This is a genomic window from Streptomyces sp. NPDC016562, assembly GCF_043076955.1.
Lineage (GTDB): Bacteria > Actinomycetota > Actinomycetes > Streptomycetales > Streptomycetaceae > Streptomyces.
On the sequence record NZ_JBIBRZ010000004.1, the window covers coordinates 226,675 to 282,192 of the forward strand.

55 protein-coding genes, 1 tRNA gene and 2 pseudogenes (2 of these 58 cut by a window edge) are annotated in these 55,518 nt (G+C 70.8%); 18 read left to right on the top strand and 40 right to left on the bottom strand.

Annotated features, from left to right (window positions below):
- Positions 1-251, bottom strand: the 5' portion of a protein-coding gene (locus ACF059_RS19490) for a (2Fe-2S)-binding protein (protein WP_051734285.1). The gene continues 31 nt to the left of window position 1, outside the view; the window shows 251 of its 282 coding nt (coding positions 1-251); its start codon is at positions 249-251; its stop codon lies beyond the left edge, outside the window.
- Positions 252-637: 386 nt separating this feature from the next.
- Here ACF059_RS19490 and ACF059_RS19495 point away from each other — a divergent pair, with 386 nt between their 5' ends.
- Complete coding sequence (locus ACF059_RS19495; protein WP_360902515.1) at positions 638-1,696, top strand: helix-turn-helix transcriptional regulator; 1,059 nt, start codon at positions 638-640, stop codon at positions 1,694-1,696.
- Between the two features lie 71 nt (positions 1,697-1,767).
- On the opposite strand, the gene ACF059_RS19500 is transcribed toward ACF059_RS19495, so the two are convergent.
- The 4 genes from ACF059_RS19500 to dnaK are packed head-to-tail and all read right to left on the bottom strand — an operon-like array spanning position 1,768 to position 5,980.
- Positions 1,768-2,235, bottom strand: coding sequence for a heat shock protein transcriptional repressor HspR (locus ACF059_RS19500; RefSeq protein WP_360902532.1), 468 nt, complete (start codon positions 2,233-2,235; stop codon positions 1,768-1,770).
- Positions 2,236-2,237: 2 nt separating this feature from the next.
- A complete protein-coding gene (gene dnaJ / locus ACF059_RS19505) occupies positions 2,238-3,416 on the bottom strand; it encodes a molecular chaperone DnaJ (RefSeq protein ID WP_366866221.1) in 1,179 nt (392 codons plus the stop codon).
- 39 nt (positions 3,417-3,455) lie between these two features.
- Entirely contained in the window at positions 3,456-4,133 is a 678-nt protein-coding gene (gene grpE, locus ACF059_RS19510) for a nucleotide exchange factor GrpE (protein ID WP_360902521.1), read from the bottom strand.
- Entirely contained in the window at positions 4,133-5,980 is a 1,848-nt protein-coding gene (dnaK, locus tag ACF059_RS19515) for a molecular chaperone DnaK (protein ID WP_361949712.1), read from the bottom strand. Before dnaK ends, grpE begins: the two co-directional genes overlap by 1 nt.
- 251 nt (positions 5,981-6,231) lie before the next feature.
- On the opposite strand from dnaK, the gene ACF059_RS19520 reads away from it, so the two are divergent.
- From ACF059_RS19520 to ACF059_RS19530, 3 genes are all read left to right on the top strand, one after another.
- Positions 6,232-6,771 (top strand): sugar transferase, encoded by a 540-nt coding sequence (locus tag ACF059_RS19520; protein WP_392058633.1) that lies wholly within the window; start codon positions 6,232-6,234, stop codon positions 6,769-6,771.
- A gap of 109 nt (positions 6,772-6,880) precedes the next feature.
- Entirely contained in the window at positions 6,881-9,397 is a 2,517-nt protein-coding gene (locus tag ACF059_RS19525) for a heterodisulfide reductase-related iron-sulfur binding cluster (protein WP_392058636.1), read from the top strand.
- A gap of 198 nt (positions 9,398-9,595) precedes the next feature.
- Positions 9,596-10,507: a Yip1 family protein gene (locus ACF059_RS19530; RefSeq protein WP_392058639.1), complete on the top strand. Its 912-nt coding sequence runs from the start codon at positions 9,596-9,598 to the stop codon at positions 10,505-10,507.
- Positions 10,508-10,567: 60 nt separating this feature from the next.
- Here the strand turns inward: ACF059_RS19530 and ACF059_RS19535 are convergent, their stop codons facing one another.
- Both ACF059_RS19535 and dcd read right to left on the bottom strand, forming a co-directional pair.
- Positions 10,568-11,065, bottom strand: coding sequence for a phosphoribosyltransferase (locus ACF059_RS19535; RefSeq protein ID WP_366867533.1), 498 nt, complete (start codon positions 11,063-11,065; stop codon positions 10,568-10,570).
- A complete protein-coding gene (gene dcd, locus ACF059_RS19540) occupies positions 11,062-11,649 on the bottom strand; it encodes a dCTP deaminase (RefSeq protein ID WP_030152916.1) in 588 nt (195 codons plus the stop codon). Before dcd ends, ACF059_RS19535 begins: the two co-directional genes overlap by 4 nt.
- Positions 11,650-12,108: 459 nt before the next feature.
- On the opposite strand from dcd, the gene ACF059_RS19545 reads away from it, so the two are divergent.
- Positions 12,109-12,182 (top strand) — tRNA-Gly (locus ACF059_RS19545).
- 325 nt (positions 12,183-12,507) lie between these two features.
- Here ACF059_RS19545 and ACF059_RS19550 read toward each other — a convergent pair.
- Together ACF059_RS19550 and ACF059_RS19555 are read right to left on the bottom strand one after the other, a co-directional pair.
- Positions 12,508-12,942 carry an NUDIX domain-containing protein gene (locus ACF059_RS19550; protein ID WP_392058642.1) on the bottom strand — a complete coding sequence of 145 codons (435 nt, stop codon included), beginning with the start codon at positions 12,940-12,942 and terminating at the stop codon, positions 12,508-12,510.
- A 166-nt stretch (positions 12,943-13,108) separates the two neighbouring features.
- Positions 13,109-13,303, bottom strand: a pseudogene (locus ACF059_RS19555) (SDR family NAD(P)-dependent oxidoreductase); the annotation flags it as partial.
- Between the two features lie 173 nt (positions 13,304-13,476).
- Between ACF059_RS19555 and ACF059_RS19560 the strand changes: the two are divergent.
- Positions 13,477-13,677 carry a hypothetical protein gene (locus ACF059_RS19560; RefSeq protein ID WP_392058645.1) on the top strand — a complete coding sequence of 67 codons (201 nt, stop codon included), beginning with the start codon at positions 13,477-13,479 and terminating at the stop codon, positions 13,675-13,677.
- Positions 13,678-13,825: 148 nt separating this feature from the next.
- On the opposite strand, the gene ACF059_RS19565 is transcribed toward ACF059_RS19560, so the two are convergent.
- Positions 13,826-14,323 (bottom strand): DUF5994 family protein, encoded by a 498-nt coding sequence (locus tag ACF059_RS19565; protein ID WP_392058647.1) that lies wholly within the window; start codon positions 14,321-14,323, stop codon positions 13,826-13,828.
- 242 nt (positions 14,324-14,565) lie between these two features.
- On the opposite strand from ACF059_RS19565, the gene ACF059_RS19570 reads away from it, so the two are divergent.
- From ACF059_RS19570 to ACF059_RS19590, 5 genes and pseudogenes are all read left to right on the top strand, one after another.
- Positions 14,566-15,141 (top strand): DUF5994 family protein, encoded by a 576-nt coding sequence (locus ACF059_RS19570; protein WP_392058650.1) that lies wholly within the window; start codon positions 14,566-14,568, stop codon positions 15,139-15,141.
- Between the two features lie 5 nt (positions 15,142-15,146).
- Positions 15,147-15,335, top strand: a complete 189-nt coding sequence (locus ACF059_RS19575) for a hypothetical protein (protein WP_392058653.1) — start codon at positions 15,147-15,149, stop codon at positions 15,333-15,335.
- 94 nt (positions 15,336-15,429) lie between these two features.
- On the top strand, positions 15,430-15,696 hold the full coding sequence (locus ACF059_RS19580; RefSeq protein WP_392058656.1) for a hypothetical protein: 267 nt from the start codon (positions 15,430-15,432) through the stop codon (positions 15,694-15,696).
- 50 nt (positions 15,697-15,746) lie between these two features.
- Positions 15,747-16,031, top strand: a complete 285-nt coding sequence (locus ACF059_RS19585) for a hypothetical protein (RefSeq protein WP_392058658.1) — start codon at positions 15,747-15,749, stop codon at positions 16,029-16,031.
- A gap of 262 nt (positions 16,032-16,293) precedes the next feature.
- Positions 16,294-16,542, top strand: a pseudogene (locus ACF059_RS19590) (STAS domain-containing protein); the annotation flags it as partial.
- Positions 16,543-16,636: 94 nt separating this feature from the next.
- Here the strand turns inward: ACF059_RS19590 and ACF059_RS19595 are convergent.
- The 4 genes from ACF059_RS19595 to ACF059_RS19610 form a co-directional block, all read right to left on the bottom strand.
- Entirely contained in the window at positions 16,637-17,551 is a 915-nt protein-coding gene (locus ACF059_RS19595) for a DUF1206 domain-containing protein (protein WP_392058661.1), read from the bottom strand.
- Positions 17,552-17,602: 51 nt separating this feature from the next.
- Complete coding sequence (locus tag ACF059_RS19600; RefSeq protein WP_392058663.1) at positions 17,603-17,776, bottom strand: CsbD family protein; 174 nt, start codon at positions 17,774-17,776, stop codon at positions 17,603-17,605.
- A gap of 85 nt (positions 17,777-17,861) precedes the next feature.
- On the bottom strand, positions 17,862-18,278 hold the full coding sequence (locus tag ACF059_RS19605; protein WP_392058666.1) for a hypothetical protein: 417 nt from the start codon (positions 18,276-18,278) through the stop codon (positions 17,862-17,864).
- A gap of 134 nt (positions 18,279-18,412) precedes the next feature.
- On the bottom strand, positions 18,413-19,048 hold the full coding sequence (locus tag ACF059_RS19610) for a TetR/AcrR family transcriptional regulator (protein ID WP_392058669.1): 636 nt from the start codon (positions 19,046-19,048) through the stop codon (positions 18,413-18,415).
- A 79-nt stretch (positions 19,049-19,127) separates the two neighbouring features.
- Here ACF059_RS19610 and ACF059_RS19615 point away from each other — a divergent pair, with 79 nt between their 5' ends.
- Positions 19,128-20,099, top strand: coding sequence for an alpha/beta fold hydrolase (locus tag ACF059_RS19615; protein ID WP_392058672.1), 972 nt, complete (start codon positions 19,128-19,130; stop codon positions 20,097-20,099).
- On the opposite strand, the gene ACF059_RS19620 is transcribed toward ACF059_RS19615, so the two are convergent.
- Together ACF059_RS19620 and ACF059_RS19625 are read right to left on the bottom strand one after the other, a co-directional pair.
- Positions 20,083-20,643: a hypothetical protein gene (locus ACF059_RS19620; RefSeq protein WP_392058675.1), complete on the bottom strand. Its 561-nt coding sequence runs from the start codon at positions 20,641-20,643 to the stop codon at positions 20,083-20,085. The genes ACF059_RS19615 and ACF059_RS19620 overlap by 17 nt on opposite strands.
- A gap of 202 nt (positions 20,644-20,845) precedes the next feature.
- Positions 20,846-21,565, bottom strand: a complete 720-nt coding sequence (locus ACF059_RS19625; RefSeq protein ID WP_392058678.1) for a DUF4232 domain-containing protein — start codon at positions 21,563-21,565, stop codon at positions 20,846-20,848.
- A 344-nt stretch (positions 21,566-21,909) separates the two neighbouring features.
- On the opposite strand from ACF059_RS19625, the gene ACF059_RS19630 reads away from it, so the two are divergent.
- On the top strand, positions 21,910-23,325 hold the full coding sequence (locus ACF059_RS19630) for a helix-turn-helix domain-containing protein (RefSeq protein WP_392058681.1): 1,416 nt from the start codon (positions 21,910-21,912) through the stop codon (positions 23,323-23,325).
- A 2-nt stretch (positions 23,326-23,327) separates the two neighbouring features.
- Here the strand turns inward: ACF059_RS19630 and ACF059_RS19635 are convergent, their stop codons facing one another.
- Genes ACF059_RS19635 through ACF059_RS19645 form a run of 3 tightly spaced genes read right to left on the bottom strand, consistent with a single transcriptional unit; the run spans position 23,328 to position 24,431 of the window.
- The gene (locus ACF059_RS19635) at positions 23,328-23,672 is read right to left on the bottom strand and encodes a hypothetical protein (protein WP_392058684.1); all 345 of its coding nucleotides are present in this window, start codon (positions 23,670-23,672) and stop codon (positions 23,328-23,330) included.
- The gene (locus ACF059_RS19640; RefSeq protein ID WP_392058687.1) at positions 23,653-24,087 is read right to left on the bottom strand and encodes a MerR family transcriptional regulator; all 435 of its coding nucleotides are present in this window, start codon (positions 24,085-24,087) and stop codon (positions 23,653-23,655) included. The genes ACF059_RS19635 and ACF059_RS19640 overlap by 20 nt, the downstream gene beginning before the upstream one ends.
- A gap of 8 nt (positions 24,088-24,095) precedes the next feature.
- Complete coding sequence (locus tag ACF059_RS19645; RefSeq protein ID WP_392058690.1) at positions 24,096-24,431, bottom strand: hypothetical protein; 336 nt, start codon at positions 24,429-24,431, stop codon at positions 24,096-24,098.
- A gap of 140 nt (positions 24,432-24,571) precedes the next feature.
- Here ACF059_RS19645 and ACF059_RS19650 point away from each other — a divergent pair, with 140 nt between their 5' ends.
- Entirely contained in the window at positions 24,572-25,231 is a 660-nt protein-coding gene (locus ACF059_RS19650) for a class I SAM-dependent methyltransferase (RefSeq protein ID WP_392058693.1), read from the top strand.
- Between the two features lie 145 nt (positions 25,232-25,376).
- Here the strand turns inward: ACF059_RS19650 and ACF059_RS19655 are convergent, their stop codons facing one another.
- The 6 genes from ACF059_RS19655 to ACF059_RS19680 form a co-directional block, all read right to left on the bottom strand.
- Complete coding sequence (locus tag ACF059_RS19655) at positions 25,377-27,986, bottom strand: ABC transporter permease (RefSeq protein ID WP_392058696.1); 2,610 nt, start codon at positions 27,984-27,986, stop codon at positions 25,377-25,379.
- 87 nt (positions 27,987-28,073) lie between these two features.
- Positions 28,074-28,880, bottom strand: coding sequence for an ABC transporter ATP-binding protein (locus ACF059_RS19660; RefSeq protein ID WP_392058699.1), 807 nt, complete (start codon positions 28,878-28,880; stop codon positions 28,074-28,076).
- A gap of 610 nt (positions 28,881-29,490) precedes the next feature.
- Positions 29,491-30,750 carry an ATP-binding protein gene (locus tag ACF059_RS19665; protein WP_392058702.1) on the bottom strand — a complete coding sequence of 420 codons (1,260 nt, stop codon included), beginning with the start codon at positions 30,748-30,750 and terminating at the stop codon, positions 29,491-29,493.
- A gap of 5 nt (positions 30,751-30,755) precedes the next feature.
- Positions 30,756-31,493 (bottom strand): two-component system response regulator CseB, encoded by a 738-nt coding sequence (gene cseB, locus ACF059_RS19670; protein WP_392058705.1) that lies wholly within the window; start codon positions 31,491-31,493, stop codon positions 30,756-30,758.
- A gap of 214 nt (positions 31,494-31,707) precedes the next feature.
- Entirely contained in the window at positions 31,708-32,601 is an 894-nt protein-coding gene (locus ACF059_RS19675; protein WP_392058709.1) for a methyltransferase domain-containing protein, read from the bottom strand.
- A gap of 70 nt (positions 32,602-32,671) precedes the next feature.
- Complete coding sequence (locus ACF059_RS19680; protein ID WP_392058712.1) at positions 32,672-33,910, bottom strand: tetratricopeptide repeat protein; 1,239 nt, start codon at positions 33,908-33,910, stop codon at positions 32,672-32,674.
- A 341-nt stretch (positions 33,911-34,251) separates the two neighbouring features.
- Between ACF059_RS19680 and ACF059_RS19685 the strand changes: the two genes are divergently transcribed.
- Complete coding sequence (locus tag ACF059_RS19685) at positions 34,252-35,250, top strand: LuxR C-terminal-related transcriptional regulator (protein ID WP_392058714.1); 999 nt, start codon at positions 34,252-34,254, stop codon at positions 35,248-35,250.
- Here ACF059_RS19685 and asnB read toward each other — a convergent pair.
- The 12 genes from asnB to ACF059_RS19745 all read right to left on the bottom strand — a co-directional run bounded on the left by asnB (position 35,234) and on the right by ACF059_RS19745 (position 46,081).
- A complete protein-coding gene (asnB, locus tag ACF059_RS19690) occupies positions 35,234-37,075 on the bottom strand; it encodes an asparagine synthase (glutamine-hydrolyzing) (protein WP_392058717.1) in 1,842 nt (613 codons plus the stop codon). The genes ACF059_RS19685 and asnB overlap by 17 nt on opposite strands.
- 22 nt (positions 37,076-37,097) lie before the next feature.
- A complete protein-coding gene (locus ACF059_RS19695) occupies positions 37,098-37,361 on the bottom strand; it encodes an acyl carrier protein (protein WP_392058720.1) in 264 nt (87 codons plus the stop codon).
- Positions 37,339-38,655 (bottom strand): MFS transporter, encoded by a 1,317-nt coding sequence (locus tag ACF059_RS19700; RefSeq protein ID WP_392058723.1) that lies wholly within the window; start codon positions 38,653-38,655, stop codon positions 37,339-37,341. The genes ACF059_RS19695 and ACF059_RS19700 overlap by 23 nt, the downstream gene beginning before the upstream one ends.
- Positions 38,656-38,657: 2 nt before the next feature.
- Positions 38,658-39,659 (bottom strand): Gfo/Idh/MocA family protein, encoded by a 1,002-nt coding sequence (locus ACF059_RS19705; RefSeq protein ID WP_392058727.1) that lies wholly within the window; start codon positions 39,657-39,659, stop codon positions 38,658-38,660.
- Positions 39,653-40,336 (bottom strand): NADPH-dependent F420 reductase, encoded by a 684-nt coding sequence (locus ACF059_RS19710; protein WP_392058730.1) that lies wholly within the window; start codon positions 40,334-40,336, stop codon positions 39,653-39,655. The genes ACF059_RS19705 and ACF059_RS19710 overlap by 7 nt, the downstream gene beginning before the upstream one ends.
- Entirely contained in the window at positions 40,329-40,784 is a 456-nt protein-coding gene (locus ACF059_RS19715) for a hypothetical protein (RefSeq protein WP_366867559.1), read from the bottom strand. Before ACF059_RS19715 ends, ACF059_RS19710 begins: the two co-directional genes overlap by 8 nt.
- Entirely contained in the window at positions 40,784-41,671 is an 888-nt protein-coding gene (locus ACF059_RS19720) for an aldo/keto reductase (RefSeq protein WP_392058733.1), read from the bottom strand. Before ACF059_RS19720 ends, ACF059_RS19715 begins: the two co-directional genes overlap by 1 nt.
- Complete coding sequence (locus ACF059_RS19725; protein WP_392058736.1) at positions 41,668-42,831, bottom strand: cytochrome P450; 1,164 nt, start codon at positions 42,829-42,831, stop codon at positions 41,668-41,670. Before ACF059_RS19725 ends, ACF059_RS19720 begins: the two co-directional genes overlap by 4 nt.
- Complete coding sequence (locus ACF059_RS19730) at positions 42,825-43,763, bottom strand: hypothetical protein (RefSeq protein WP_392058739.1); 939 nt, start codon at positions 43,761-43,763, stop codon at positions 42,825-42,827. Before ACF059_RS19730 ends, ACF059_RS19725 begins: the two co-directional genes overlap by 7 nt.
- Before the next feature lie 9 nt (positions 43,764-43,772).
- Complete coding sequence (locus ACF059_RS19735; RefSeq protein WP_392058742.1) at positions 43,773-45,062, bottom strand: serine hydrolase domain-containing protein; 1,290 nt, start codon at positions 45,060-45,062, stop codon at positions 43,773-43,775.
- Between the two features lie 63 nt (positions 45,063-45,125).
- Positions 45,126-45,848 carry a hypothetical protein gene (locus ACF059_RS19740; RefSeq protein WP_392058745.1) on the bottom strand — a complete coding sequence of 241 codons (723 nt, stop codon included), beginning with the start codon at positions 45,846-45,848 and terminating at the stop codon, positions 45,126-45,128.
- Positions 45,849-45,955: 107 nt separating this feature from the next.
- Entirely contained in the window at positions 45,956-46,081 is a 126-nt protein-coding gene (locus ACF059_RS19745; RefSeq protein WP_360896597.1) for a hypothetical protein, read from the bottom strand.
- 333 nt (positions 46,082-46,414) lie between these two features.
- Here ACF059_RS19745 and ACF059_RS19750 point away from each other — a divergent pair, with 333 nt between their 5' ends.
- Positions 46,415-47,359, top strand: coding sequence for a cupin domain-containing protein (locus tag ACF059_RS19750; RefSeq protein WP_392058748.1), 945 nt, complete (start codon positions 46,415-46,417; stop codon positions 47,357-47,359).
- 78 nt (positions 47,360-47,437) lie between these two features.
- Here the strand turns inward: ACF059_RS19750 and ACF059_RS19755 are convergent, their stop codons facing one another.
- A complete protein-coding gene (locus ACF059_RS19755; RefSeq protein ID WP_392058751.1) occupies positions 47,438-49,813 on the bottom strand; it encodes a non-reducing end alpha-L-arabinofuranosidase family hydrolase in 2,376 nt (791 codons plus the stop codon).
- A gap of 284 nt (positions 49,814-50,097) precedes the next feature.
- The gene (locus ACF059_RS19760) at positions 50,098-51,714 is read right to left on the bottom strand and encodes a sigma-70 family RNA polymerase sigma factor (protein ID WP_392058754.1); all 1,617 of its coding nucleotides are present in this window, start codon (positions 51,712-51,714) and stop codon (positions 50,098-50,100) included.
- Between the two features lie 221 nt (positions 51,715-51,935).
- On the opposite strand from ACF059_RS19760, the gene ACF059_RS19765 reads away from it, so the two are divergent.
- Positions 51,936-54,581, top strand: coding sequence for an RICIN domain-containing protein (locus ACF059_RS19765; protein WP_392058757.1), 2,646 nt, complete (start codon positions 51,936-51,938; stop codon positions 54,579-54,581).
- 87 nt (positions 54,582-54,668) lie between these two features.
- Here ACF059_RS19765 and ACF059_RS19770 read toward each other — a convergent pair whose 3' ends face one another.
- Entirely contained in the window at positions 54,669-54,866 is a 198-nt protein-coding gene (locus tag ACF059_RS19770; protein ID WP_392058760.1) for an antitoxin, read from the bottom strand.
- A gap of 178 nt (positions 54,867-55,044) precedes the next feature.
- Here ACF059_RS19770 and ACF059_RS19775 point away from each other — a divergent pair, with 178 nt between their 5' ends.
- A protein-coding gene (locus tag ACF059_RS19775) for a DUF4246 domain-containing protein (RefSeq protein WP_392058763.1) crosses the window boundary here: on the top strand, positions 55,045-55,518 show its 5' portion. It continues 1,035 nt past the right edge of the window; the window shows 474 of its 1,509 coding nt (coding positions 1-474); it begins with the start codon at positions 55,045-55,047; the stop codon falls past the right edge of the window.

A 55,518-nucleotide genomic window follows, 5' to 3' on the forward strand; every position in this document is an offset into this window, starting at 1 on the left:
TCGGGTTCGAACAGCTGGTGGTCCCGCTGATCGAGATTGACGAAGACCATTCCGTAGCGCACCTCGCAGCGGACGGGCTGCGGCGCGCCCCGCGGGCGGCGCAGGCACCGGTAGGCACGTACGTCCTCGTCCTCCTCGCGCACGATGACGATCGGTTGGCCGAACAGGGTGACCATCAACGAATCGCCAGGGTGGGGGATGGCCGTGGCGAGATCGATGAACTGCCACCCCGAGCGGTAGGCGGAGGCCATCTCGCGGCGGAAGCCGCGGTCGTCGGGGGTCACGCGGACACCGTCACAGGTGCGTCGGTCCACCCTGTATCGGCACCGCCCAGCTGGCCGCTGGTCCAGCCGGTGTCCGCGTACTTGCCCGCGGGCGCCGTGGTCCAGCCGGTGTCGAACTCGGTGCTCGTCAGGGTCGTGCCCTGACCGCCCCTAGCGCTCCCCGCGTCACTTTCGACGGCGCTGACTGCCCCAAAAACCGCAACGGCGGAGAAACCTATGGCAAGCACCGAGCGAAGCATTCTCTTGAACATGGTCGGCTTCGTCCTCACTTGATGGAATCCTCTCCCCCGCGTGTCAGACGATGGCTCATTCAGGCACGTCAATGCCACAGGGACGATGCATCATGTTCTTGCATGTTCAGGACCCTGGGGGGTGGAGATTTGACGCGAAACGGGACGAAGCCGACACATCCTCACCCCGTCACGTCCATGTGCGGTGAGGGAACACGGCTGTACGCCACTGCGCTGAGCACCGGCCGGATCGCCCGGAGCGAGATCCAGAACGCCCCCTGCCTGCTTGAATTCGCCCTTCTGCAGCCCGACCCGGATGACGCGAACCAGCTCCGCCCGGTTCCCCCGTCCGTCGCTCTGGCTCAACGGCTCCATCCGATTGAACGTGAGATCCAGGACCGCCGACGCAGCGCTGTAGATCTCACCGACACTTTCGAGCCTTTCCTGGCCATCAGCGCACAGAGCCCGGCCAACACCCACGCCATCACGGTGCTGGAGGGCTTCGAGCGGATCAACGCCGCGCTGAACCTCGCGACGGCCGAATGCCACACCGAGGTGCTCACCGTCCAGCCGGGCGGCGCACGGCCCTCCGAGGCCCTCACGCAGGCCCTGGAGCGCGACCAGCCGCTGATCGACCGCGGGGTCAGCATACGGACCCTCTACCAGCACACCGCGCGGCACAGCCAGGGCACGCTCGCCTACGTGGACCGGATCTCCACGGGCAAGGTGGAGATCCGCACGCTCGAAGAACTGATAGAGCGCCTGATCATCTTCGACCGCACGGTGGCCTTCATCCCGGTGAGCGACGACCGGCGGGTCGCCCTGGAACTGCGCCACCCCGGCCTGGTCGACTACCTCATCAAGGTGTTCGAGCAGCTGTGGCACCGCGCCGTGCCCCTCCAGCAGGAAGTCACCTACCGGCGCACCCCCGGCGGGATCTCCGGCGTGCAGCGCAGCATCGCCCAGCTGCTCATCGAGGGCCACGTCGACGAGGCCATCGCCCGCCGCCTCGGCATGAACGTGCGCACCTGCCGCGCCCACATCGCCAAACTGGCCACCACCCTCGGCAGCGGCAGCCGCGCCCAGCTCGGCTACCTCATCGCCCAGTCGGGCATCCTCACCCGGCCCTGCGACCCGGGGCAGCCCTGCGACCCCGAGGACCTGGACCCGGAAGGCCTCTAGAAACGCCTCAGGCCCCGCCCTGGGAGGGGCGGAGCCTGAGGGTGGACACGAACACCGGCGCGCGTCCTGCGTCAGTCCATCGGCCGCTTGGGGCTCGGCCGCCACACGACGAGGGCACTGCCCGGCTGCGGAGGCTGGTACGGGACCAGGTCGCGCCGGTACGAGGCGTGCACCTGGGCCTCGCGGGCCCGCAGCGTGGCCGCCGCACCGTCCACCGCGGCGGAGAGCTCGGCCACGCGCTGCTGGAGCGCGGCGACCTGGTTCTCCAGCTCGATGATCCGCTTGATGCCCGCCAGGTTGATCCCCTCGTCCTGGGACAGCGCCTGCACCGTACGGAGCAGCTCGATGTCACGGGCCGAATAGCGCCGGCCGCGCCCGGCCGTACGGTCCGGGGAGACCAGGCCGAGACGGTCGTACTGGCGGAGGGTCTGCGGGTGCAGGCCCGAGAGCTGGGCGGCCACCGAGATCACGTAGACCGGGGTCTCGTCGGTGAGCTGGTACCCATTCCCCAAGCGGGAGGTTCGTCGGCGGCCGTCCATGCTCATGCTCCCTTCGCGGACTCGAACAGGGCGGAGCGCGGGTCGTGCGACTCCGTCGCCTCTCGGTACATCTCCAGCGCGTCGCGGGCCTTGTCCGACAGCTCGGTCGGGACCTCGACCTCCACCGTGACCAGCAGGTCGCCGCGGGTGCCGTCCTTGCGGACCGCGCCCTTGCCGCGGGCCCGCATGGTGCGGCCGTTGGGCGTGCCCGGGGGCAGCTTCAGCGTCACCGAGGGGCCGTTGAGGGTCGGGACCTTGATGTCGGCGCCCAGCGCCGCCTCCGTGAACGTCACCGGCACGGTCACCGTCAGGTTGTCGTCCTTGCGGCCGAACACCGGGTGGGTGCCGACGTGCACGACGACGTAGAGGTCACCGGCGTGACCGCCGCGCTCGCCCGGCGCGCCCTTGCCGCGCAGCCGGATCCGCTGGCCGTCGGAGACGCCCGCCGGGATCCGGACCTGCATGGTGCGCGAGCTGCGGGCGCGCCCGCTGCCCTTGCAGACCTCGCACGGGTTCTCCGCGATCAGGCCGCGGCCCTTGCAGTCCGCGCACGGGTCGGTCAGCGAGAAGCCGCCGCCGCTGCCCCGCGAGACCTGGCCGGTGCCGACGCAGGTCGGGCACACCCGGGGGGTGCCGTTCTTGTCGCCGGTGCCCGAACAGGCCTTGCAGGGCGCCTGGGAGGACATCCGCAGCGGGACCGTGGCCCCGTCCACCGCCTCCGTGAAGGAGAGGGTGACCTCGGACTCGATGTCCTGCCCGCGGCGCGGCTGGGTGCGGGTGCCCGCACCGGGGCCGGCGCCGCGGTTGAAGAGGCCGCCGAAGACGTCGCCCAGACCGCCGCCGAAACCGCCGGCCTGGCCGCCCGGCTGGCCCCCGAAGAGGTCACCCAGGTCGAAGTTGAACGAGCCGCCGCCCCCGCCCGGCCCCGGGCGGAAGCCGCCGTTGCCGAACAGGGCGCGCGCCTCGTCGTACTCCTTGCGCTTCTTCGCGTCGCCGAGGATGTCGTTCGCCTCGGAGATCTCCTTGAAGCGCTCCTCGGCCGAGGCGTCGCCCTTGTTGGCGTCCGGGTGGAACTCGCGTGCGAGCTTCCGGTACGCCTTCTTGATCTCGGCCTCGGTGGCGTCCTTCGGGACACCGAGGACCTTGTAGTAGTCCTTCTCGACGAAGTCCTTCGTGCTCATCCCCGGTGTCCCTCCTCTCGTGCCTCTACGTGTGGTGCGTCAGCCCTTGTCGGGGGCATCCGCGTCCTCCGACGACGACGGCGCTTCGCCTTCCGCGGCCGCCGGGTCGGAGCCTGCGGACTTGGGGGCCGCGCCCGGCTGGGGCTCGGCCACCGCGACCCGTGCGGGACGGATCGTACGCTCGCCGATTCGGTACCCCGGCTGCAGGATCGCCACGCAGGTCGTCTCGGTGACGTCCGGCGCGTACGAGTGCATCAGCGCCTCGTGGATCGTCGGGTCGAAGGGCTCGCCCTCCTTGCCGAACTGCTGCAGGCCCATCTTGGCGGCGACCGTCTCCAGCGATTCGGCCACCGACTTGAAGCCGCCGACCAGCTCGCCGTGATCCCGCGCCCGGCCGATGTCGTCCAGGGTCGGGAGCAGCTCCGTCAGGAGGGACGCGACCGCGATCTCCTTGACGGTGATCCGGTCCCGCTCCACCCGGCGGCGGTAGTTCTGGTACTCCGCCTGGAGCCGCTGGAGGTCCGCGGTGCGCTCCGAGAGCGCCGTACGGGCCTGGTCCAGCTGCGCCAGCAGGGCCGTGTCCTGTGCGGTGTCCCCGGCCGGGGCCGCCCCCTCCGCCGTGTCGGCGGAGTCGGCGGCCTTCGGCTCGGCGTCGTCCTGAGCGGCGTCGGCGGGGACGTCGGGCTTCTCCTCGAAGCCCGGGGTCTCCTCCGACATCAGGCAGCGCCACCCTTCGGCTTCTCGTCGTCGACGATCTCGGCGTCGACGACGTCGTCGTCGGCCTTGGCCTGGCCCGCGTCACCGGCGCCGCCGGCGGCGCCCTGAGCGGCCTGGGCGTCGGCGTAGATGGCCTGGCCGAGCTTCTGGCTGACCGCGGCGAGCTTCTCGGTCGCGGTGCGGATCTCGGCCGTGTCCTCGCCCTTGAGCGTCTCCTTCAGCTCGGAGACGGCCGCCTCGACCTCGGTCTTGACGTCGGCCGGGACCTTGTCCTCGTTGTCCTTGACGAACTTCTCCGTCTGGTAGACGAGCTGCTCGCCCTGGTTGCGGGACTCGGCGGCCTCCTTGCGGCGCAGGTCCTCCTCCGCGTACTGCTCCGCCTCCTGGCGCATGCGGTCGACCTCGTCCTTGCCGAGCGAGGAGCCGCCGGTGACGGTCATCTTCTGCTCCTTGCCCGTGCCGAGGTCCTTGGCCGTGACGTGCATGATGCCGTTGGCGTCGATGTCGAAGGAGACCTCGATCTGCGGGACGCCCCGCGGGGCCGGCGGCAGGCCCGTCAGCTCGAACATGCCGAGCTTCTTGTTGTACGCCGCGATCTCGCGCTCGCCCTGGTAGACCTGGATCTGCACGGACGGCTGGTTGTCCTCGGCCGTCGTGAAGATCTCCGAGCGCTTGGTCGGGATCGTGGTGTTGCGCTCGATGAGCTTGGTCATGATGCCGCCCTTGGTCTCGATGCCCAGGGACAGCGGGGTCACGTCGAGGAGCAGGACGTCCTTGACCTCACCCTTGAGCACACCGGCCTGGAGGGTGGCGCCGATGGCGACGACCTCGTCCGGGTTGACGCCCTTGTTGGCGTCCTGACCGCCGGTGAGCTCCTTGACGAGCTCGGCGACGGCCGGCATGCGGGTGGAGCCGCCGACCAGGACCACGTGGTCGATCTCGGACAGCTGGATGCCGGCGTCCTTGATGACGTTGTGGAACGGGGTCTTGCAGCGGTCCAGGAGGTCCGCGGTGAGCTGCTGGAACTGCGAGCGCGTGAGCTTCTCGTCCAGGTGCAGCGGGCCCTCGGCGGAAGCCGTGATGTAGGGCAGGTTGATCGAGGTCTCCGTGGAGGAGGACAGCTCGATCTTCGCCTTCTCGGCGGCCTCGCGCAGACGCTGGAGCGCCATCTTGTCCTTGGACAGGTCGACGCCGTGGCCGTTCTGGAACTGCTTCACGAGGTAGTCGACGACGCGCTGGTCCCAGTCGTCGCCACCGAGGTGGTTGTCACCGTTGGTGGCCTTGACCTCGACGACACCGTCGCCGATCTCCAGGAGCGACACGTCGAAGGTGCCGCCACCGAGGTCGAAGACGAGAATGGTCTGGTCGTCCTTGTCGAGACCGTAGGCCAGGGCGGCGGCCGTCGGCTCGTTGACGATGCGCAGGACGTTGAGGCCCGCGATCTCGCCGGCCTCCTTCGTCGCCTGACGCTCGGAGTCGTTGAAGTAGGCCGGGACGGTGATGACCGCGTCCGTGACCTTCTCACCCAGGTAGGCCTCGGCGTCGCGCTTCAGCTTCTGCAGGATGAAGGCGCTCATCTGCTGCGGGTTGAAGTCCTTGCCATCCAGGTTGATCTTCCAGTCAGTGCCCATGTGGCGCTTGACGGAGCGGATGGTCCGGTCCACGTTCGTGACCGCCTGGCGCTTGGCCACCTCGCCGACGAGGACCTCGCCGTTCTTGGCGAAGGCGACGACGGACGGCGTGGTCCTGGCGCCCTCGGCGTTGGTGATGACGGTGGGCTCGCCGCCTTCCAGAACGCTGACGACGGAGTTAGTGGTGCCCAGGTCGATGCCGACCGCACGTGCCATTTCGATTCCTCCAGCTGACTTGAGTGGAACAGACTCAACCATGCCGCATCGCCGCGCCGTCGTCAACAGAGCTGAGTCGAGGGGGCTCAACCTTTAGGCCCCGCTTACGCGCAAGCCAGGGACTCCGCGGGGGCGGGGCGGGCGTTCCGTGCGGCCGCGGGGCACTGCTCCAGAAGCGGCGGGGCGGCCGAACGGGTCACCCCGCCGCGCGGCGCCCCGCCGCCGCCACGCGCATGCGGCAGCGTGCTGGCATGCCCCTCACACTGACCGCCCCGCGGGTCCGGGTCCGGGTCCCCGCCGCCCCGCCGGCGAAGCGGGTGCTCGACGTGCTCGGGGCGGTGATCCTGCTGGTCCTGTGCGCGGCGCCGCTCGCGCTGGCCGCCGGGCTCCTCTACGCGACGCAGCGCGCGCGGCCCCCCGTCGTGAAGGAGCCCGCCGCCGGCCTGGGCGGGCGGCCGTTCCACACCTGGCGGCTGCGCACCGACGGCACGGGCCGGGTCGGGGAGGCGCTGGACCGGTGCGCGCTCGACGCGCTCCCGCAGCTGTTCAACGTGCTCCGCGGGGAGATGTCCCTGGTGGGGCCGCGCCCGGAGCCCCGTACCGACCGCCCCGACCGGCTCCTCGTACGGCCCGGAATGACCGGATTGTGGCAGGTGAGCGCACGTTCGGATCTTCCGTGGGAGGAGATGGCCCTGCTCGACCGTCATTATGTGGAGAACCACTGGCTGGGGATGGACCTGGCGATCCTGGCGCAGACCCCGCGGGCGGCCTACCGTCATAGGCAAGCCTGAGCGACACAGATCACCGCACGCTCGGCTACATTGCGGCGTCGGGAATGGGTAACCTCAGGCCTTGACTATATAAGTTACCGCTTAGTAATGCCGCTCGAGGAGCCCTCCCATGCAACTCGCCGCGATCATCGTGTCGCTGGTCCTGACCGTGGTCGGCGTCGCGCTGCTCGCCCGAGCCGTGGCGCAGATCTACCGCTTCGTGAAGCTCGGCCAGCCCGTGCCGGCCGGCAGCCGCACGGACGACCCGAAGGCCCGAACCCTCACCCTCGTCCGCGAGTTCCTCGGCCACAGCCGCATGAACCGCTGGGGCATCGTCGGCTTCGCGCACTGGTTCGTCGCGATCGGCTTCCTGACCCTGCCGCCGACGCTGGCGCAGGCCTACGGACAGCTCTTCGAGGCCGACTGGGTGCTGCCGGTCGTCGGCGGCTTCCTGCCGTTCGAGCTGTACATCGAGTTCATCGGCCTGATGACGGTCGTCGGCATCGTCGTGCTGATGGTGATCCGCCTGCTCAGCCTGCCCTCGCGGGCCGGCCGCAAGTCGCGCTTCACCGGCTCGAAGGCCTGGCAGGCGTACTTCGTCGAGTACATCATCCTCACCATCGGCCTCGCGATCCTGTGCCTGCGCGGGCTCGAAGGCGCGATCCACCACGTGGACTCGTACGAGCCGGCGTACTTCGTCTCGTACCCGCTGGTCCTGGCCTTCAAGGGGCTCTCGGCGAGCGCGCTGCAGAACGCCATCTACTTCACCGCGATGATCAAGATCGGCACCTCGCTGATCTGGATGATCGTGGTCTCGCTCAACACCAACATGGGTGTGGCCTGGCACCGCTTCCTGGGCTTCCCGAACATCTGGTTCAAGCGCAACGCGGACGGCGCGGTCGCCCTCGGTGCGCTGCAGCCGATGACGAGTGGTGGCAAGGAGATCGACTTCGAGGAGCCGGGTGAGGACGACGTCTTCGGTGTCTCGCAGGTCGAGCAGTTCTCCTGGAAGGGCATCCTGGACTTCTCCACGTGTACGGAGTGCGGTCGCTGCCAGTCGCAGTGCCCGGCCTGGAACACGGGCAAGCCGCTGTCCCCGAAGCTGCTGATCATGTCGCTGCGCGACCACGCGCACGCCAAGGCCCCCTACCTCCTGGCCGGCGGCGGCAAGGACATGGAGGGCAACGAGAAGGCGACGGCCGAGCAGCTCAAGGACGTCCCGGCCTCTGCTCTGGCGGAGGCCGAGCGCCCGCTGATCGGCACCGTCGAGGAGAACGGTGTCATCGACCCGGACGTGCTGTGGTCCTGCACGACCTGCGGTGCGTGCGTGGAGCAGTGCCCGGTCGACATCGAGCACATCGACCACATCGTCGACATGCGCCGCTACCAGGTGATGATCGAGTCCGCGTTTCCCTCCGAGGCGGGCACGATGCTCAAGAACCTGGAGAAGAAGGGCAACCCCTGGGGCCTGGCGAAGAAGCAGCGCGTGGAGTGGACCAAGGAGGTCGACTTCGAGGTCCCGATCATCGGGAAGGACGCGGAGGACCTCTCCGAGTTCGACTACCTGTACTGGGTCGGCTGCGCCGGCGCGCTGGAGGACCGGGCCAAGAAGACCACCAAGGCCTTCGCGGAGCTGCTGAACATCGCGGGCGTCAAGTTCGCGATCATGGGCGGGGACGAGAAGTGCACCGGTGACTCGCCGCGCCGCCTGGGCAACGAGCCGCTGTTCCAGCAGCTGGGCCAGGAGAACGTGGCCATGCTGAACATGGCCTTCGGCGAGGACGACGAGGACCCGGCGACGAGGAAGCCGAAGTCGGCCAAGCGGATCGTCTCGACCTGCCCGCACTGCTTCAACACCATCGCCAACGAGTACCCGCAGCTGGGCGGCGAGTACGAGGTCATCCACCACACCCAGCTGCTCCAGCACCTCATCGACGAGGGCCGCCTGACCCCGGTCACCCCCGTCGACGGCCTGATCACCTACCACGACCCCTGCTACCTGGGCCGGCACAACAAGGTCTACACGCCGCCGCGCGAGATCATGTCGGCCGTGCCGGGGCTGCGCCAGCAGGAGATGCACCGCCACAAGGAACGCGGCTTCTGCTGCGGCGCCGGCGGCGCGCGGATGTGGATGGAGGAGCGGATCGGCAAGCGCATCAACAACGAGCGCGTCGACGAGGCCCTCTCCCTCAACCCCGACATCGTCTCCACCGCCTGCCCGTTCTGCCTCGTCATGCTGACCGACTCGGTCAACGGCAAGAAGAACGAAGGCCAGGCGAAGGAATCCGTGCAGGTCGTGGACGTCGCCCAGCTGCTGCTGGAGTCGGTGAAGGCCCCGGAGCCGACGGAGGCCGAACTGGCGGCCTTGGAGGCGGAGGCGGAGGCCGCTGCGGCGGCTGCTGCGGAGGCTGAGGCGGCTGAGCAGGCTGCGGCGAAGGCGAAGGCCGAGGCGGACGCCAAGGCCAAGGCTGAGGCCGAGGCGAAGGCGAAGGCTGACGCGGACGCCAAGGCTGAGGCGGAGGCAGCCGAGGCGACCGAGGCCGAGGCGGAGGCTGAGCCGGTGGCCGAGGCGCCGGCCGAGCCGGAGGCCGAACCCGCCGCCGAGCGGGCCGCGGAGCCCAAGGCCGAGGACGCCAAGGAGGCGTAACCGCGCCGGAGGCACCCCACACCACAGCGACGGCCGGCCCCCTCACGGGGACCGGCCGTCGCGCTGTGCCGGACGGCCCGACCACCCGCCGTGGCGTCGACACCGCATCCCCTAGGGGATGTCACAGGTCAGCCGCAAAGGCCGCGGGTTCCGGCCGCCCGTCCACAAGGACCCGCCGGACCAGGTACGTTCGATCACGTGGCTGGATTCAGGATCGGACGCGGCCGGGACAACAACCGCCCTCCGCAACAACCCCCGCAGCAGCAGTCGTACGGCCAGCAGCAACCGCCGCCGTACGGCCAGCAGCCCTACCCGCCCGCCGGCGGCCCGCCCCCGCAGCAGCAGTGGCCGCAGCCGGGCGCCGGGGGCCACGGCGAGCCCGAGTACTTCGACCCGTACGGGCACGGACACGCGCAGCAGCCCCCGTACGCCCATGGCGGCGGTGGCACCGGCGCCGGTGGGTACACGAACGACAACCCGGGGCACACGCAGATGTTCGCCGTCGGCGAGGACCCGTACAGCCAGGGCGCGACCTACCAGGCGGGCGCGGCCGCTGCCGCCCCTGCCGGGCCGCGACTGGCGTGGAAGGAGTTGCTCCGCGGCATCGTGATGCGGCCGGGGCAGACATTCCTCCAGATGCGCGACTACGCCGTCTGGGGTCCGGCGCTGATCGTGACCTTCCTCTACGGGCTCCTCGCGGTCTTCGGCCTCGACGACGCCCGCAAGGACGTCATCAACGCGACCCTCGCGAAGGCCGTCCCGATCGTCCTCTCCGCGGGCGTGGCCTTCGTCATCTGCGGCCTGATCCTGGGCGCGGTCACCCACACCCTGGCCCGCCAGCTGGGCGGCGACGGCTCCTGGCAGCCGACGGTCGGCCTGTCGATGCTGATCATGTCGCTCACGGACGCTCCGCGCCTGCTCTTCGCCGTGTTCCTGGGCGGCGACAACGGCGTGGTCCAGGTCCTGGGCTGGGCGACCTGGCTGGCGGCCGGAGCGCTCTTCACGTCGCTGATCAGCCGGTCCCACGACCTGCCGTGGCCGAAGGCCCTGGGCGCGTCGGCGATCCAGCTGATCGCGCTGCTCTCGATCATCAAGCTGGGCACCATCTAGCCCGCACGATCAAAAAGGGCCCGCCGCGCACATGCGCGGCGGGCCCTTTTTCTTCACCCTTTAGGCGTCGAGGACCTGGCCCTCACGCTTCACGACGGGCGGCTGCACCGACCAGGGGAACTCGATCCAGTCGTCCGTGCGCTTCCACACGTACTCGCACTGCACGAGCGAGTGCGACTTCTCGTAGATGACGGCGGAGCGCACCTCGGCGACGTGACCGAGGCAGAAGTCGTGCACCAGCTTGAGCGTCTTGCCGGTGTCGGCGACGTCGTCGGCGATCAGCACCTTTTTGTTGGTGAAGTCGATCGCTTCCGGAACAGGGGCCAACATGACGGGCATCTCGAGAGTGGTGCCGACTCCTGTATAAAATTCAACATTCACGAGGTGAATGTTTTTGCAGTCGAGCGCGTACGCCAGACCGCCCGCGACGAACACACCCCCGCGGGCGATGCTCAGGATGATGTCGGGCTCGTAGCCGTCGTCGGCGATCGTCTGCGCAAGCTCGCGGACGGCGCGCCCGAAGCCCTCGTAGTTCAGGTTCTCGCGTACGTCACTCATGCCTCGTGCCTCACCTGCGTGCGGTGGAAGTTCTGGAAGGAGCGCGAGGCGGTCGGGCCGCGCTGCCCCTGGTACCTGGACCCGTAGCGCTCGCTGCCGTACGGGAACTCGGCGGGCGAGCTGAGGCGGAACATGCACAGCTGCCCGATCTTCATGCCCGGCCAGAGCTTGATCGGCAGCGTGGCGAGGTTCGACAGCTCCAGGGTCACGTGGCCCGAGAATCCGGGGTCGATGAAGCCGGCAGTGGAGTGCGTCACCAGGCCGAGGCGGCCCAGGCTGGACTTCCCCTCCAGTCTGGAGGCGATGTCGTCGGGCAGCGAGACGACCTCGTACGTGGAGGCGAGCACGAACTCACCCGGGTGCAGGATGAAGGCCTCATCCCCCTCCGGCTCGACCATGCGGGTCAGGTCGGGCTGCTCGACCGCGGGGTCGATGTGCGCGTACCGGTGGTTCTCGAAGACCCGGAAGAACCGGTCGAGACGTACATCGATGCTGGAGGGCTGCACCATCGATTCCTCGAACGGGTCGATGCGAACCCGTCCGCTGTCGATCTCGGCCCGGATGTCTTTGTCAGAGAGAAGCACGTCCCGAGGATACGCAGGCGCGCGGGCCACCCCCAATCGAGAGCCACGCCCGCGCGCCCCGCCCTGCCCGCTATCGCTTCACGCCACCCACGGGCACGGCCTGCCGCAACCGCGCACAGCGCGGACACCGCAGCAGCCGCCCGGGCCCGATCCGGCCGGCACCGAGGTGCTGCAGCGGGAAGGAGGCGGTACTGAAAACGTGCCCTTCGGCACAACGGACGACGGTGTGCTCCATCGAGTCCCTTTCCCCAACGAGCCGTACTGCGACGAATCGCCACATTAGGGGATGATCCCCACTCGCTCCAGCCGCCGCTCCGCACCCCCACGGTACGCCCCAACTCCCGCACCCACACGTCCCGGTGTAGGCCACACACGACAACGACCCCGCGGCAGATTCACCGGGGGTCGATCATGAGGTAGAGTGAGCAACGATACGGATCCAGCACATATGGTCCGTGTGCGGATGTAGTTTAATGGTAGAACATGAGCTTCCCAAGCTTATAGCGCGGGTTCGATTCCCGTCATCCGCTCCACGACAAAGCCCCAGGTCAGCGACCTGGGGCTTGTTTGTTGTTTAGACCTATTCGGGCCCGCGTGCCATTTGCATGCCATAACTTCCCTAACAGGGCGTCAGGTTGCTGTCGCGCCCCTTGTGAGGATCACCTCGCCCGAGCAGTCCGCCCGGATGCCGACGGCGCGGGCACGAACATGCACCCGGTCCCCGCCGGGCTGGACCGCCCCGCGCCCCGACGCAGGCGCTCGCCGAACCGACGGCAGCTCGATGGCCGCCGTCATCAGAACGGCGGCCATCTCCCTCCCGGAGCGAGCAGGTGTGCCCCCGGAGCAGGCCCGGCTCGTTCAGTGACTGAGCAGGGCGAGAGTCCCAGCGTTGATGGCGCCCCGCAGGACGTGGGCGATCTCTTCGGGCTTGAGGTCGATGGCGTCGAGCCCTTCCACAGTCAGCGGGATCTCCTCCAGCGCGTACTCGCCTCGGCCCACGGCGCTGAACTCGGGACCGGTCCGGTCCTCGAAGGACCAGGTCGCGATGCGGGCGAGGTAGAAGAGCTGGCGCTGGTCGTCGGACTCCATGGTGTGGAGGAGGCGCACGATGTCGGCCTTCCCTGCGATCTCCTCGTGGATCTCCCGGTGGAGGGCGGCCTCCCGGGACTCGTCGCCGGGCTCGACGCCGCCGCCGGGGAGGACCCAGTACTCGGGGACGTCGGGCTTGGTGCGGCGGATGACCAGCATCGTGTCGTCGGCGGTGACGAGGACGGCGCGGACTCGTTCCTTCATTTCGGTCTGTCTCCTTGCTTGTTGGCATCTCAGTGCAGCAGCCAGCCGCCGTCGACGTGGACGGATTGCCCAGTGATGAACGAGGCGCAGGGGCCCACGAGGAACGCCACATCCCGTGGGGGCCCAGTTCGCGGGCGAGGGAGCGGGTCAGGCCCAGCAGCCCGGCCTTCGCAGTGCTGTACGCGACGAGGTTCGTGCGGCCGGCGCGGGCGTTGACGCTGCCGATGTTCACGATGCGGCCCCAGCGGCGTTCGATCATGCCGGGGGTGACCGCGTGGCAGGTGCGGTAGTGGGCGGTGAGGTTGACGTCTCGGGAGTAGTTCCAGGCGGCCTCGTCGGTGTCCTGCCAGGGGCCTTTCATGCTGAGGCCGACGGGCGGGGTGCAGATCGCGTCTCGCCTTTCGACGCCGGCCGCCGGGGAGGGGCCTCATCCGTGTGCCTCGCTTCGCAGTCGACATGATGCGGGCCGTCGCTATGCGTGTCAGCGTGATCCGAGAGGAATCCGTACCCCCGTCATCAAGAGGAGTCGCCGTCATGGACGGTAGGCAGGACAGGCGTCAGGAGCCGAGCAAGGGCCGCGAGGCGCAGGAGCACCATCGTCCCGGAGACCCTGCGCAGCCCCAGCCGGGCAAGTCGTTCCGTGAGAAGGGACAGAAGCCCGGCCCGAAGGAGACCTCACGCCGCCGTGAGGACGACCTGCTGCGCGAAGAGGACCTGCACGACGAGGGGCTCTGACCGGCGCGCGACTCGCCCACACGCCCAGAGCCCGGCCGGTCCACAGTCACTCCGGCCGGGCTCTGTGGCATCCCGACCGACGCCGGAGGGACCGGGTCGCCCGCCACGGTGGCGCCGCGGTCTCGGCTCGGCCGCTGAGGATTCGCGGTCAGCCTGCCGCGTCGGCGCTGTCCTCAGGTTCCGGTGTGGTGGCGATGAGGATCTGAGCTGCCTGGGTGATGTCGTCGGCGCGGACGGCCCGGGCCATCGCGTCGCGGGCGTCGTCGGCGGTGGTGTCCGGGGGAACCACCAGCAGGGCGAAGTGGTCGTTGTGGCCGCGGGTGACGAGTACGGTGTCGTCGCCGACCGGGTCGGAGTCGAGGTGCACGATCTGGCCGTCGATGACCAGGCGGGTGGGGAGGCCGTTCCAGGCGGACGCGTCCACGCCGACCCGGGTGATGGGCCCGAGGTGCTCGGTCAACGCGCTGATCAGCACGGGCAGCTCGGTCTCGATGTCACGGGTGCGCGGCCACCACGCGCCGTCCAGGCGCCCCTGCCGGGAGCTCGTGGTCTCCAGCCGCAGCAGCGCCGTACCGGGCTTGATCGCCTGGTGGATGGCGTCCGGCAGGAGCATTGGGGGCGTGCGGGGGGTGTCGGAGTCAGCCATGTGGATCCGCCCGTCTACGGGGTACGGCCGCACTGCGTCGGCCTGCCGTTCTTTCACGGTACTCCCGCCACCCGCTCCGCGGCCCACCGGAAAATGCCTGCTCAGGCGGGTCACAGTCCATCGAACAGGCGTACAGTGGAAACACCGGGAGCACTTCGCACACCGGCTTCACGCGGGTGTCGTTTCCGGCGATCGCCTCGATACCGGGCTGCCGACGGGCAGTCCGGGGGCAGGTCCACATCATGACCACGACCCTCGAACGGACCGCGCCCCGCGACCTCGCCGCAGAGCTTCCGGCTCGCTTGTCCCTCACCCCCAAGAGCACGCTCGCCGGCCAGCTGGACGGCGCCTGGTGGCCCTGCTCCCGAGATCTCGAAGCCGAGCTCCCGGTGTTGCTGGCTGCCCTGGACGAGCCCTGGGGCCGCATCACCCGCGTCACCGTGAACCCCACCCGCTGGCCCGTCGTACCGCGCACCGTGCCCATGGACGGGCGCACGCTGCACGTGGGCCGGTTCACCGAACAGGACCCCGACAAGCTGATCCTGCTCTCCTACACCGTCGGCCGCTGGGACCTCCTCGTGATCCCGCCCGAGACCGCACCCGCAGCCGCGGCCCGCCTGATGGCCGCCGCGACGGTACCGGGCAGCGTCCTCACCTCGGGCGCGCTGATGACCAACGAAACTGCCATCGGGCGCGACCTCCGCGACACCCGTCGCCGGCAGGACACCTGGGAGGGCGAAGGCGGGGCGTGCACGTCCGCCTCCGGGGACCTGCCGGACCGAAGCACCCTCCCGCCGCCCGGAAACGGCTGGAGGTGAGCTTCATGGAGACCGTCGTCCTCATCGCGGTGATCACCCTCGCGATCGCCATCGGAATGCGCTGGATCCACCTGCTGAACGCCCAGCACCACGCGCGGATCGAGGCCTACCACTTCAGCGACCCCCTGCCGAGGCCTCCCGGCCTACCGGACGACACCGGTCGTCGAGCCCTCCACGCGGATGCCGACCGGTGAGGAACAGACCTTCCTCCGACCGGGGGCAGCGGTCGGGGCGCCACGGCGCCCCGACCCGCCGGCCTCCCCCCTCCCTGAAAGGGAACACGCCCACGTGAAGTACATCGAGACCCAGACCCTGCCGTCGCTCGGGCACGCCGAGGTACGGATCATCGCGCACACGCCCGAAGCCGCCCGCCTGGTCGCGGAAGCCCTTCGCGGCTGCTTCGCCGGAGCGGAACAGCGCAGCTACCCCGGCCTCGACGGCGACACCCGCCTCCACCTCACCGTGGACACGGCAACACCCGCCGGCCCCACCCGCGCGCGGCCGGCCGCCGGCCTGTCCCCCGTCGGCGCCGGCGCCCACTCCGACGAGATCTGAGAAGACCCGGCGGGCCCCGGAGCGCACCCCTCACACGGAAGGACGCGGCCATGGCCACACTGCACGAACGCAAGACCTACCGCGATCAGGTGCTCCGGGCCCTGTACGAAGCCGTCGAAGGCAACCGGCTCCTCGGCATCACCGGAGCACGGCTGCGGCGCGACCTGCACGTGCCGGAACAGGACCTGGCCGCCGCCTGCACTTACCTGGCCGGCGAAGGACTGATCACCGTCGACTGGGAACCCGGCAACACCCCCGCGATGGTCACCCTCACCCATGAGGGAATCCGGCGCATGGAGGCCGAGGAGGAAGGCACGGCCCCGGGCCCGGCCTGACCGAAAGGCACGTACGGGCGTCGTCTGGACTGCGGCCATGGCGTCTGGGACTGTGAGGGGACAACCAGCCTGGTCTGGTGGGAGATCCCGCGCCGCCCCTACGGCCATACCAGTGGCCAAGGCCTGGTACGGGTGGTCTCGCTCGGCTGCGCGCGGCCCTACGCCACGCGCTCAGCGGCCCTTTCTCCCGCATCGGCGGGCGACCGTGAAGGGCTCGACCCCTGAACGGGGACGAACCATGAACGACGGCATCCGCGTCACCATGAGCCACGACCCAGAAGTCACGGTCATCACGGTGGCCGGTGAACTGGACATGGACACCTGCCCGACCCTCCGCCAGGCCACCGCCGCCGCGGCTGCCCATGGCGCGCCTTTGCACCTGGACCTCGTCGGTGTGCCCTTCATGGACGTCTTCGCACTGCACCTGCTGCTCGACCTCCGGCACGACTTCCAGCAGCGTCAGGCACCGTTGACCATCAGCGGATTCCAGCGGCAGCCGACACGGCTCCTCACCCTCACCTCCAGCGAGCACCTGCAGCTTCGCTATACCCGCCGCGCGCTCGAACGGAGACAAGCGGCCCACGGCATCGGACGCGATGCCCTCGCTAGGGCGCACTTGGACGCGTCTGCGAGCCCGGGGCCTCGTTCGGCTGCTCTGCCGAGGTGCCGTGTTCAGGGGCTTTACGCCAGCGGACTTCGCAGAACGAGTAGAGGCCGAACAGCAGGAGGCCCACCGCCGCCGCGATCAGCAGCACAGGCCCGGCGGGCGTGGCGGCGAACGAACGCAGCGTCTCGTCCATGCCCTTGGCTTCCCCGGGATCGAACCGCACCGCGGCCAGCACGACGAACAGCCCGGACACCGCCGCGACCACGCCGGTCGCCACACCGCCGACGATGCCCAGCCCCGCGACGACCCGCCGCGTCACCAGGCTCATCTTGCCCGTCCGCAAATTCTGCTCGAATTTCCGCATCAGGCTCCGGACCACGATCACCACGCCGACGATGACCAGGACGGCTCCCACCACACCGACGAGCACCCGTCCGAAAGGCCAGGTCAGCACCCTCGCGGTGTAGTCCTTCGACGCCTCATCGCCGGGACGGCCCCCGGCGGACCCACCGACCAGCGCGGTCTGCACCACCCCGATACAGATCACGGCGTAGAAGACCGCCAGCCCCAAAGAGCCCAGGCGCCGGGTCCACTTGTCACCGCCCGTCACCGCCTGTCCGAACGCGGCCTCGGACAGGCGCCACAGCGCCATGGCCGCCAGTCCCACGACCAGCGCCCACAGCAGCACCCGCCCGAACGGCTGCTCGCCGATGGTCCGCACCGCACCCGACCGGTCAGCCTCCTTGCCGCTGTCGCCGCCGAACCCCATCTGCACGGCCAGCAGCCCCACCAGTACGTAGATCACACCGCGCGCGGAGAGTCCGACCCTGGACAGGACCTCCATGGCACGGCTGTTGGAAACACGCCGCCCCGGGGATCCGGCCTGGGCGGCACTGCCGTTCCGTATGGCCATACCCGGCACCTCCGGAGCCCTTCCGTGGGGCGGGCAGGGCGGGCGCAGTGGTCAGTGCTTGAAAACGTCCTTGATCCTCGCCCCAGCCTGCTTGACGTTGCCCTTGACCTGGTCACCACGACCTTCGGCCCGAAGGTGCCAGTTGCCGGTGACACGGCCGGCGGTCTTCTTGGCGCCGCCCTTGACCGCCTCGGCCTTGTGCGCGATCTTCTTGCCGATACTCACCGGTCGTCACCCTTCGTCGTGTTCTGCCGGCGACGCCCCGTCCGGGGGTGCCCGGCGGTTGGTTGGCAGCGCGCGGCCTGCCGGCCTACCGGGGCTCGGATCGACGCTTGAAGGGGTTGAGCCCCCTGCGGCGCTCGCCTTCGGGGGTGGGCTCTCGCGCGCTCGTCCTCTGCGGGCGGGAGATACCGCGCTCGTCTTCGACGTCTTCGCGGTCGTTGCCGACAGTGGCCGTCTCGCGGCGCGCCGTGCGTTTGGGGTATGCGTCGTGGCCGCGGCGAGAGGTGCGGCGGGCAGCAGCCAGGAGAAGGCTCAGCCCGAGCATGGCCACGGCCCCGACGACGATGCCGTAGAGGAAGAGTGAGCCGGTGGAGCCGGTGACGTGGTAGTCGAATACGGAGAATTCACCGGTCAGCGCGTGGGCGCTGCCGTCGTTGGCGACGACGCCGGTCACGCCGACGACCAGCGCGGCGATCAAGAGGATGAGTCCGAGGATGACGAGCATGGCGCCCTCCGTAGGGACACTCGCTGTCTCTCCACCGTAGGACTGCGCTGTCCGGGAAGCCACCGCCGGGGGGCGGACCTAGTCTGGATGATCGATACCGAACCGGGCGCCGCGCGTGAGCGCTTCTTGACACGTCAGGTTGATCCCGCGCCCATCCCGGAGGTCTCGGCAGTCACGAAGATCCGGTCCAGGTGGTGACGGAGCACCGCGATCGTGGACTCCGGACTCCGCTGGCCCACGAGGATGCTCGTACCCATGGTCGCCGCCATCGCGAGCAGGCTGATGGCCTCCGTGCGGGCGTCGGCGTCCGGGTCGGCCAGGCCGGCTTGCTGAGCCTGCTCAAGGAGTCCGGTCAGGGCGTTCTCCGCGGCGTCCGGGTTGTCGATGAAGGGCTGAGCGGCCAGCGCCCCGTCGGTCACGGACAGGATCGCGTAGGAGCTGTACAGCAGGTGGAACGTGCGGCTCTCCTCGTCCGTCGGGAGCGAGGCCAGCAGCAGCGCCTCCACCGTGGCCCGGGGGCCCGGGTCCGGGCCGGCGGCGGCCAGGCGGGCGGAGACCCTGGCGGTGAAGCGGTCGGTCAGGTGCTGCAGGCCGTAGAAGAGCAGCTTCTCCTTGGTCTCGAAGTAGTACTGCACGAGCCGGAGCGACACCCCGGCCTCTGCGGCCACGTCGCGCATGCCGACCGCGTGCAGCCCCCGCCGTCCCGCGACCCGGATGAGCGCCTCGGCGATCTGGGCGCGGCGCTCCTCGTGATCCACGCGCTTGGGCATGTTCCCGTATCTCCGGCCGTCGATGGGGGTTCGCGCTCGGCTCACCCGGACCTTTACATGATACCGATGTACCACATTGATGATACGGTCGTACCACGAAGAACGGATTCTCACAGGAGGTGCCGCCGTGCCCGTGAACCCCAATGTCGGCCGTTACGTCAACGACACCCTGCGCGACCGCTACTTCGCGGCCGAGGACGTACTCCACGCGATGGGGGCGCCCATCCGCTCCGAGACGGACGTCGAGACGAGTTTCGGCACCACCCACGTCTACCGGTACGGGCCCACGGACCCGGCCGCCGCATCGCGGACCCCGATCGTCCTGATCCACGGCGCGGGCTACAGCTCGGCGATGTGGTACCCCAACACCCCCGGGCTCAGCCTCGACCGCCCCGTCTACGCCCTCGACACCCCGGGCGACGCGAACCGCAGCGTCCACCGCGAGCCGATGTGGCAGCCCGAGCGCGCCGCCCAGTGGATGGACGAGGCCCTCGACGCGCTGGGCCTCGACCGGGTCCACCTCGTCGGCTCCTCCTACGGCGGCTGGCTCGTGCTCAACCAGGCCCACCGGCGGCCCGGACGGCTCGCCTCGGTCACCGCCCTCGACCCCGGCGGCCTGGAGAAGGTCGGCCTGCGCTTCTTCGTCTGGATCTTCGTGAGCCTGTTCGCCACCCTCGCCCCGAAGGCCCTGCGCCCCCGGCTCGCCAAGTGGCTGGACCAGCCGGTCATCGCCGTCCCCGAGATGCGCAAGTGGATCCAGCTCGGCGCCCGCGCGTACCGGATCCGCCGCCCCGCGCCCCTGCCGCTGGCCGAGGACGCGCTGCGGTCCATCCGGACCCCGCTCTACGTCATCATGGGCAAGCACAGCCTGCTCGTACACCCCAAGCGGCAGCTGGAACGCGTACCGCGCCTCGTCCTCGGAGCCCGCGCCGAGATCATCACCGCGACCGGGCACGGCCCGCAGATCGACCACCCCGACGTGGTCAACGCCCGGATGCTGTCCTTCATGGAGGACGTCGACTCCCTCGACCCTGCTACGGCCGACGCATAGGGCCACCGCGGCAGCGAGCAGCAGCCGAGCAAGCGTCGGGAGCGTGCTCGAAGAGAAGTCTCAGGGGCGGCCGCGGCGGTGGCCACGGGGCAGGGCACCGTCGGCAGTTCGTGGTACCTCCATAGGCCGAAGTTCCTGGATCGTCGATGTCCACTGTGATTTCCACGCCAGAGGTTGAGCCGAAGGTGGCCGTGTTTCCGGACAGCTGGATCCGATCAAACGGATTGGATTCCGTGAAGAGGATCGCCCAGGTGAGCGCACGGTCGACAGTCAACCGCGCAATGAAACCCTCCGACCCGTACGAACCTTCGCCGCCCCACAGCAGCCCTTTACTTCCCAGGTCTGCTGCGACCAGCCCGTCAACCGAAGTGGCCCAAGAGGGATCGCGGTCCAGCATTTCATCGAGATCGAACGGGGCGAGCACCCTGAAACCGCTCGGGGCGTCGGAGTCGAGGTTGATGTCGTAGGACCGCCCATCTGCACGATGCAGGGCGTCTCTGATGGGAAGCTGAAAATCTTCCCAGAGGCGTTCGATCGCGGTCATGTGACTCGCACTTCCCGTTGCGCGCGGTGCGGCCTCTTCTGGTCCCGTTGGAGGGACCGGCTCGCCTGGTTCGTTTCCATTCTCGGGCTGGCTTGAGTTCGGCGAGGCCGTCGTCCAGCGGTTTCTTGCCCAGGGCAGGTGAGCCTGCCCGGTGACACGCCCCGAGGGACGGCCGGGGGCGCTGCGGCCCCCGGAACTCCGTTCAGAAGGCGTTCAGTGCGTCGTGGGGGGTGGTGCGGTACAGGCCGACCTTCGGGTTGGCGACGCTGCCCGGCTTGGCCAGCGGGAGGCTGACGCCGTCCGCGTTCGGCATGTGCTCCTTGTCGGCCAGGACGTTGACCTCGTCGGCCACGGGGCCGGCGCCGCCCGACGGGTTGAGGTTCACGGCCGCGTACGCGGTGGCGCCGGGGTGTACCGGGTACGCCGGGGCGCCGCCCAGTCCACCGGGGGCCGTGGCCTGGAGACCGAGGGCGCCGCCCTTGGCGCTGAAGCCGACGGTGGGGAAGTAGTCCAGGCCGCAGGAGGTGGAACCGTTGTTGGTCACGGTGATGACGCGGACGGTGGCCGGAGCGCCCGTCGGGGAGGTGACGTTGACGGTCAGGTCGCGCGCCTTGCAGGGGTGGGTGTAGGCGTAGGAGTCACCGGTGTTCCCCGTGTCCTTGCCGCCCGAACCACTCTTCGCCGGGGTGGTGGTGACCGTGCCGGTTCCGGTTCCGGTGCCCTTGCCGGCGGACGGGGCTGCGGATCCCTCCCCGGACGGTGTCACGGTCCCGGTCGAGACCGGCTTGTCCGCGGCCTTGGTCGCGGCGGGGTCGGCGGCCGCTCCGCCGGCGCTGTCCGAGCCGCCGCAGGCGGTGAGGGCCAGGGCGAGGGCGGCGGTGGCGGTGGCCAGGGCGGTGGTGCGGAGTCGGTAGGTGCGCATGGGGAACTCTCCGTGTCGTCGGTTCGGTGCGGTCGTCAGGCGGAGGCTTTCGCTTCCTTTTCTCTGACGAGACGTGGGGTGGGGATGGTGATTCGGCCAGTGGTGGCGTAGGTGGCCGATGGCGGTTGGTGGGGGCTCCTCGTTGGGGCCCTCCCGTTGCGACCGCCGCATCCGTCCGCCGATCCGATCGGCGGACCGGCGGGCTGATGACCCAACTGTGCGGCGGGTTTTGTCCCAGTGGCGTCCGCACCGGGATAGTAGGAACCCTGGAACGCTCCCGACCCTTCTCACCTGGGCGATCGGGCGAGCCTGGAACGTGCTTCCGGGATGAGGGGGAGGGTGGAATGGCCACGGAGACGGAGCGGTTCGCGGAGTTGATGCGCGGATTCAAGGAGCGCTCGGGCCGCAGCTACGGCACGCTCGCGAAGCGTCTGCACTCCAGCAACTCGACGCTGCACCGGTATTGCAGCGGCGCGGCAGTGCCTACGGATTACGCCCCGGTGGAGCGGTTCGCACGAGTCTGCGGTGCCTCGGCCGACGAACTGGTCGCGCTGCATCAGCAGTGGTTGCTGGCGCTGGTGGAGCGGCGGCGGGGGGCGACGGAGGGGCAGGCCCCGGCGGGCGGGGCCGGTGAGGCTTCGGAGGTCCGGCCGCAGGCGGAGAGCGGCCCCACACCGGCCCCGGCGCCCGCGGTGGAGTCCGCCCCCGCGCCCGCGGTGGGGTCCGTTCCGGCGCCCGGACCTGCCGCTGCCGAGGCAGCGGCGCCGGTGCCTACGCCCGCCCCCGCCCCGGCAGCGGAGGCAGCCGCCGACGCCCCCGCCGCGGTCCTCCAGCCGGGCTCCGCCCGGGGCCCCGTACCCAGGGGCCGGCGTCCTCGGCTGCTGCTCGCCGTTGCGGCCGCCGTGGCCACCGCCGCGGTGGCGGGGACCGCCGCAGCCATCTCCGCCATGGGCGATACGGGTCACGGGAACCCGCGCCACGGCGCCGTCCAGCCGTCCTCGCGCGAGCGGGCGGCGGCGGGTCCGGCCGTGCCGTCCGGCGGGCCGTCGTCACCCACGCCCAGCGCCGATTCCGCGTCCCCGTCCGGCACCGGACCGTCGTCCCCCTCGGCAGCCGCGCCCAAGGAGGGGGCCTCCCCCACGGCCCCGTTCACGGTCAACGTCCTGCCCGACAACTGGGACAGCCCCTGCGACCAGTGGTTCGCCCTGGACAAGGCGCCTGGCACGGTCCCCCCGCCCCCGGCCGGGCAGGCGACCGAAGGGTGGGCCCGGGCCCTGGGCGCCGTCCCGGCGGGGCACCTGCGCATGCAGCTGACCGTCCAGGGCACCGAGAACAAGCCCGCGGTCCTGCACGCGCTGTACGTCCATGTCGTGAGCGGCCGCAAGGCTCCCGGCTGGAACGCGTACACCATGGGCTCCGGCTGCGGCGGCGCGCTGGTGCCGGCGTCCTTCGCCGTGGACCTGGACGACGCCTCCCCGAGGGCCAGGCCCGTACCCGGCAAGGAGGGCGAGCGGCCGACGGCGTCGACCGACTTCCCGTACAAGGTCTCCGCCACCGACCCGCAGGTGCTGAACGTCGACGCCGCCACGCTCGGTCAGGACGTCAGCTGGTACCTGGAGCTGGCCTGGAGCAGCGGCGACCGCCAGGGCACCACCCGCATCGACGACCACGGCCGCCCGTTCCGCACGGTCGCCCTGAACGCCGGCCACAGCTACTGGTACAACGAGGGCAAGAACGCCTGGCTGCCGGACACGCAGTGAACCTACGCACTTGACCCGCGCCGGGCGGAGGACGACCGGCAGCCGCATCCGTCCCCTTTCCCTGTGGTGTTCGCTGCGCAGGAGCAGATGCGGCTGCCACTGCGGCGCCGCTGTCCGAGCCACCAGGTTCCCCCGGCCAGCACGGCCAAGACGGCAGCGAGGGCGGGCAGCCGGCCGACGACGGCCCCTGCTCCGGCGCCCAGGACCCCCGCGGTGACCAGGACGGGCAGGGCGCAGCAGGCCACGCAGGCCAGGGCCGCCAGGCCGGCGAGTGCCGTGGGGGCCTTGCGGGCGGTGGGGGCCTTGCGAGCCTTGGGGGGAAGCGGGTCAGCAGCAGGGGCCGCCATGGCGGTTCTCCTCGGCGAGGTCGGTGAAGGGGATCGGGCAGCACGGGCTCTGGGCGCAGACGGTCAGGTCGTCGCAGCCCGCCTCGACGGCGGTGGCCAGGGCGGTGCGGAGGGTGGTGAGGTCGGCGATCTTCGCGTCGACCTCGGCGAGCTTCGCGGCGGCCCGCTCCTGCAGGCCCGGGACCGGACGGCCGTGGCGGTGGCGGCCGGCCTCCAGCAGCTCGGCGACCTCGTCCAGGGTGAAGCCGAGGCGCTGGGCGGCCTTGATGACCCGCAGTACGGTCACCGCTTCCTCGTCGTACAGGCGGTGCCCGCCGTTGCTGCGCTCGGGCACGGCCAGCAGGCCGCGCCGCTCGTAGTAGCGCAGCGTCTGGATGTTCACCCCGGCCGCGTCGGCGACCTGCCCACTGCGCATGCGCCCGCTCACAGGGTCGCCCCTGCGGCACCGGCCCGTACGGCGAGGGCCTCCAGAACCACCTGGTGATCGCCCTCGACCCGAACGTCCAGCACGTTCGCGGCCTCGCCGGGACTGATCGTGAAGGTGAAGAACGAGCAGCAGGCGCTCTCACGTCCCACCAGATCACGCACCTGCTCCTCGACCGCCGGCCCGCCGGCCAAGACGAGGCGCAAGGCCTGCGGCCCGGTCCAGGACACCGAGGTCAGCTGCTCGGCCAGCAACGCGTCCCACTCCGCGACCCGCAGGGGCTGAGCCTCTGTGGGCAGGGTGCAGGACTGCGGCACCCACGCCAGACCGCTCATCGCGCTCTCCCGTCGTCACGCCCCCACAGGCGGGGACACTTCCGACGGTAAACCTGTACCTGGGTACCGGTTGCAAGCCGCTCCCACGTGCCCGGCGGGTTCTACGCTGGCCGATACCCACGAGCAGGAGGCGGACCATCGTGACGGACGACGAGCTGGCGGACGTGCAGCAGGCGCACTGGCAGGCCACGTACGCCGCGCATCCCGGCATGTACGGGGAGCAGCCCTCGGCAGCGGCCGTGTACGCCGCCGCCGAGTTCCGGGCCGCCGACGCGACCGAGGTGCTGGAGCTCGGCGCGGGTCACGGCCGCGACGCCCTGTACTTCGCGCGCGAGGGCTTCACCGTCCACGCCACCGACTTCAGCCCCACCGGTCTGGAGCAGCTCCGGGAAGCCGCTCGCGCCGAGGGGATCGGCGGGCGGGTCACCGCCTCGGTGCACGACGTACGCGAACCGCTGCCGCTGCCCGACGCCTGCGTCGACGGCGTGTTCGCCCACATGCTGCTGTGCATGGCCCTGTCCACGAAGGAGATCCACGACCTCGTGGACGAGGTCCGCCGGGTCCTGCGGCCGGGCGGCACCTTCGTCTACACGGTCCGCCACACCGGTGACGCCCACTACGGCGCCGGCACGGCCCACGGTGACGACATCTACGAACACGGCGGCTTCGCCGTCCACTTCTTCCCGCGCACCCTGGTCGCCGCCCTCGCCCAGGGCTGGAACCTCACCGAGGTGCACGCCTTCGAGGAGGGCGACCTGCCCCGGCGCCTGTGGCGCGTCACCCAGACCGTGGAGCGCTGACCGCGGCCCCTACCGGACGGGGCGGCAGGACGAACGAGAATCTGCCGCGCCGTCGGCGAGTTGGCGCGGCAGATCTGCGAAGGCATCCTTCGTTGATCCGTACCGCCGGACCGTGAGGCCCTGGAGGCTGGGCGGTGGGTGGGGGTTAGGTCTGGGCTACCGCCTTCAGGGGGCTCAGGGTGGCGGCTCGGTGGGCTGGGAGGGTGGCGGCCAGGGCTGCGGTCGTGGGGGGCAGGAGGCAGGTGAGGAAGAGGGTGCTCCAGGGGAGGGTCAGGGAGTACTGGTCGATCGCGCCGTTGGCGAGTGAGCCGACCGCCCAGGCGGCGAACAGGCCGCCCGCCAGGCCGAGGAGGGTGCCGAAGGTGGCGACCGTCACCGCCTCCAGGCGGATCATCCGGCGGATGCCCGCGCGGTCCATGCCGAGGGCGCGCAGGGCGCCGATCTCGCGGGTGCGTTCCGCGACCGACATGGCCAGGGTGTTCACGATGCCGAGCGCGCCGGTCACGACGCCGATGGCGAGCAGCCCGTACATCACGTTCAGCAGGTCGCTCATGGTGCCGGCGGCCTCGCGGACGAGTTGGGCCCGGTCCTGCACCTTCAGCAGCGGGCTGTTGCCCACGGCGGTGCGCAACCGGCGCTCGGTGGTCTTCGAGACCGCGTCGCCGCTCGTGCGGACGAGGATGCGCTGGACGGAGTCGGGCAGGAAGCTGTGCTTCGCCACGTCGGTACGGGCCCCCAGGACGTCCCGGGCGACCGGGTTGTCCTTGTAGACGCCCACGACGGTGTACTGCTCCGGTTCGTGGCCGCGCCCGATGCGGGCGTTCAGGCGGCTGCCGGTGGTCAGGCCGTGTTCGCGGGCCAGGGTGCGGGAGAGGGCGATGCGGCCCGGGCCGAGGTTTTCGGCGGAGCCGCTGACGAAGTCGAGCTTCATGACGGCGTTCACGGTGTCGGGGTCGACGCCGGAGATCTGACGGACACCGCCGGCGGTGAACAGCGTGGAGTCCGCGACGGCGCTCGCGGTGGCCACGGCGGCGGTGTCGGCCACCCGTCGTACGGCGGCGGGGTCGATGCCGGTCATGGTGCTGCGCGTACTGATCACGTAGTCGGCGCCGAGACCGGCCGCGGCCTGGTGGTCCAGGGCCCGCGCCGTGGAGTGTCCGATGACGGCGAGGCCGGCGACCAGCGCGGTGCTGATCATCAGGGTCGCGGCGGTGGCCGCGGTGCGGCGCGGGTCGCGCAGGGCGTTCTCCCGTGCGAGGTGGCCGGTGATGCCGAGGCGGCCGGTCAGTCGGCCGGTCAGCCGGACCACCGGGACGGCGAGCAGCGGGGCCAGCAGGATCAAGGCCGTGATGAGGAGGGCGCAGCCGAGCATCGCCTTCTGGAGGTTTTCCTCCGAGGCGTCCTTCGCCCCCGTGAGCGACACCAGCCAGCCGACGCCGAGGAGGAGCAGGGCCAGGCCCGCGGCGCCGCGGATGCGGAGTTGGGAGAGCCGGGAGGAGTCGGAGGTGGCGGGGGCTTGTTCGGCTGTGCGCATCGCCTCGACGGGTGCGACCTTCGCCGCCCTGCGCGACGGGAGCCACGCGGCGAGGACGGTGACGCCCACGCCCACGCCGAGCGCCGCCGCGACGGAGCGCGGGCCGATCACCAGGGGGCCTCGGGGCAGCGTGCTGCCGTCGGCGCCGAGGAGGTCGGGCAGGACGGCGGCGATGCCGAGGCCGAGGAGGAACCCGGCCGCCGATGCGACGAGGCCGGTCAGGAGCGCTTCGAGGAGGACGGAGCGGGACACCTGGCGGCGCGAGGCGCCGATCGCGCGCAGCAGGGCGATCTCGCGGGTGCGGCGCGTCACGAGCATGGTGAAGGTGTTGACGATGAGGAAGGAGCCGATGAAGAGCGAGACCCCGGCGAAGAGCAGCGGCAGCTTCTCGTAGCCCCGGGTCAGGGTGTCGACGAGTACGGCCTGCTGGGCGGCCCGTGCGGCGCCGGTCGTGGCCTCGGCGCGGTCGGCCGGGAGGACGTCGGTGACGCGGGCGGCGAGTTCGGACGGGGTGGTGCCGGGCGCGGCGGCCAGGTCTACGCCGGTGTACGTGCCCGGGGACGCGAACAGTTCCTGGGCGGTCGCCTTGTCGAAGAGGGTGAGGGTGCCGCCGGCTGTCACCCGGGTCTCCGTGGTGGTGACGATGCCGACGAGCCGCTTGGTCATGACCGGGCCGTCGGTGGCCAGCGTGATCGTGTCGCCGAGGCGGAAGTGGCCGGCGGCGGCGGTGCCGGTGTCGACGGCGAGTTCGCCGCTGTTCGTGGGGGCGCGGCCGTCGGTCAGGGGATAGCGGCTGTCCTTGCCGTTTTTCCCGTCCTTGCCGTCCTTGCCGACCGTGTTGGGTACGTACGCGGCGGCCAGGTTCGCCCCTGGCTTGCCGGCGCGCAGGGGGGTGCCGTCCGCCGCGTTCAGGGTGGCCGAGCCGTCGACCGACGGGCGTACGGCGGCGACACCGGGGACCTCGGCGAGCTTCCGCGCGAGCGTGTCGTCGAGTACGCCGGCCGGCTGGTCGGCGGGGGCCCCGGGCGGGGGCTCCTTCGCGGTGACGGTGACCGCGATGCCGGTGAAGTTCTTCGACACGGCGGCGCGGTGGGCGGCGGCGGTGGAGTCGGCGAAGACGAGGGTGCCGCAGACGAACGCGACGCCGAGGCAGACCGCGAGGACGGTCATGAGCTGACGGGCCTTGTGCGCGAGGAGGTTGCGCAGGGCTGTTCTGAGCATGGGGAGAGGGGCTTCCGGGACGCGGCTCGACGGAGGCGAGCGGAGGGCGGGGGGCGTGGGCGGGGGGGCGGGGGCGGGGGGCGGTTCCTACGCCTTCGGGGCCCCGGCCGTGTCAGCTCCCCGGGAGAGACGCAGCATCAGGTCCAGGACCCGGTCCGGCGTGGGGTGTGCCATCTCGTCGACGAGGCGGCCGTCGGAGAGGAAGACGACGCGGTCCGCGTAGCCGGCGGCGACGGGGTCGTGGGTGACCATGACCACGGTCTGGCCCAGCTCGCGCACCGAGTCGCGCAGGAAGCCGAGGACCGCGGCTGACGCGTGGGAGTCGAGGTTGCCGGTGGGCTCGTCGCCGAAGACGATCGCAGGGCGGGAGACCAGGGCGCGCGCCACCGCGACGCGCTGCTGCTGGCCGCCCGACAGCTGTGCCGGCCGGTGGTCGAGGCGCTGCGAGAGGCCGACCATGGAGACCACGCGGTCCAGCCACTGCCGGTCGGGGCGGCGCCCGGCGATGCTCAGGGGCAGCGTGATGTTCTCCAGCGCGGTCAGCGTCGGCAGCAGGTTGAACGCCTGGAAGACGAACCCGATCCGGTCGCGGCGCAGTTGTGTGAGCTGCCGGTCGTCGAGCGTGCTCAGTTCGGTGGTGCCGACGCGTACGGAACCGGACGTGGGCGAGTCGAGCCCGGCGGCGCAGTGCATCAGGGTGGACTTGCCGCAGCCGGAGGGGCCCATGATCGCGGTGAACTCGCCCTCCCGGAAGCCGAGGGTGACCCGGTCCAGGGCCACGACCCGGTTGTCACCACTGCCGTAGACCTTCGTCAGGTCGGTGGTGGAGGCCGCGACGCCGGGCGTGGTGTGCGGGGCGTACGGGTCGTACGAGGCGGGGGGACGGGTCGTCACGGGGGACTCCTCTTCGGGTGCGGGAAGGCGCACTTCGAAGGGTGTCGGGGGAATGTATCGGGCCCGGAGCGGGCACGTATCGGAGCCCGCGCCGCTTGGTAGCGGTTGTGTACGGGGCGCCTCCCGGCGGGTACGGGGTGGCCAGGGCGCCGCCGGCTGGGGCGTTGCCAGGCGTAGGTCGGCGCCGAGGAGCTGGTCCTGGCCCAGGGGATGATGGCCGCCCGAGCCGCGCTCCGGCCCGCGCCCGAGTGGAAACGGCGCGGACTGTGGAGTAGCAGGTCGTGCGGGAAGCCGGGGCTGTGGTCGCGTACGACGAACGTACGGCCCTCGACCGTGACCTGCACCGGGGTGCCGCCCCCGTGCCGGTAGGCCGGGAAGGCGGACGCGCCGCTGGCTGCGGGGCCGTCAGGCGGTCACGCCAAAGATGGTCACGCCAAAGGTGGTCACGCCATCAGGCGGACACCCCGCAGGCCGTCGCACCGGGACCCCGTCACGCCGAAGGCCGGAAGGCCGGGGCGGACGGCCACGCCGCAGCCCGGGAGGCCGTCACGCGGTCACGCCAGGCAGGCCGTCAGGCGGTCCCGCTGTAGGCCGAGACGCCGACGGGGGGTCACGCCGGCAAGTGCAGGGTCGCCAGGGCGCCGCCCGTTGGGGCGTTGGTCAGGTGGAGGTCGGCGCCTAGGAGGTGGGCTTGGCCTTGGGCGATGGTCAGGCCCAGGCCGTGGCCTGGGGCGCGTTGGGGGGTGGCCCTGTGGAAGCGGCGGGGGCCGTGGAGCAGGAGGTCGGGTGGGAAGCCGGGGCCGTGGTCGCGTACGGCGACCGTACGGCCCTCGACGGTGACCTCCACCGGGGTGCCGGCCCCGTGGCGGTGGGCGTTGACGACCAGGTTGCTGATGATCCGCTCCAGGCGGCGCGGGTCGGTCTCCACCGTCGGGGTCTTGGTCTCGTTGACCGTGACCGCCGTGTCGAGGCCCGTGCGGGCCACGGCTTCGCGGACCACGGCGTCGAGCGGCACGCGGGCGCGGACGGGCTGCTCGGCGCCCGCGTCGAGGCGGGAGATCTCCAGGAGGTCCTCGACCAGGCCGCGCAGGTCCCGCACCCGGGCGCGGATCAGATCCTCCGTGTCACCCGGCGGCAGCAGGTCGGCCGCCGCCAGCAGGCCGCCGACGGGGGTGCGCAGCTCGTGGGCCACGTCCGCGGTGAACTGGCGCTCGGTGCGCAGCCGTCGGCCGAGGCTGTCGGCCATGAGGTCGACGGTGGCGGCAATGTCGGCCACCTCGTCGTGGCCCTTCGTGGGCCCGGTCCGGGCGTCGAGGTCCCCGGCCGAGATCCGGCCGGCGGTCTGCGAGACCCGCCGCAGCCTGCGGGCGAGCAGCCCGGCTCCGTAGATCGTCAGGGGCGTGGCCGCCGCGAGCGCGAGCAGCGAGGCGAGCGTCATTGCCGCGTCGAGCCGGCGCAGGGTGTGGAGCTCCGAGCTCATGTTGATCTGGACGGCGAGGACCGGGCTCTGGGGGCCGCCCGTGCGCTGGGCGGCCCAGAAGCTCGGGCCCACGTTTCCCTCGACGCGCCCGTCGTAGGCCGTGTGCCGCTTGTCGTCGGCCGGGTCGCGCAGTACGGCGGGCAGTTCGGCCGGGTCCAGGACGGCGCCGTCCGCGAGCGTGCCCGTACGCCGGTGGACGTCCATGGCCGAGTAGAGCGTGTTGACGGCCCGCGCTTCGCCCCGGTCGCGGATGTCGTCCGCGGTCCACAGGTGCACCGAGACGCCCACCACGGCCACGACCAGGCACGCCGTGACCGCGGCGAGCCCGGCGATCTTCCAGCGCAGGGACGCGCGGGCCGGCCACAGCCGGTGGAGGGAACGCGGACGCACCGGCCTCAGCGCCTCAACTTGTAGCCGAAGCCGCGGACCGTCTCGATCCGCTCGCGCCCCAGCTTCCGGCGCAGCCGCTGCACGCACAGGTCCACGACCCGGCTGTCGCCGTCCCAGCCGTACTCCCAGACGTCGCGCAGCAGGGTGTGCCGCTCCAGCACGACGCCCGGGTGGGCGGCGAACTGGAGGAGCAGCTTCAGTTCGGTCGGGGTCAGCGCCACGGGGCTGCCCGAGACGAACACCTCCATGCCGGCGGTGTCGATGCGGAGGTCCCCGAACACGAGCACCTCCCCCTCGGCCTGCGACTTCTCGCCGGCGGGCTGCCCGGGCTGCGGTGCGGGCGCGTAGGTGGCCCGCCGCAGCAGGGACCGGATGCGCGCCACCAGCACGTACGTGTCCACGGGCTTGACCACGTAGTCGTCCGCTCCGGCCTCCAGACCGGCGACGACGTCGAGCCCGTCGCCCCGGGCCGACATCATCAAAACAGGCACCAGGCTGGTCTCCCGGACCCTGCGGCACAGCCCGATCCCGTCCAGTCCGGGCAGCATCACGTCCAGGATGAGCAGGTCGAAGCGCTCGTCCCGGAAGGCCTCCAGCCCTTCGAGCCCGTCGGCCGCGGCCTTCATCTCGTACCCGTAGCGCTCCAGGGCGACGGTGAAGGACCGGCGCATCAGGTCGTCGTCCTCGACCAGCAGCACGCGGACGGGGGGCGCGGAGGATCCGGCCGGGGCGGTGGAGGACACGGCGGACGACTCCTGTTCGTACGGACATGGACCGGGCGGGACTGCGGTCCCGGCGGCGCTCGCCACCACTCCCCCGTGGCGCGCCCGGCGACCCGAAACGACCATACGGCAGGCTGCCGCCGCGCCCCCTCGTACAACGGCCCGGCGCACGGTTTCGATGGACGACCAAGCGCTGTCCGATACCCGCCTGATACAACCCGGCGCGGAGCCGTTGTCAGTCGGAGTCAGCGGTCCGATCAGCGGTCCGATCAGCGGTCCGCTCCCAGCGACAGGTGAAGCGCCGGTCGGCGCTGCGGTAGCCGATCGTGACCGCGGAGGCTCGGGGCGGACGGACGATGTACGAGTGGCCCCAGTGCGTGAACGGCGCGGTGCGGTGGCTGCTGAGGGTCACGGAGGAGGACAGGGGCGCCTCGAAGTAGAGGTGCACGGCATTGGCCGGGGAGTCGCCGAAGGACACCGTCTGGCTGAAGTCGGCCTCCGGGGTGCTGCCCAGGTCGTATTCGATGAGCGTCCGGGCAGGTCCGGCCGAGGTCGCATCGGTCAGCTTCGCGGTGATGATCTGGCTGCCCAGCGCGTGTTCCGCCTCCGGCAGGACGGACGCGAACGACATCCCGCCCGGCTGCTCCCGGGTGAACGCTCCGATGACGCTCGCGCGCAACGCGTCCGCCTCCGGCGAGAGGACCGGCTCCGCCAGGACGCGCAGCCGTGACGGGATGAAGGCCCGAATGTCGGGGTACCGGCTGCGCAGGGCGTGGGTCAGCCCCACGATGTTCTCCTCGGGTCCGATGGATCCGATCGTCTCCGAGACGACGACGTCGGGGGGCGTGCCGATGTCGACCTGGACCGCGTTGCCCTGGACGACTTCGACGCGGTCGAGGTTCGAGGCCCGCAGGGCCTGCCGCGCGAAGGAAGCGGTGTCCTCCAGGTACTCGACCGCGACGACCGTCCCCGAGGTCAGCTGCGAGGCCATGGCCGCGAGGATGCCCGTACCCGTTCCGGCGTCGAGGACCCGGTCCCCGTCTGCGATCACCTCCGCCATGGCGTCGTGGAACGCGGTCAGCCGCGTGGCGTCGGCGAGCATGCGGGCGTGGTGGTGAGCCTCGAACATCAGACGTCTCTCTTGGTTGGTTGTTCAGTGGGGGCGCCCCGGTCCCCACCGGAGCGGACCGGGGGCGCCGTCAGCGAAAGACGGACAGCCTCTCCTGGACGGCGGGAACCGTGGGGTCGATCGAGTACGAGTACGCGTAGGCGTCCTGGGCGCGTCTGCGGTCTCCGCGGCTCTCGTGGATCCAGCCGAGGTGGAACGCGGCCGCGGCCACCGGATGTCCGCCGAGCGGGAGCATCTCCTCGTAGGCGTGGAGCGACTCGTCCAGCCGGCCCGAGGCCAGGAGCGCGTAGCCGTGGGCGGCCCAGGCGTGGGCGTCGTACGGAGCGATGCCCGGCATGCGGGACGTGGCGACCACGGCGCCCTCGGCGTCGTCCCTGCTCCGGCAGGCGCGCCCTTGGCACGCGAGGAGAGCGAGCACCTCTTCGTCCCACGCCAGTCGCCGCAGGCCGTCCTGCGGCCGCATGCCCATCGCGCCCAGGGCCGCCCGGTCCAGATAGGCGTGAGCGGCTTCCGGTTCCCCTCTCAGGACGGCGGTGTCGGCGAGCGACTGGAGGACCCTGCGCTCGACCCACCGGTGCTCCGGATCCACGTCGATCAGTCGCGTCAGCGCTTGCTCGGCCAGCCGGACGGTCTCGTACAGGGCCCCGGATCCCGCCTCACGGCTCGCTTCGAGCGGCATCGCGAAGCCCGCCAGTGTCAGACGGGTCAGGACGGACAGGCCGGGATCGGCCACCGCGCGAAGGGCCTGCGTCACCACGAGACCGGGCCTGGGGTGCAGCTGCAGGGTGACGGTCACCCGGGCGAGTGCGTGCTCCGGCCGGACGTCCCGGGGGAAGGCCGGGATGCCCGCCCGTACGTCGGTGATCCCGAGCAGCCCCGCCGCCTGCTCGGGATAGCCCAGCCGCAGCATCAGCGTGCCGGCCGTCTCGCGTTCGAGCGGGGTCAAGTCCTCGGAACGCTTGCACAGTTCGCTGATCCGCCACCACAGGCCGGTCGCCAGATCGGTCGGAAGGTGGTCGACCTCCGACCCCACCGCGTCCGCGCGGCCCCAACTGGCCGCGGTGAGGACGCGGAGCCGACGGGGCGGTATCTCGCTGAAGGCGGGAAGCGCCTCGACGTCGCGCCGTGCCAGATGCTCGGCGATGGCGTGGGTCGCGAGCGCGTGCTTCGGCGAACAGGAAACGGGCAGCGCCAGCCCCACGTACACGGGGCACACCGCCGGCACGTCCGCAGCGAGGAGCGATTCCAGGCGCCGCGTGAGGTCGCCAGAACTCTGCGGCGGTTCGTACGGTGGCGGCAGGTATCGCATGCTTTCCCGGTTCATAGGAGCCACGCCCGGCCCGAGTACCCCAGAGTCGCCCAGCGGAGTGATTAATCCCACCCGGGATCCGGAGCCTTGACGGAACCGGCGGCACCGGCGGTCGCGTGAGTTTCGTTGTCCGCTGAATTCGCAGCGGTGGGGCCGGTAGTTGTGAGGACCGTGACGAGTGCAATGAGCACGATTGCAGGCCCGGTAGCCTTGTGAAGAAGCTTCATCATTTCCCCCCTCATTCGCGGGCGGATACCCGCGATGGATGAGAGCTTCTCGCGACAGCTTCAGCCGTACAAGAGTTGAAGGTGCTCATGAAGTGACATTGCAGGAGGCTGAACATGAACGAAGCGTGTGAATCGGGCAATGAGTGCGATAACAGCGGTGCACTCTGCCAGCGGGGCGTCGAGTACTACATGGACGCCGTCCGCACCGGTCACGCCGATCAGTCTTCCGCGCCCGCCTGCCTCCTGCGGATGCAGCTCCTCCAGCCCGCCCCCGGCGCCGAGCGGACGCTGATGCCCATCCGCCCGTCCTACGCCCTCGCCATGCTCGTGCGTCCCATCGAGGAGGAGATCCACCAGCGCCAGGCGGTCACCCAGGGACTGCAGCGGGCCCTGGACCCGATCGAGGCCCTCTACAACGCCCAGCAGCGCCCCACGGCGGACCTGGTGATGCTGGAGGGCCTGCCGGCCATCAACGCCGCCATCGACGATGCCACCCAGCGGTGCACCACCGAGCTGCTGACGGCCCAGCCCGGCGGCGGCCGCTCCTCGGCGGTGCTGTCCGAGGCCCTGCAGCGCAGCCGTGCCCTGCTCGGCCGCGGGGTGCGGCTGCGGACGCTATACCAGCACACCGTGCGCTACAACCCGGCCACCATGGACTACATCCACCAGATCACCGACGCCGGCGCGTCGGCGCAGGTCCGGACCCTGGACGAGCTGTTCGAGCGGATGATCATCTTCGATCGCGAGGTGGCTTTCATCCCGGCCCGCAGCGACCGGCAGAGCGCTCTCGAAGTCCGCAACCAGGCTCTCATCGCCTTCCTCGTGGACGTCTACGAGCGCGCCTGGCAGCGCGGGACCCCCCTGACGTCCAGCAGCCGGAGCCGGGAGGAGCCCAGTGTGATCCCGGGCATCCGCCGGACCATCTGCCAGCTCCTGATCTCGGGTTACGTCGACGAGGCCATCGCCCGGCGGCTGGGCATGAGCGTGCGGACCTGCCGTTCGCACATCGCGAAGATCGCCGAGCAGCTGGGATCCACCAACCGGGCGCAGCTCGGCTATCTGCTGGCCACCTCGGACCTCCTGGGCGACTCCGGCGTCAAAGATCCAGAGTGACGTCGTAGGAGCCGAGCCACCTGTTGAGCCAGATCGCCATCTCCAGACTGCCCCGGTCGTAGGACCGGCTGGTCGCACCCTGCGGCCGGTCCAGGACCGCCCGCACCTTCTCCACGTCGAGCAGGGACCGCACCGGGGCGTTGCCGTCGCGCAGGATCTCGGCCATCTCGGTGCGCAGACCGCGCTCGTAGGCCGGGTCCTGAGTGGTCGGGTACGGGGTCTTGACGCGTTCCAGGATGGACGCGGGCAGCAGGTCGGCCGTGGCGGCGCGGAGCAGGCTCTTCTCCCGGCCGTCGAACGCCTTCATCGACCACGGGGTGTTGAAGACGTATTCGACCAGCCGGTGGTCGCAGAAGGGGACCCGGACCTCCAGCCCGACCGCCATGCTCATGCGGTCCTTGCGGTCCAGCAGCGTCTGTACGAAGCGGGTGAGGTTGAGATGGCTCATCTCCCTCATGCGGCGCTCGCCCGGGTCCTCGCCCGGCAGTACGGGGACTTCGCCGAGGGCCTCGTGATAGCGGGCCTGGCGGTATCCGGGAATGTCGAGCTTCTCCACCAGTCCCCGGTCGAGCAGTTGAAGTCCGCCGAAATAGCGGGCCGAACCCGACGTGAGCCAGGGAAAGGTGTCCGCCCGTACGGCCCCCGGATTGTGGAACCACCGGTATCCGCCGAAGAGTTCGTCTGCCGACTCCCCCGACAGTGCCACGGTGGTGTGCTGCTTCACCGCTTTGAACAGCAGGTAGAGCGACGGCCACATGTCACCCCAGTAGGCCGGCGGCAGGTCCGTGGCGCGCAGGACGGCCGCGCGTACGGCCGGGCTGAGCAACTCCGCGCTGTCCAGGATGATCTCGGTGTGGTCGGCGTCGACGTGCCGGGCCAGCTCGCGTGCGTAGGGGGCGTCGGCCGCGCCGCGTACCGCGTCGGGCTGGAACCCGGCGGCGGCTTCGGCGAAGTCGACGGAGAAGGACCTCAGCCGCTCCGATCCCAGCGTGCGGGCGGCGAGAGCCGTGATGGCGGACGAGTCCAGACCCCCGGAGAGCAGGGAGGACAGGGGGACGTCGGCCACCATCTGACGCTGGACGATGTCTTCCAGGAGCTCGCGGACCGTCCCGATCGTCGTACCGAGGTCGTCGGTGTGTTCGCGGGCTTCCAGAGCCCAGTAGCGGAGCTTGACCAGGCCCTTGCGGCTCACCCGCACGATGTGCCCGGGCCTCACCTCGTACATGCCCGAATAGACGGCCGCCTCCGGCGTCTTCACCATGTCGAGGACTTCGCGCAGTCCCTCGGAATTCACGCGGGCGGACACCGTCGGGTGGGCCAGTATGGCTTTCGGTTCGGACCCGAAGAGCACACCGTCGGGGGTGGGGAAGTAATACAGGGGCTTGACGCCCATGCGGTCGCGTACGAGCGTCAGTTCCTCGCTGCGGCCGTCCCAGATCGCCAGCGCGAACATGCCGTTCAGGCGTTCGGCGAAGGACGGGCCCCATTGGAGATAGGCGCGGAGCACCACTTCGGTGTCGCTGCGCGTGCGGAACGCGTGCCCGTGCCCGACCAGTTCGGTCCGGAGCTCGGAGAAGTTGTAGACCTCTCCGCAGAACGTGAGCGTCACGCGCTCACGGCCGCGGTCATCGTCCGTCATCGGCTGACGGCCACCCTCAAGGTCGACGATGGCGAGCCGGCGGTGCCCCAGAGCCACGTGCGGGGCCGTCCACATCCCCTCCGCGTCCGGGCCGCGGCAAGCCAGCGTGTCCGTCATGTTCCGGATCTCTTCGTGCCGTGCCGACACGTCGTGTCCGAAGTCCACCCACCCGGCGATTCCGCACATGTCCCTGACCCCCCTCTCTCTTTTACGCCTTGCTCAGAAGAGCTTCGTTGACCACCTTCACCAGGGTCCCTGGGGTCGCGGCCGTGTAGACGATGTCGTACGAAAGCTCGACTCCGCATTCACTCTCTATGCGCGTGAGCGTGTTGAAGAGCGACAGCGAGTCGTAGCCGAGGCTTTCGAAATCCTCGTCCGCTATGTCCGCGCCCAACTCAATTTCGGTCCAGACGTCTTGATCGGCGCATTCCCGCAGGATGCGCACCAGGTCATCGAGAGTGAATTCCTTCACTTTCATCCTCCTTCATCGAACGGGAGCCGGAAGTCCCTTCCGGATCTGCTGCCTCTTTTTTCACCTGGGCGAGGCGCTTGTTGTTCAGCACGGGCAGGACCGCCAGGGCCGTGACCGCCATGGCGGTACCACCGACGTAGAAGGCGGCGGGGATCCCGAAGAACTTGGCCACCAGGCCGCCCACGATCCCTCCGACCGTGAAGGCGCCGACGGCGACGGACCGGTAGGCCGCGGTGACGCGGCCCATCAGCTCGTTCGGCACGATCTGCTGGCGCAGGGTGACGACCTGGATGGTCTGGATCAGGACGACGAAGCCGTCCAGCGCCATGAAGGCGACGGTGACCGCCGGGCTGATCGCCAGTCCCATGCCGATGGTGGATCCGGCCGACAACAGGTTCGTCACCAGGATCAACGTGCCGAGCGGCATCCGCTCACCCACCTTGCCGGCCACAAGGCCGCCCACGACCGCACCGATGGCACTGGCCGCGAGCAGTACGCCGTACCAGCTCGACGTCACACCCAGTACGTCCGTGGCGAGGAGTACGAGGATGCCGTAGGTGGCGGCGCTGACGGCGTTGCCCATCGCCGCGATGACGCTCAGCGAGCGCAGCGTCGGCGACGACCAGTACCACCGCGCGCCGACGGCGATGTCCGCGGCGATGCCCTTCACCGTCAGGGGCTCCGCGGACACGGGCTCCGCGGACGGCTCCTGCCGGTGGCGGGTGGCCGAGGGGATCAGCGCCAGCAGGCCGACGGCGGCCAGATAGCCGCCGGCTCCGAGCACGAACGGGGCCGCGGCCGCGGAGGCGAACAGGAATCCGCCCACCGGCGGTCCGACGAACTCGTTGCAGACGACGAAGGTGGTCTGCAGCCGTCCGTTGGCCCGGCCCAGGTCGTCCGGGTCCACCAGGGTCGGAAGCCACGCGGACGACGAACTGTCGTAGAGCGTCTCGGCCGTCCCGATGGCGAAGAAGACCGCGTAGAGCAGCGGCATGGAGACGGCGTCGCCCAGGACCGCCAGCGCGAGGGTCGCGAACCCGGCGACGCGGATCCAATTCGCCGCCTGTGCGACACGTTTGCGGTCCAGCCGGTCCGCGAGGGCTCCGGACAGGAAGGCCAGGACCAGCCACGGGGCCCTCTGCGCCACGGTGATGCCGGCGATCAGCGCCGGGTCGTGGGTCACGGTGGCCGCGAGCAGCGGCGCCGCGGCCAGGCTCACCCCGTCCGCGAGGTTCGACGTGGCGGTGGCTGCCCACAGCTTCTGGAAGGGCCGTCCGCTGGGTGTGGGGTCCATCGTCAGTTCTCCTTGGATGAGGCTTCGTGGGCCACGGCTTCGGACAGCGCGGCCACGGCACGGGACTCGGCGAGCGGCATGGTCCAGGCGCGCTCGACGAGCTCGCCGCTCTCGCCGTGCCGGCCGTCCTCGCCGCTCACCACACGATTGAACTCGTCCACCATCAGGCGGTAGGCGTTGACGTCGGAGTACTCCGACACCGCCTTCCGGCCGGACCTGTGGCGGTGGACCAGGTGCACGGTGTCCCGGGCCACCGCGGAGAACGGCCAGTCGGGCAGCGACAGCTGCTCCCCGGCTCCGCGCAGGTCGAGGACCTCATGCGGCCGCTCCGCCGTGAACGACACGTGGACCTCGGCCGTCGCGCCGTTGTCCCATGCCAGTGACGCCGTGGTGCTCGTGTCGACTCCGGTCGGGCCGGTGGTCATGGCGCTCGATACGATCCGGGGCGCCTGCCAGCCGTTCAGGGCCAGTACCGCGCTCAGAACGTAGCCCCCCAGGTCGTAGAGCGCGCCGCCGCCCCTCGCCGGGTCCCACCGGTAGTTCGCGTGGTCCGTGCGGTGCACGGCGAACGTCGCTTCGGTGTGCGCTCCGGGGCCGAAGGACGCGGCGATGCGCTCGGCCGCACGCATCCGTGGGTGCCACCGGTACCACATGGCCTCCGATACGGTGCGCCCGGTGCGGTCCGCGGCTTCCGCGAGCCGGTCCACCTGCGCGGCCGACAGTGCGAGCGGCTTCTCGCACAGCACGTGCTTGCCCGCTTCGAGCGCCTTGACGCACCAGGCCAGATGGCTCTCGTTGCTCAGGCTGATGTAGACGACGTCCACGGCGTCGTCCGCCAGCACGTCCTCGTAGTCGGTGCTCTGCTTCTGCGGGGAGAGCGCCTCGGCCCGCCGCCGGTCCCTGGCGGCCGCGATGCGCAGGGTGCCCAGCCGGGACTGGTGCACGGCCGGCGCCATGGCGGCCCTGGCCGCAAGGCCGGCCCCGATGAATCCCCAGTTCAGCACGGGTGTTCCACCCGGGTACCGGGCGGGAGGAGAGCTCCCGTCAGGCGGCGGGCGCCGGCCTCGGCGGCAGCGGCGGGGTTGCGGCGACGGATCTCCTCACGCAGGAGTGCCATCCCCTCCAGGACACCGCAGTGGGCCAGTACGCCCGCGTCGAGCGCCGCGAGACCGATGTGGCGGGAGAGCCGCAGCACGGTCTGCTTCGCCGCCTCGTCGTCCGCCGCCACCAGATTGAGCGCCCCGGTCCCGTCCGAGGCGAGGTCCTCCGCGGTGCAGGTGCTGAAGGCCTTGACCAGACGCGCGTAGGGGATGCGCCGCGCGATTTCGACCGCTCCGCTGGTGTCGGGGGGCAGGACGATGCCGTCACCCTCTTCGGTCAGCGGGTTCGTCGCGTCCACGACGATCCGGCCCTCGGCGAACCCGGGGAACCTCTCCGCCAGGTTCACCGCGGCCTGGAAGGGAAGCGCGAGCACCACGATGTCCGCCCCGTCGAGCGCTTCGAGCGTCGGCCTCACGGCCCCCCGCTCCAGCAGGGGGCCCGGCAGACCGGGCGTCTCGGCGTCGGCGCGGCGGGTCGCGACCCGCGTGCTGACCGCGTGGTCCATCAGCCGCAGGGCGAGGGCCGTTCCGAAACGGCCGGCGCCCAGCACGCACACCGAACCGAAGTCGTCGTCAGTCACGTGATCCCCCGAGCGTGCGGCAAGCGAAGGCGTGGGCGCTCTTCAGCAGGTCGAAGCAGACATCGGACTCCTCGCCGTCCCTGGGTGCGAACAGCAGGACGGTGCCCCGGGGCAGCCGGTCGCCGGCGAGCGGGTGGTACTCGCCCCATCCCGCCTCGACGACCGCGGCCGCCTCGGCCGCCGGCAGGCTGACGTGCCACGAGCCGTCGTACGAAGGGTGGGCGTGCGCGAACTCCAGCGGCCGGCCGTCCTGCCCCGCGTGGGTGAGGTGCAGGCCGACGGCGCCCGGTACGGACACCCTGGTGGCGGACACCTCGACGCCGGCGAGCTCCTCGCACCGGCGCAGGAGCCGCCTCTGTACGTAGTAGGGGGAGCTCTGGGTGAGCTGCTGGTGCGGCACGGTGGCGCTGGTGACGGGCCGCGGCCCCGAGCGTTCGGGCAGTCTCATCACAGGTGCTCCGCATCGGTCGGTGTCGGCTGGTACCCGCGGTCGGCCGGGCCGAGGTGGTCCACGACGGCGTCGACGTTGGCCTGCACGTGGCGGGCCGATCCCGATCCGGGGATCGGCATCACGTGGTCGCCTAGGTCGAGCAGCACGCCCAGCGCCACCTGGGCGGCGGGAACGCCCTTGCGTTCGGCCGCTCGCACCACCCTGGGCTCGTTCAGCAGGGCGCCTTCGGCGAAGGGCTGGTAGGCCATGACGGTGATGCCACGGTCCTTGCAGTACGCCACCAGGCGCAGGTCGTCCGGGGTGATGCGCAGGGCGTGCAGATGGTTCTGCACGCTGGCGATCGGTCCTTCGCGCTCGGCCCGCTGCAGCTGCTCCAGCGTCACGTTGCACAGGCCGATATGACGGGCCAGGCCACGGCGCCGTACCTCCTGCAGGGCACCGACCTGGTCCTCCAGCGGGACCCGGGTGGAGGGATGGTGCAGCTGCAGCACGTCGACGGCTTCGAGCCTCAGCCTGCGCAGACTGCCTTCGGCCGCCCGGGCCAGGTCCTGCGGCCGGGCCTCGACGGACCAGCCCGCGGACGCGTCGCGCACCACGCCCACCTTGGTGGCGACGAGCGGCCGGGAGTCCCGCCGGCTCAGCGCCTCTCCGATGATGCGCTCGGACCAGTACGGGCCGTAGCAGTCGGCGGTGTCGATGACGGCCACCCCGAGGTCACAGGCGAGGTGGACGACCCGGTGGCTCTCGTCCTCGTCCCGCGGCGGGCCGAAGGAATCGGGTCCGGCCAGGCGGTTGCCGCCCAGGCCCAGTCGCAGGGGTCCCCACGAAAGGGCCCGCTCCGGCGCGGGCGCGTTCTCGACGGCGCCCTCTGTGCGTGTGCTCATGCGGCGACGACCTCCAGCCGGTCGAGGCCCCTGCCCAGGAAGCGGCCCGACCAGCGCAGCGGCTGCTCCACGTGGAGGGACAGCAGGGGGAGGCGGTCGAGGACCGCGCGCAGCATCGCCTCCAGCTCGACGCGGGCCAGTGAGGCGCCCACGCAGTAGTGCGGGCCCTGGGAGAAGGCGAGGTGGGGATTGGAGGCGCGGTCGAGGCGGTAGGCGTCCGGATCGTCGAACACCCGCGGGTCCCGGTTGCACAGCCCCAGGAGGACGGCGACCTGGGCCTCGGCCGGTATGACCGTGTCCCCCACGACGGTGGCCGCGGTCGTCTTGCGCATCACCACGTGCGCCGGGCTGTGCAGCCGCAGGAGCTCCTCGATCGCGGGCGCGACCAGCGCCTCGTCGGCTACCAGCCGCTCGAACCGGTCACGGCGCCACAGCAGCGACAGGAGCATGTTCCCGAAGAAGTTCGCGCTCGTCTCGAAGCCCGCGACGACCAGCAGAATGCAGGTGGCGAGGAGTTCGTCGTCGTCGATGCCCGCGGCGAGGGCCCGCTCGGCCATGATCGGCAGCAGGCCCGAGCCCCCGGGGGTCGTGCGGTGGGCCGACAGCTGTTCCCGGAAGAAGGCCAGGATCTCGTCGGCGCTGCGGTTGAACTGCTCGTCGCTGGTGTGCTGGGACAGGGAGACGGCCCACTGGCCGAGGAAGGCACCTTCGACCGGGGACACGCCCAGCAGGCGGCAGATGGCCTCCGAGGCGACCGGGTAGGCCACCGTCGCCATGATGTCGGCCTGCGGGCCCCCGGCCGCGGCGGCCTCGCCCAGCCGGTCCAGACGATCACAGGTCGCCCGGCGGATGCCGGCCTTCAGCTCCGCCAGGCGGGCGGGGGTGAAGCAGTCGCCGACCATGCGCCGCAACCGCATGTGCTGCTGGGCGTCCTTGAACATGAAGAAGCGCGAGGAGACCTGGTCCCAGATGCCGGAGCCGGGGTTTCTGGTCATGCTGCTGACGGTGCGGTCCCTCAGGAGCTGCACGGCCTCCGGATGGCCGAGGACCAGCCAGAGTCCTTCACCGGTCTGCTGGACGGACCTGCTGCGGTCGATCTTGCTGTAGAAGCGTGCCGCGACCTCGTCCTGGGGGTCCTGTCCTACGTGGTCGATCACCATGTGGAGGTCATCTCCTCTCCTGTACGGGTGGCGGCGGTGGCGGGGGCGGTAGCGGGGGCGGCGGTGCGCAGCCGGGTGACGAGCTGCTCCGGGTGATCGGCCATGAGGCTCGACGCCGCGGCGTACACGAACTGGTAGCCGACCGTGCTGCCGTAGGTGTCCCGGAGGTAGAGCATGTCCAACGTGTCCGGAGGCGGCGCGCAGAGCCCCATCTCGGCGGCCTCCGTCAGGAAGTAGAAGTGGTTCAGCCAGGCTTCGGTGTCGCAGTACGAGGCCCACAGCCGCCGCTTCTCGCCGCACTCCGGGAGTGCGGCGAGGTACCTGTCGAACCCCACCCGCCCGAGGGCCAGCGCCGCAGCTTCGGATTCGACGTAGTGCGCGATGCCCTCGGTCGGCCCCGGCCCGGGGTCGGCCTCGTAGAGGAAGTGCCCCACCTCGTGGAGGAGCACCGCGAGGGACGATGTGGTGCCGTCGTCGGTGGCCAGGATGCGAAAGCCGGTGGCCGTCTTGGCGGTCCGGCCGGCCGGCCCGCCGCCCGGTGGGCTGCTGACCGTGGCCAGTGCCGCCTCGTCGGGGAGCGAGAGCTCCTTCAGCACGGCCCGGGCCGCCTCGACCGCGCTGCTGCGCAACGGAATGCTCCGAAGCCAGGCGTGCTCGATCAGCGGCACGGCGTGGTCGGCGTACCTCTGCAGCAGCGGGGGAGCCAGCGTGGCCATGGCGGCACGGCTCCGGTCGATCTGGGCGCCGTAGAGCTCCCGCAGGTCGTCGGAGAGCGGGTGCAGCTCCACCGCACGACGGCGCTCCGCCCACAGCTCCGCGAGCTGTCCGGGGTTTCTGCGCAACGTCCGGGCAGCCTCTACGTAGCTGCTCTGGAAGAGGTCCCAGCCGGCCTGGATCCTGCTCAGCACGAGGAGTTCTGGCACCGAAGTCACCGATCTTTCCTAGGATCCGGAGGTCGAGGAGCGGCTGAGCCTGTACAGGCGGGAGCCGTCGCTGAACCGCATGCGGTCTCCGTCGATCACGCACCGGGGGTACTGCTCCCCGGAGACCGTGTAGACGTGCGGGGCCGTCCTGCGCAGCTCCAGCTCGAACCCGCTCTGCGTGCGCACCGTGGCGATGTCCCGCGCCACCTCGGCCGCGAGGGAGTCGCCGGCGTAGCTCCCGGCGTCCTCGGTACGGCTGTCCGCCGTCGCGCTCTGCGGCGCGAGCCCACTGCCCGGGGACGGGACCGGGGTGCCCACGGACGTGGTGGCGAGCGCCTGCTTGACCACCGTGCGCAGCTCGGGCGGAGTGACCGCGGCCGTCGCCATCGCGACGATGTGTACGTCGTCCTCGGGGTAGCTCGCGAACTCGGTGGTGAATCCGGCGCTGGCCCCTTGGTGGTGGTAGTAGGTCCGTCCTTCTTTGTCTTCGTCGACCAGGGCGGACATCGCCATCTTGGGGTGGAGATGGCGGGAGAGCAGTTCTCCGCGGATCCGACGGCCCAACGGGCCGGCCGGGTCGTCACCGCGCAGGTGGGCCGCGACGTCGACGAGCAGGGTCATGAGGTCCTTCGGACGCGCCCACAGGCCCCCGGCACAGGTCTCGGGGTAGTGGAGCGAGCCGTACGGAACGGGGATCGAGGGGTGGATGAATCCCTCGGCCAGGAGGGGGTGCACCGGCCCTGCGAGCGCATCGGCCAGCACGGCCACCCCGGGTGACATGGCACGGAGCGCGTCCGGGAGGAGTCCGGCGAGGTCATGCCGGTGTTCGAGTTCCGTCTGAAGCAGCGCGAAAGCGCCGCTGCAATAGGCGACACGGCCCGTCGGTATCCCGGTGAAGGCGAGCGCCGGCGACCGGCCCTTTCCGGCGATGATGTCGGCCAGGGCCGGAATCGTCTCGTCGCGCGCGTATCCGGGAACGCTGCGTACGTTGAGACCCGTCACGTGGTGGAGGACCTGGCGGGGTGTGAGGGAAACCCTTCGCCCCAGATAGCGGGGAATCAAGGGGTCGGCGCACCGCATCGGCTCGTCCAGACTCAGCTCGCCCTGCTGCTCCAGGACGAGGCACGCCACCGCGGTGAGGAACTTCGAGATCGAACCCAGCTGGTAATACTGCTCCGCGGGCTTCGCACCGGCGTGCTCCGTACCCCATTCGACCAGGGTTTCGCGTCCCTTGTCGACGAGAAGCAGCACGATGTTCCCGCTGGTGCCCGCCTCCACGATCGCCTGGTCGATCGCGTCCTGAATCATCGATTGCGGTGTCACTGAATCACGAATCCGAGCTGAGAGTTGAGGGCCGGAGGGGCGGAATTCCTAGGAGGCGCCCGCATCCGATACGAAGAAGCCGACGACGGCCGTCCTGGGCTGGTCTCCCGCGCTGGGCGTCACCGGCGCGACCCGGTGGTGGACCCGGGAGGTGAGAAGGACCAGACGGTTGGGGCGGGCGGAGACGAAGATGCCGTGCCCGATGTCGTTCCGGTACCGCTCGGCACGGTCGTCGAGCAGGAAATCAGGACCCAGGTCGCCGTTGACCTCCCGGGGCCCGGCATCGGAGTTCCCGGTCCGGTTCCGGCCGTCCGCTTCGTCCTCGGCCAGGACGAGCAGCTCGCCGCCCCAGGTGGAACCCCAGCGCGGATGCCCGTAGAAGACATAGGCACCCAGCAGGCTCTCGGCGTCGTTGTGCCAGTTCAGAGCCGCTCCCACCCCCGACAGCACGGTGCGGCCGGTGACGGTGGACCCTTTGCCGGTGATCCCCTGCGGATAACTGTCCTGGAGTGCTTCGTCCGGCCGGGCGATGCGTTCGACGAGCTCTGCGACCCGGCTCATCCCCGGGGGCGTGGAGTCCACCCGTCCTCGGGTGGCCAGCTCGCTCTGCAGGACCGGAGCCGATGACAGCCCATAGGCCTTGACCCATTCCTTGGCATGCATGGGGCGGTAGGGCAGGAACTGCAGTGAGGTCGCCAGCGACGCGAATTCGGCCTCGCCGAGAAAGTCATCCACCACCGTGAGGTGGGGATTTCTAATGGTGATCTTCATGGGAGACGTCCTCCTGCCATGCCTGCAATGCCGTCGCGAGGTCGCGCTTCAGAGGCGGGGCGGGCCGGCGGCCCGAAGGGCACGCCGACCCGCCCCTCGTCCCTGATTTAGACCAGGTCGAGGACATCCGCGGGAACAACGGCGAGGTTGCGCGGCCACGCCAGCATCTCGATGTCCTCGAGCACCGACTTCTCCTCGACGATCTCGATGTTCTTGGTGTCCTGAGCGTCCATGATTTTTCCTTTCACACGGGGAGCGGACTCCCCTGTCCATATGAATCGGCAAGAGCGCGAGTTCGAAAGTCACCTGAAGGTTTTCACCGTCAGTCCGAAGCACCGGCCTGCTTGCTGACACAAGAATTGCCGCAAGATCGACGGCGCGACAACGAGAGCAACGGGACAGGATGTGACCTTGCAGGAACATGAGGGGAACAGACCCCGCCGAACGGGACATTGCTCGTCAACCGGGGCCGTTCAGCCTCCTGCAATGCCACTTCATGAGCTCCTTCACCTCTTGTGCCGGCTGAAGCCGCCGGGGGAAGCTCGCAGGCGAATCACGGAGGAATCATGGAATACACGAGAGACCTCTCGGGCGCGATGGAGGACGTCATCTCCACGGTGGTGTCCGGCGACTTCCTGTCGCAGGTCTACCACCGCGAACACCGCGTGTTCCCCGGTGCCGCGGAGAAGATCAGGGACGTCTTCGGCTGGGACGACCTGAACCAGCTCCTGGAGACGCATCCGCTCAGATCGCCGCAGATGCGGTTGTCGCGCGACGGCAAGCAGCTGGCCGAGGCCGCCTATATGGAGGCGCGAACCTCCCGGCGCGGCCGCCGACGCGTCCGCATCGACCCGGTGAAGCTGCGCGCGGCGCTCAGCGCGGGCCACACGCTCTCGATGAGGTACCTGGACGAGATCCACCCCGGGGTGTCACAGCTCTCCGAGGCCTTCGAACGCAGGCTGCTGAGCGACTTCGAATTCAACCTCTACGCCTCCTGGGCGCCCACCGGCAGCTTCAACACCCACTGGGACGACCACGACGTGTTCGTCGTCCAGCTCCAGGGCAAGAAGCGGTGGCGCATCTTCGGGCGCAACGAATTCTCCATGCATCCGGCGGACTCGGCCATGGGCACGCCGCCCGCCGAGGTCGTCGACGACTTGGTGCTCTCCCCCGGCGACGTGCTCTTCCTGCCGCGGGGCTTCTGGCACGACCCGGTGACCGAGGAGGGCCCGTCCCTCCACATCACCGGCTCGATCCCCTGCACCACCGGCCTGGACCTGGCCCGCTGGCTGCTGGACGAGCTCCGTGAGGACGAGGCGATGTGCGCCGAACTGCTGCGCTTCGGCCGGCCGGAGGAGCCGCAGGAGGTACTGCGGAAGGTGCGCGAGCGGCTGCACGGGGCGTTCGCGGAGGAGGATCTGCTGCAGCGGTTCTTCGCCGCCCGGGACGGCGCCCGGTTCGGGAGGTTCCGGCTCGGGCTGCCGGACGTCGGGCCCGCGCCCGCCGCGTAGGACGTCCCGCACCGTCGGAGGGTGCGGGCAGCGAGAAACCCCGGCCGGGGTACGGCCGGGGTTTCTTCGTCGGGTGGGTCAGCGCTGGAGGGTGAGGACGGCCGGGCGGTAGGGGAGTTGGTCGTAGGGGCCGCCTGCCGTGGGGGGCTTGCCCTGGTAGAGGAACTGCAGGTGGCAGGGGTCGATGGTCATCGTCTGGTCGGGGTTGCTGCGGATCAGGTCACCGTGGCTGATGTCGTTGGTCCAGGTGGCACCGCTGTTGGCCTTGCCCGCGAAGGGGTTGCCCTCGCTCGTGGCCTGCGGGGTCCACGTACCGCTCAGGCTGGAGGCCGTGAACGAGCGGAAGTAGCGGCCGCCGGCCCCCTTCGCCTCCACGATCATGAGGTACTGGTTCTGGCCCTGGACCTTGTAGACCTGCGGCGCCTCGAACAGGTTGTTCTCCGAGTCGCTCATGACCGTCGTGTACGAGGAGCCGAAGTTGCCCGGGAAGTTCCCGATCGGCATGCTCGCCCGGTAGATCTTGCCGTTGTCACCGGCGAAGAACAGGTACATGTTCTGGCCGTCCGCGATCAGGGTCTGGTCGATCGGGCCCGTGGGCGAGTCCGGAAGGCTGCCGGTGAACAGCGGCTGCGGCGCGGACCAGCCGTTGGGGTTGGCGGGGTCGCTGGACGTGCGGTAGATGAAGGGCCACGCACCCCACTGGTAGGCCAGCACCCAGATCTTCTTCGGCGCGAAGTAGAACAGCGTGGGCGCCACCGCGGGCTGGCTCATCCCGCTCTGGCCGGCCGAGGCCATCTCCGGCCAGTTCGTGAAGGGGCTGAACGTCATCGAGCCGTACTTCGATCCCGCCGAGTTCGTCGCGTAGACGAGGTGCTTGCCGTTGTACGTCACGTGGGTGAAGTCCTTCAGCGAGCCCCACCCGTTCGCCGGCTGCGCCAGCGCGCCCGTCGACGTCCACCGGTACGTCGAAGGGAGGGCGCACGTGCCGCCCGTCGGCGGCGGCGTGGTCGGGGCCGGGGTCGTCGCCCTGGACAGGCCGGACCACTTCTGGTTGGCGCCGGACCAGCACGAGTACAGCTGGATCCTGGTCTGGTTGGCGGTGGCCGCGCCGACGGCGTCGAGGCACAGCCCGGACTGGACGCCGGCGATCGTGCCGTCGGCGTTGACGTTCCACTGCTGGCCGGCGCCGCCGTCGCAGTCACCGATGACGACCGCGGTGCCGTTGACGGTGCCCTTGCCCTTGGCCTCCAGGCACTTGTCGCCGTAGACCCTCAGCTGCTTGCCGGAGGTGTGGGTCCAGCGCTGGTTGGCCTGTCCGTTGCAGTCCCACAGCTGCACCTGGGTGCCGTTGGCCTTGCTGAAGCCGTTGACGTCGATGCAGCGGCCGGAGCCGGCGCCCCTGATCTCCCCCGTACCGGCCCCGCCGGAGGGGGTACCGGGAGCGGACTTGAAGGCGTTCACGACGGCGGTGTGGGCGGGCTTGGGGTTGCCGCTCCCATCGAACAGCAGGGGGCTCTCAGCGCTGCGCCACGAGTCGCTGTCGCGCACGCCCCACACCGTGATGCCCGTGCAACGGGCCACGGACAGGCATGCCTTGACCGTGTTGGCGTAGTGGGTGGGCGACGCCTGGGCGATGTCCAGCTCGGTGATCTGGACGTCGACGCCGAGGGCGGCGAAGTTCGAGAGGGTGGTCTGGAAGCCGGCCGGCGGGCCGCCGGCGCCGAAGTGGCTCTGGAAGCCGACGCAGTCGATCGGCACGCCGCGGGACGTGAAGTCCTTGACCATGGCGTAGACGCCCTGGGTCTTGGCGTCCGACCAGTTCTCGATGTTGTAGTCGTTGTAGCAGAGCTTGGCCGAGGAGTCGGCCGCCCGGGCGGTGCGGAACGCCTCCTCGATGAAGCCGTTGCCCAGCACGTTCTGGAACACCGAGCTGCGGTGCTGGGTGGAGCCGTCCGCGAAGGCCTCGTTGACCACGTCCCAGGCGTAGATCTTGCCCTTGTAGTGGCTCATCAGGGTGGTGATGTGGTGGTTCATCACGCTGCGCAGCGTGTTCGCGTCACCGATGGAGCTGACCCAGGACGGGAGCTGCGAGTGCCAGACCGGGGTGTGGCCGCGCAGGCGCTGGCCGTGCGCCGCGGCGCGGTTGACGATCTGGTCGGCGGGCCCGAAGGTGAAGTGGCCGCGGGACGGTTCGACGGCGTCCCACTTCATCTCGTTCTCCGGCGTGACCATATTGAACTCCCGGTCCGCGATCGCGGTGTACCGCGAGTCCCCGAGCCGGCCGGCGGCCAGGGCGGTGCCGAAGTACCGGCCCGAGGGGGCCGCCTGCGTACCGAGGCTCGCGGCTCCGGCGGAGCTGGGCAGGAGCGTCACGACACCGGCGACCAGCGCCGCGGCCGACAGTCCTGCCGTCCATGTCCTACGGCTGCGGCCGAGCCGGTGCAGGCCCTTCATGATTCTCCTCGGGGGTCGCGGGCCGGGGCATGGGGCCGCTCCTGCGTACCGGTCGCCCGGGGGTCATGGATGTGTCGCGTCATTGAAGGGCTTTCTTCCGGGGATGCGTCGACGGGGGAACTCCCCCGCGCAAGGGGAGGCCGCCGGGCGGCCGGCCGCGTAACGGAAAAGGAGCGCCGCCCGGCCGATGGGCCCCGTGATGCATCTCGCGCGCCAAAAGTGTTACGCCGAGCCCCGCTAGCCAGCCCGCCCGCGACCCCGCCCCGCGCTCCGGCCCCCCTCTCTCAGGGAGCGGTGGCCCAGGCCCTGCGCACGAGGAAGGAGGCCTGGCCGGCGAAGGCCGGGGTGCCGTCGGAGCCGTCGAGCCGGATGCCGCCGTCGCGGTGGCGCAGGACCGAGCCGGGGTAGTTGTGCGCGTGCAGGGTGACCGACCCGGCGACCGAACCGGGCCGCGGACAGAAGGTGGCGTCTTCACGGAACAGCTCGCTGCCGTCGTCGGCGCTCAGCCGGAGCCTCAGGTCACGATGGCGCAGGAAGCGGCCGTCGGCGGCGCGGAAGGTGACGCACCGGGTGTCGGCCAGCCCGCGGACGACCGTGAACGTGGCCCGCTGCCGTGTCTGCGCGCTGCTGGACGCGGAGGCCCGGCCGAGCGTCGCGAAGTCGTCGGCGTACGTGAGGTACAGGGCTGGCTCGTCCACCGACTCCAGCGACTGGGCGCCCAGCGGAACCGTGATCGCTGCGTCGGACGGACTCACCGCGGACGGGGCGGCCGACGGCGTCGAGGACGGCGGGACGGAGCTCGACGACCCCGGTACCGGTCCGCCGGCCGTCGGAGCGGCGCTGACGCCGGGGGCCTGACGCGCCGGTTCGGGCCAGGTCGCGTAGAGGGCGGTCCCGGCGATCCCCGCGATGAGAGCCGCGCCGGTGGCGAGGCTGACCAGCGGATGCGCGGTCACCGCCGGGAGCTTGCCGATCAGCAGCCCGGGCACCGCGCCGCCACCTCCCGTCGCCGTGCCGGCGGCGATCTGCGCCGTGGCCAGCCCGGCTGCGCTCGCGGCCGTGCCCGACAGCAGGCCCTTGGCGGTCAGCGCGGCGACGAGTCCGGCCGGTACGGCCAGCGGCGCCAGGCTCAGGAGCAGCCGCTCGGCCGCGATCCGCCCGGACGCAGTCGACGCCGACGCCGCCGTCGCAGTCGTCATCCCGGTGCAGACCGCGCAACCCCGGGTGTGCCGGGCGATCCGCTTGCGCCACACCGAGGAACGCCGTCCGTCCCAGCGGGCGACGGTCTCGTCCAGCTCCCGGCAGCGCGGGTCGGCGCCCAGCGCGGCGGTGATCGTCCGGCTCACCTCCAGCTGCTCGCGCATGCGTTGCACCCGTACCCCGGCGTGGGCGACGGTGAGCCCCATCGCGGCGGCCACCTCCTCACGGCTCAGCGATCCGGCGCACTCCTGCCACCACAGCGACAGCAGCACCCGGTGGTCCGGGTCGAGCCACCGGGCGGCCTCGACGACCTGGCGGCGCTCGTCCGACACGTGCAGACGCAGGATCGTCACGTCTTCGACCTCGGCGTCGGCGTCCGGTATCCGCAGGGCCTCGTCGATGACCGTGGTCCGGTCGGTGAGGGCACGCCGGCGGGTCCGGTGGTCGGTGATCTGGCGGAGCGCGATCGACACCAGCCAGGACCGGAAGCTCTCCGGGGCGCGCAGGGCGGGCAGGTCGCGCACCACGCGCAGCAGGGTCTCCTGGACGACGTCGTCGACGTCGGCATGTCCGCTCAGCGCCCGCCCGACGATGTTGTACAGCAACGGCAGGTACGCGGCGATCAGTTCCTCGCGCGCCCGGTCGTCCCCGGTCTGCGCCGCGACGACCAGCGCCGTGTGGTCCGCATCCATGAGCCCCATTCCCACCTCCCTGGGGAGCGGGCCGCCGAGTACGGCACCGCACCTTGGCGTCGGCAAGGGTATGCGGCCGCGGCCCGTGCCCCGGATCAACCGGCCCCGCGGAGAACTTTCCCGGCGCACGGCAACCCTTTGCGGGCCCTGTGACCACAAGGAGTCGGATCCGGCCGCTCCGGTGGCCGGATCCGCCTTCCCTCCGGTGGCTTGCAAGGAGAACACCCCCCATGAAGAACCCCACGAACGGCGGGCGCCGCGGGCGTCACCGCCGTCGCTGGACCGCGACCGGCCTGCTGCTCGGCGTCCCCGCCGTCCTCGTCCCGTACCTGCTGTTCGTCCAGGAGGACTCGCAGGCCGCGACGGTCGACGGCAACGCCTACTACCGGCTGGTCTCCGTACGCAGCGGCAAGGCGCTCGACGTCAACGCGTTCTCCACCGCCGACGGCACCCGCATCCAGCAGTGGACCGACCAGGGCACCGCCAACCAGCAGTGGAGGCTGCGGCCCACCAAGGACGGCTACTACGAGCTGGTGAACCGCAACAGCGGCAAGGTGCTGGGCATAGCGGGCGATTCGACGGCCCAGGCGGCCGCCGCCGAGCAGCAGACCGACAGCTCCGCCACCTCCCAGGAGTGGCGGATCGACGACGTGAGCGGTTCCGGCGCCGTCACTTTCACCTCCCGCCGGAGCGGCCAGGTCCTGGACGTCTCCGGAGGCTCCACGGCCGAGGGCGCGGGAGTCATCCAGTACCCCGGCAGGGGCAGCACCAACCAGCAGTGGAAGCTGGTGAAGACGGCCGCGCCCACCGGACCCGGGACCGGGACCGGGACCGCGGCCGGACCGTACGTGTGGAAGAACGCCCAGGTCGTGGGCGGCGGTTACGTCACCGGCCTGGTGTTCAACCCGCGCGAGAAGGGCCTGCTGTACGCGCGCACCGACATGGGCGGCGCCTACCGCTGGGACCCGGCGGCCGAGCAGTGGATCCCGCTGACCGACTGGCTCGGCGAGAAGGACTGGAACCTCCTGGGCATCGACTCACTGGCCACCGACCCCGTCGACCCCGCCCGGCTCTACCTCGCGTCGGGCACCTACACCAACGACTGGGCGGGCAACGGCGCGATCCTGCGCTCCACGGACCGGGGCCGCACCTTCCAGCGCACCGACCTGCCCTTCAAGCTGGGCGCCAACGAGGACGGCCGCGGCGCGGGCGAACGGCTGGCGGTCAACCCCTCGGACAACGGCACCCTGCTGCTGGGCACGCGCAAGAACGGCCTGTGGCGCAGCACCGACCACGGCGCGACGTGGAGCCAGGTCTCCTCGTTCCCCGTCAAGGACGGCGCGAGCAGCGGTGCGGGCGTCGCCTTCGTGACGTACGGCCCGCCCGGCAGCAAGACGGTCTACGTCGGCGTCGCCGACAAGTCCACGTCCCTGTACCGCTCCACCGACGGCGGCGGCACCTGGCAGGCCGTCCCCGGGCAGCCCACCGGCGAGATGCCGCAGCACGGCGTGCTCTCCGGTGACGGCTCGCTGTACGTGTCGTACGCCAACGCCCTCGGCCCCAACGGCGTGACCGGCGGGTCGGTGTGGAAGCACACGCCGGCGGGCGGGGCGTGGAAGAACGTCTCCCCGTCCAAGGGCGGTTACGGGTTCTCCGGTCTGGCCGTCGACCCGCAGAAGCCGTCCACGGTGATGGTCACCACCCTCTGCCGCTGGTGGCCCGAGGACGAGGTCTACCGCAGCACCGACGGCGGCGCGACCTGGACGGCGCAGGCCGCGAAGTCGGTGCGCAGCGCCGCCGCCGCCCCGTACGTCGGGACCGGCACCGGGCACTGGATGACGGCCCTGGCCATCGACCCCTTCGACTCCGGACACGCGCTGTACGGCACCGGCAGCGGCATCTGGCGCAGCAAGGACGCCGCCGCCCCCGACAGCGGCGGCACCAGCCACTGGAGCGCCGCGGGGGCCCGGGGGCTGGAGGAGACCGCGCTGCTGGACGTGGTCGCCCCGCCGGGCGGCGCCACCGCGATCACCGCCATGGGCGACCTGGGCGGTTTCCGCCACGACTCCCTGACGGAGGTGCCCGCCGGGCGGCTGGACCACCCGATGATGACCAACAGCACCGACATCGACTTCGCCCAGTCCAACCCTTCGGTGATGGTCCGCGTCGGCCGTGGCGGCGCGCAGGACGGCGCCTACTCCACCGACGGCGGCCGCAGCTGGAACGGCTTCCCGGCGGAGCCCGTGGGCGGCGCCGACAGCGGCCGGGTGGCGCTCGCGGCGGACGGCTCCGCGATCGTCTGGACCGAGGCCGGTCAGGCCCCGTACCGCTCGACCGACAAGGGGGCGAGCTGGTCGAAGGTCAGCGGTCTGGGCACCGGCGCCGTGGTCGTCGCCGACCGCGCCTCGGCCCAGACCTTCTACTCGCTGTCCGGCGGCACGCTCCACGCCAGCACCGACGGCGGCGCGACCTTCGCGGCCCGCGCCACCGGCCTGCCCGCCGGCCGGCTCACGGCCGTCCCCGGCATCGCCGGGGACCTGTGGATCGCCGACGGCGCCAAGGGGCTGCTGCACTCCACCGACGGCGGCCGCACCTTCACCCCGCTCACCACGGTGAAGTCCGCCTCCGCCCTCGGCTTCGGCAAGGCCGCGCCGGGCGGCGGCTACCAGGCCATGTACCTGATCGGCACCGTCAAGGACGTCACCGGAGTCTTCCGCTCCACCGACAAGGGCGCCACCTGGCTCCGCGTCAACGACGACGCCCACCAGTGGGGCAGCATCGGCGGCGTCGGCGTCATCACCGGCGATCCCGACACCTACGGCCGCGTCTACGTCGGCACCAACGGGCGCGGCCTCCAGTACGGCGACCCGTCCTGACCCCGACGCCCGACCGGGGCCGCAGGCACAACGGCCTGCGGCCCCGCCATGGCCGAGAGCACCACCCGGTCCCGCACGCGCTCCCGGTTACGGGCGAGGCGGAGCGTCCGGCCCCTGGTCCATGGGCCCCAGCTGCTCCTTGAGCTTGTCCTGCCCGGTGTCGACCTGGCTTCTGTACTTGCCCTGCGTCCTCCCGTCGACGAAGTCGCCGGCCTTGTCGATGCCCTGTCCCGCCTGGGTTTCGTGGCCCTTCAGCATCTGCTTGAGCTTGTCCATCATCGACATCGCTGCCTCCTTGTCGCGTCCCCCGTCGGTTCCAGGATCGCGGCCCCCCGGGCAGGCCGCATCCCGGGCCGATCGGTACACATCGGCGCGAGGAATGCGGTTCGGGAGCACGACCGCGCTGTCAGGCCGCTGCCGTATCCTTCCCGCCACCGCACACCGACTCGGAGGACCAAGAGAATTGACCGGCCTGTCCGCCTTCCCGCTGCCCTTCCACGTGTCCCGTTCCATAGCGTTCGCGACGCCCCGAACCCTGCGGGAACTGCAGATGATGCAGTGCAGCGCGCACATCCGGGCCAAGCCGGGGTGGTTCGAGAAGATGCACGACGCGGAGATCGTCGCCCGGTGGACGCGTGAAGCTCTCGCGCAGGGCCTCACCGAGGCGCAGGTGCGCTACGTCCTCGCCGAACTCGCCCACTACGCCGCCCTGCGCGACGAGCGCACCGGCGTCGAGGTGTCCGCCGTCGACGGCGTGTGGCAGTCGGACGCGCTGGTCGACGAGACGCTCCGCTCCCGGCTGCGCGAGGCGGTCCGGGTGCTGGAAGAGGTCCCCGCAGCCGAGCAGGACTGGCATCCCGGATCCGACGGCCAGGTCCTGGACCTGGTACACCCCTCCCTTTTCTGCCTGGTGAGAGAGGTGAGCGGGGTGCCCGAG

Coding starts and splice junctions, on each gene's coding strand:
- ACF059_RS19615 (WP_392058672.1), top strand. CDS start 19,128: ATGATACGGTCGTACCACGAAGAACGGATTCTCACAGGAGGTGCCGCC.
- ACF059_RS19755 (WP_392058751.1), bottom strand. CDS start 49,813: ATGAAGGGCCTGCACCGGCTCGGCCGCAGCCGTAGGACATGGACGGCA.
- ACF059_RS19550 (WP_392058642.1), bottom strand. CDS start 12,942: ATGAAGGAACGAGTCCGCGCCGTCCTCGTCACCGCCGACGACACGATG.
- ACF059_RS19570 (WP_392058650.1), top strand. CDS start 14,566: ATGACCACGACCCTCGAACGGACCGCGCCCCGCGACCTCGCCGCAGAG.
- dnaK (WP_361949712.1), bottom strand. CDS start 5,980: ATGGCACGTGCGGTCGGCATCGACCTGGGCACCACTAACTCCGTCGTC.
- ACF059_RS19745 (WP_360896597.1), bottom strand. CDS start 46,081: ATGGACGCTCAGGACACCAAGAACATCGAGATCGTCGAGGAGAAGTCG.
- ACF059_RS19715 (WP_366867559.1), bottom strand. CDS start 40,784: ATGAGACTGCCCGAACGCTCGGGGCCGCGGCCCGTCACCAGCGCCACC.
- grpE (WP_360902521.1), bottom strand. CDS start 4,133: ATGTCGGAGGAGACCCCGGGCTTCGAGGAGAAGCCCGACGTCCCCGCC.
- ACF059_RS19680 (WP_392058712.1), bottom strand. CDS start 33,910: ATGCGATACCTGCCGCCACCGTACGAACCGCCGCAGAGTTCTGGCGAC.
- ACF059_RS19560 (WP_392058645.1), top strand. CDS start 13,477: ATGGACGGTAGGCAGGACAGGCGTCAGGAGCCGAGCAAGGGCCGCGAG.
- ACF059_RS19595 (WP_392058661.1), bottom strand. CDS start 17,551: ATGGCCATACGGAACGGCAGTGCCGCCCAGGCCGGATCCCCGGGGCGG.
- ACF059_RS19495 (WP_360902515.1), top strand. CDS start 638: ATGTTCAGGACCCTGGGGGGTGGAGATTTGACGCGAAACGGGACGAAG.
- ACF059_RS19635 (WP_392058684.1), bottom strand. CDS start 23,672: ATGGCGGCCCCTGCTGCTGACCCGCTTCCCCCCAAGGCTCGCAAGGCC.
- ACF059_RS19535 (WP_366867533.1), bottom strand. CDS start 11,065: ATGAGTGACGTACGCGAGAACCTGAACTACGAGGGCTTCGGGCGCGCC.
- ACF059_RS19735 (WP_392058742.1), bottom strand. CDS start 45,062: ATGATTCAGGACGCGATCGACCAGGCGATCGTGGAGGCGGGCACCAGC.
- ACF059_RS19765 (WP_392058757.1), top strand. CDS start 51,936: ATGAAGAACCCCACGAACGGCGGGCGCCGCGGGCGTCACCGCCGTCGC.
- ACF059_RS19675 (WP_392058709.1), bottom strand. CDS start 32,601: ATGTTCGAGGCTCACCACCACGCCCGCATGCTCGCCGACGCCACGCGG.
- ACF059_RS19725 (WP_392058736.1), bottom strand. CDS start 42,831: ATGGTGATCGACCACGTAGGACAGGACCCCCAGGACGAGGTCGCGGCA.
- asnB (WP_392058717.1), bottom strand. CDS start 37,075: ATGTGCGGAATCGCCGGGTGGGTGGACTTCGGACACGACGTGTCGGCA.
- ACF059_RS19720 (WP_392058733.1), bottom strand. CDS start 41,671: ATGAGCACACGCACAGAGGGCGCCGTCGAGAACGCGCCCGCGCCGGAG.
- ACF059_RS19620 (WP_392058675.1), bottom strand. CDS start 20,643: ATGACCGCGATCGAACGCCTCTGGGAAGATTTTCAGCTTCCCATCAGA.
- ACF059_RS19645 (WP_392058690.1), bottom strand. CDS start 24,431: ATGAGCGGTCTGGCGTGGGTGCCGCAGTCCTGCACCCTGCCCACAGAG.
- ACF059_RS19585 (WP_392058658.1), top strand. CDS start 15,747: ATGGCCACACTGCACGAACGCAAGACCTACCGCGATCAGGTGCTCCGG.
- ACF059_RS19640 (WP_392058687.1), bottom strand. CDS start 24,087: ATGCGCAGTGGGCAGGTCGCCGACGCGGCCGGGGTGAACATCCAGACG.
- ACF059_RS19655 (WP_392058696.1), bottom strand. CDS start 27,986: ATGCTCAGAACAGCCCTGCGCAACCTCCTCGCGCACAAGGCCCGTCAG.
- ACF059_RS19685 (WP_392058714.1), top strand. CDS start 34,252: ATGAACGAAGCGTGTGAATCGGGCAATGAGTGCGATAACAGCGGTGCA.
- ACF059_RS19565 (WP_392058647.1), bottom strand. CDS start 14,323: ATGGCTGACTCCGACACCCCCCGCACGCCCCCAATGCTCCTGCCGGAC.
- ACF059_RS19630 (WP_392058681.1), top strand. CDS start 21,910: ATGGCCACGGAGACGGAGCGGTTCGCGGAGTTGATGCGCGGATTCAAG.
- ACF059_RS19625 (WP_392058678.1), bottom strand. CDS start 21,565: ATGCGCACCTACCGACTCCGCACCACCGCCCTGGCCACCGCCACCGCC.
- ACF059_RS19575 (WP_392058653.1), top strand. CDS start 15,147: ATGGAGACCGTCGTCCTCATCGCGGTGATCACCCTCGCGATCGCCATC.
- dnaJ (WP_366866221.1), bottom strand. CDS start 3,416: ATGAGCACGAAGGACTTCGTCGAGAAGGACTACTACAAGGTCCTCGGT.
- ACF059_RS19770 (WP_392058760.1), bottom strand. CDS start 54,866: ATGTCGATGATGGACAAGCTCAAGCAGATGCTGAAGGGCCACGAAACC.
- ACF059_RS19740 (WP_392058745.1), bottom strand. CDS start 45,848: ATGAAGATCACCATTAGAAATCCCCACCTCACGGTGGTGGATGACTTT.
- ACF059_RS19750 (WP_392058748.1), top strand. CDS start 46,415: ATGGAATACACGAGAGACCTCTCGGGCGCGATGGAGGACGTCATCTCC.
- ACF059_RS19500 (WP_360902532.1), bottom strand. CDS start 2,235: ATGGACGGCCGCCGACGAACCTCCCGCTTGGGGAATGGGTACCAGCTC.
- ACF059_RS19525 (WP_392058636.1), top strand. CDS start 6,881: ATGCAACTCGCCGCGATCATCGTGTCGCTGGTCCTGACCGTGGTCGGC.
- ACF059_RS19700 (WP_392058723.1), bottom strand. CDS start 38,655: ATGGACCCCACACCCAGCGGACGGCCCTTCCAGAAGCTGTGGGCAGCC.
- ACF059_RS19605 (WP_392058666.1), bottom strand. CDS start 18,278: ATGCTCGTCATCCTCGGACTCATCCTCTTGATCGCCGCGCTGGTCGTC.
- ACF059_RS19610 (WP_392058669.1), bottom strand. CDS start 19,048: ATGCCCAAGCGCGTGGATCACGAGGAGCGCCGCGCCCAGATCGCCGAG.
- ACF059_RS19520 (WP_392058633.1), top strand. CDS start 6,232: ATGCCCCTCACACTGACCGCCCCGCGGGTCCGGGTCCGGGTCCCCGCC.
- ACF059_RS19760 (WP_392058754.1), bottom strand. CDS start 51,714: ATGGGGCTCATGGATGCGGACCACACGGCGCTGGTCGTCGCGGCGCAG.